At 32.7% G+C, this 57,671-nt stretch carries 51 protein-coding genes and 1 other RNA gene (2 of these 52 cut by a window edge); 22 read left to right on the forward strand and 30 right to left on the reverse strand.

Annotated features, from left to right (window positions below; all coding sequences use genetic code 11):
- Positions 1-1,317: the 3' portion of a sensor histidine kinase gene (locus IEV77_RS06650; RefSeq protein ID WP_229736600.1), read on the forward strand. Its footprint begins 261 nt before the window's first position; the window shows 1,317 of its 1,578 coding nt (coding positions 262-1,578); its start codon lies beyond the left edge, outside the window; its stop codon occupies positions 1,315-1,317.
- 4 nt (positions 1,318-1,321) lie between these two features.
- A complete protein-coding gene (locus IEV77_RS06655; protein WP_188463112.1) occupies positions 1,322-2,032 on the forward strand; it encodes a response regulator transcription factor in 711 nt (236 codons plus the stop codon).
- Positions 2,033-2,094: 62 nt separating this feature from the next.
- Here IEV77_RS06655 and miaA read toward each other — a convergent pair whose 3' ends face one another.
- The 9 genes from miaA to IEV77_RS06700 form a co-directional block, all read right to left on the reverse strand.
- Positions 2,095-2,997 (reverse strand): tRNA (adenosine(37)-N6)-dimethylallyltransferase MiaA, encoded by a 903-nt coding sequence (miaA, locus tag IEV77_RS06660; protein ID WP_188463114.1) that lies wholly within the window; start codon positions 2,995-2,997, stop codon positions 2,095-2,097.
- Between the two features lies 1 nt (position 2,998).
- Positions 2,999-3,844, reverse strand: a complete 846-nt coding sequence (locus tag IEV77_RS06665; protein ID WP_188463116.1) for an ion transporter — start codon at positions 3,842-3,844, stop codon at positions 2,999-3,001.
- A 25-nt stretch (positions 3,845-3,869) separates the two neighbouring features.
- On the reverse strand, positions 3,870-5,813 hold the full coding sequence (locus IEV77_RS06670) for a DUF3858 domain-containing protein (protein WP_188463118.1): 1,944 nt from the start codon (positions 5,811-5,813) through the stop codon (positions 3,870-3,872).
- Complete coding sequence (locus IEV77_RS06675) at positions 5,814-7,178, reverse strand: exonuclease domain-containing protein (RefSeq protein WP_188464805.1); 1,365 nt, start codon at positions 7,176-7,178, stop codon at positions 5,814-5,816.
- A 50-nt stretch (positions 7,179-7,228) separates the two neighbouring features.
- Entirely contained in the window at positions 7,229-7,888 is a 660-nt protein-coding gene (locus tag IEV77_RS06680) for a YggS family pyridoxal phosphate-dependent enzyme (RefSeq protein WP_188463120.1), read from the reverse strand.
- Between the two features lie 84 nt (positions 7,889-7,972).
- The gene (locus IEV77_RS06685; RefSeq protein ID WP_188463122.1) at positions 7,973-9,211 is read right to left on the reverse strand and encodes a DUF1015 domain-containing protein; all 1,239 of its coding nucleotides are present in this window, start codon (positions 9,209-9,211) and stop codon (positions 7,973-7,975) included.
- 62 nt (positions 9,212-9,273) lie between these two features.
- A complete protein-coding gene (locus IEV77_RS06690) occupies positions 9,274-9,603 on the reverse strand; it encodes a four helix bundle protein (protein WP_308419208.1) in 330 nt (109 codons plus the stop codon).
- Between the two features lie 115 nt (positions 9,604-9,718).
- Positions 9,719-10,609, reverse strand: coding sequence for a 3-hydroxyacyl-CoA dehydrogenase family protein (locus IEV77_RS06695; protein ID WP_188463124.1), 891 nt, complete (start codon positions 10,607-10,609; stop codon positions 9,719-9,721).
- A gap of 159 nt (positions 10,610-10,768) precedes the next feature.
- Entirely contained in the window at positions 10,769-11,728 is a 960-nt protein-coding gene (locus IEV77_RS06700) for a Gfo/Idh/MocA family protein (protein WP_188463126.1), read from the reverse strand.
- Positions 11,729-11,868: 140 nt separating this feature from the next.
- Here IEV77_RS06700 and IEV77_RS06705 point away from each other — a divergent pair, with 140 nt between their 5' ends.
- The 3 genes from IEV77_RS06705 to IEV77_RS06715 all read left to right on the forward strand — a co-directional run bounded on the left by IEV77_RS06705 (position 11,869) and on the right by IEV77_RS06715 (position 13,119).
- Positions 11,869-12,510: a protein-L-isoaspartate(D-aspartate) O-methyltransferase gene (locus IEV77_RS06705; protein ID WP_188463128.1), complete on the forward strand. Its 642-nt coding sequence runs from the start codon at positions 11,869-11,871 to the stop codon at positions 12,508-12,510.
- 80 nt (positions 12,511-12,590) lie between these two features.
- Positions 12,591-12,836, forward strand: a complete 246-nt coding sequence (locus tag IEV77_RS06710; RefSeq protein ID WP_188463130.1) for an addiction module protein — start codon at positions 12,591-12,593, stop codon at positions 12,834-12,836.
- On the forward strand, positions 12,826-13,119 hold the full coding sequence (locus IEV77_RS06715) for a type II toxin-antitoxin system RelE/ParE family toxin (RefSeq protein WP_188463132.1): 294 nt from the start codon (positions 12,826-12,828) through the stop codon (positions 13,117-13,119). Before IEV77_RS06710 ends, IEV77_RS06715 begins: the two co-directional genes overlap by 11 nt.
- 83 nt (positions 13,120-13,202) lie before the next feature.
- Here IEV77_RS06715 and IEV77_RS06720 read toward each other — a convergent pair whose 3' ends face one another.
- Positions 13,203-13,730 (reverse strand): hypothetical protein, encoded by a 528-nt coding sequence (locus IEV77_RS06720; protein ID WP_188463134.1) that lies wholly within the window; start codon positions 13,728-13,730, stop codon positions 13,203-13,205.
- Between the two features lie 10 nt (positions 13,731-13,740).
- The gene (gene smpB, locus IEV77_RS06725; RefSeq protein WP_188463140.1) at positions 13,741-14,196 is read right to left on the reverse strand and encodes an SsrA-binding protein SmpB; all 456 of its coding nucleotides are present in this window, start codon (positions 14,194-14,196) and stop codon (positions 13,741-13,743) included.
- Positions 14,197-14,289: 93 nt separating this feature from the next.
- Between smpB and IEV77_RS06730 the strand changes: the two genes are divergently transcribed.
- Positions 14,290-15,036: a DUF6503 family protein gene (locus IEV77_RS06730; protein WP_188463142.1), complete on the forward strand. Its 747-nt coding sequence runs from the start codon at positions 14,290-14,292 to the stop codon at positions 15,034-15,036.
- Here IEV77_RS06730 and IEV77_RS06735 read toward each other — a convergent pair.
- The 4 genes from IEV77_RS06735 to IEV77_RS06750 all read right to left on the reverse strand — a co-directional run bounded on the left by IEV77_RS06735 (position 15,029) and on the right by IEV77_RS06750 (position 17,610).
- Entirely contained in the window at positions 15,029-15,538 is a 510-nt protein-coding gene (locus tag IEV77_RS06735; RefSeq protein ID WP_188463144.1) for a phosphoglycerate mutase family protein, read from the reverse strand. The two genes, IEV77_RS06730 and IEV77_RS06735, sit on opposite strands and share 8 nt — an antisense overlap.
- Positions 15,539-15,581: 43 nt before the next feature.
- Complete coding sequence (gene deoD / locus IEV77_RS06740; RefSeq protein WP_188463146.1) at positions 15,582-16,280, reverse strand: purine-nucleoside phosphorylase; 699 nt, start codon at positions 16,278-16,280, stop codon at positions 15,582-15,584.
- Between the two features lie 17 nt (positions 16,281-16,297).
- On the reverse strand, positions 16,298-16,969 hold the full coding sequence (gene deoC / locus IEV77_RS06745; RefSeq protein WP_188463148.1) for a deoxyribose-phosphate aldolase: 672 nt from the start codon (positions 16,967-16,969) through the stop codon (positions 16,298-16,300).
- A 257-nt stretch (positions 16,970-17,226) separates the two neighbouring features.
- Positions 17,227-17,610 (reverse strand): hypothetical protein, encoded by a 384-nt coding sequence (locus IEV77_RS06750; RefSeq protein WP_229736601.1) that lies wholly within the window; start codon positions 17,608-17,610, stop codon positions 17,227-17,229.
- A 173-nt stretch (positions 17,611-17,783) separates the two neighbouring features.
- On the opposite strand from IEV77_RS06750, the gene mqo reads away from it, so the two are divergent.
- Positions 17,784-19,274, forward strand: coding sequence for a malate dehydrogenase (quinone) (gene mqo, locus IEV77_RS06755; protein ID WP_188463152.1), 1,491 nt, complete (start codon positions 17,784-17,786; stop codon positions 19,272-19,274).
- Between the two features lie 87 nt (positions 19,275-19,361).
- On the opposite strand, the gene clpB is transcribed toward mqo, so the two are convergent.
- Positions 19,362-21,971 carry an ATP-dependent chaperone ClpB gene (gene clpB, locus IEV77_RS06760; protein WP_188463154.1) on the reverse strand — a complete coding sequence of 870 codons (2,610 nt, stop codon included), beginning with the start codon at positions 21,969-21,971 and terminating at the stop codon, positions 19,362-19,364.
- A 248-nt stretch (positions 21,972-22,219) separates the two neighbouring features.
- Here clpB and ytxJ point away from each other — a divergent pair, with 248 nt between their 5' ends.
- On the forward strand, positions 22,220-22,609 hold the full coding sequence (ytxJ, locus tag IEV77_RS06765) for a bacillithiol system redox-active protein YtxJ (RefSeq protein ID WP_188463156.1): 390 nt from the start codon (positions 22,220-22,222) through the stop codon (positions 22,607-22,609).
- 59 nt (positions 22,610-22,668) lie between these two features.
- Here ytxJ and IEV77_RS06770 read toward each other — a convergent pair whose 3' ends face one another.
- The 3 genes from IEV77_RS06770 to IEV77_RS06780 are packed head-to-tail and all read right to left on the reverse strand — an operon-like array spanning position 22,669 to position 25,540.
- The gene (locus IEV77_RS06770; protein ID WP_188463158.1) at positions 22,669-24,069 is read right to left on the reverse strand and encodes a TolC family protein; all 1,401 of its coding nucleotides are present in this window, start codon (positions 24,067-24,069) and stop codon (positions 22,669-22,671) included.
- A gap of 2 nt (positions 24,070-24,071) precedes the next feature.
- Positions 24,072-25,229: an HlyD family secretion protein gene (locus IEV77_RS06775; RefSeq protein WP_188463160.1), complete on the reverse strand. Its 1,158-nt coding sequence runs from the start codon at positions 25,227-25,229 to the stop codon at positions 24,072-24,074.
- Positions 25,226-25,540 (reverse strand): DUF3302 domain-containing protein, encoded by a 315-nt coding sequence (locus tag IEV77_RS06780; RefSeq protein WP_188463162.1) that lies wholly within the window; start codon positions 25,538-25,540, stop codon positions 25,226-25,228. The genes IEV77_RS06775 and IEV77_RS06780 overlap by 4 nt, the downstream gene beginning before the upstream one ends.
- 345 nt (positions 25,541-25,885) lie before the next feature.
- On the opposite strand from IEV77_RS06780, the gene pheT reads away from it, so the two are divergent.
- Positions 25,886-28,312, forward strand: coding sequence for a phenylalanine--tRNA ligase subunit beta (gene pheT, locus IEV77_RS06785; protein ID WP_188463164.1), 2,427 nt, complete (start codon positions 25,886-25,888; stop codon positions 28,310-28,312).
- A 75-nt stretch (positions 28,313-28,387) separates the two neighbouring features.
- Here the strand turns inward: pheT and IEV77_RS06790 are convergent, their stop codons facing one another.
- The gene (locus IEV77_RS06790; protein ID WP_188463166.1) at positions 28,388-28,579 is read right to left on the reverse strand and encodes a cold-shock protein; all 192 of its coding nucleotides are present in this window, start codon (positions 28,577-28,579) and stop codon (positions 28,388-28,390) included.
- A 97-nt stretch (positions 28,580-28,676) separates the two neighbouring features.
- Positions 28,677-29,381 (reverse strand): class I SAM-dependent methyltransferase, encoded by a 705-nt coding sequence (locus IEV77_RS06795; protein WP_188463168.1) that lies wholly within the window; start codon positions 29,379-29,381, stop codon positions 28,677-28,679.
- 154 nt (positions 29,382-29,535) lie between these two features.
- On the opposite strand from IEV77_RS06795, the gene IEV77_RS06800 reads away from it, so the two are divergent.
- Entirely contained in the window at positions 29,536-29,769 is a 234-nt protein-coding gene (locus IEV77_RS06800) for a putative signal transducing protein (protein WP_188463170.1), read from the forward strand.
- 83 nt (positions 29,770-29,852) lie between these two features.
- Here IEV77_RS06800 and IEV77_RS06805 read toward each other — a convergent pair whose 3' ends face one another.
- Entirely contained in the window at positions 29,853-31,478 is a 1,626-nt protein-coding gene (locus IEV77_RS06805; RefSeq protein WP_188463172.1) for an ABC-F family ATP-binding cassette domain-containing protein, read from the reverse strand.
- Between the two features lie 248 nt (positions 31,479-31,726).
- Here IEV77_RS06805 and IEV77_RS06810 point away from each other — a divergent pair, with 248 nt between their 5' ends.
- Positions 31,727-33,151, forward strand: a complete 1,425-nt coding sequence (locus IEV77_RS06810) for a TlpA family protein disulfide reductase (RefSeq protein WP_188463173.1) — start codon at positions 31,727-31,729, stop codon at positions 33,149-33,151.
- Positions 33,152-33,221: 70 nt separating this feature from the next.
- Here IEV77_RS06810 and fsa read toward each other — a convergent pair whose 3' ends face one another.
- The 4 genes from fsa to ffs form a co-directional block, all read right to left on the reverse strand.
- Positions 33,222-33,875 (reverse strand): fructose-6-phosphate aldolase, encoded by a 654-nt coding sequence (gene fsa, locus IEV77_RS06815; RefSeq protein ID WP_188463175.1) that lies wholly within the window; start codon positions 33,873-33,875, stop codon positions 33,222-33,224.
- A 127-nt stretch (positions 33,876-34,002) separates the two neighbouring features.
- The gene (locus IEV77_RS06820; RefSeq protein ID WP_188463177.1) at positions 34,003-37,923 is read right to left on the reverse strand and encodes a T9SS type B sorting domain-containing protein; all 3,921 of its coding nucleotides are present in this window, start codon (positions 37,921-37,923) and stop codon (positions 34,003-34,005) included.
- 51 nt (positions 37,924-37,974) lie between these two features.
- A complete protein-coding gene (locus tag IEV77_RS06825; protein WP_188463179.1) occupies positions 37,975-38,778 on the reverse strand; it encodes an SDR family oxidoreductase in 804 nt (267 codons plus the stop codon).
- 149 nt (positions 38,779-38,927) lie between these two features.
- An RNA gene (ffs, locus tag IEV77_RS06830) (signal recognition particle sRNA small type) lies at positions 38,928-39,026 on the reverse strand.
- A gap of 89 nt (positions 39,027-39,115) precedes the next feature.
- On the opposite strand from ffs, the gene IEV77_RS06835 reads away from it, so the two are divergent.
- The 3 genes from IEV77_RS06835 (at position 39,116) to IEV77_RS06845 (ending at position 42,182) form a co-directional block, all read left to right on the forward strand.
- Positions 39,116-40,150 (forward strand): glutaminyl-peptide cyclotransferase, encoded by a 1,035-nt coding sequence (locus IEV77_RS06835; RefSeq protein WP_188463181.1) that lies wholly within the window; start codon positions 39,116-39,118, stop codon positions 40,148-40,150.
- A gap of 2 nt (positions 40,151-40,152) precedes the next feature.
- A complete protein-coding gene (locus IEV77_RS06840) occupies positions 40,153-40,542 on the forward strand; it encodes an acyl-CoA thioesterase (protein ID WP_188463183.1) in 390 nt (129 codons plus the stop codon).
- An 86-nt stretch (positions 40,543-40,628) separates the two neighbouring features.
- The gene (locus IEV77_RS06845) at positions 40,629-42,182 is read left to right on the forward strand and encodes a hypothetical protein (RefSeq protein ID WP_188463185.1); all 1,554 of its coding nucleotides are present in this window, start codon (positions 40,629-40,631) and stop codon (positions 42,180-42,182) included.
- 178 nt (positions 42,183-42,360) lie between these two features.
- On the opposite strand, the gene glyA is transcribed toward IEV77_RS06845, so the two are convergent.
- Entirely contained in the window at positions 42,361-43,632 is a 1,272-nt protein-coding gene (gene glyA / locus IEV77_RS06850; RefSeq protein ID WP_229736602.1) for a serine hydroxymethyltransferase, read from the reverse strand.
- 243 nt (positions 43,633-43,875) lie between these two features.
- On the opposite strand from glyA, the gene fahA reads away from it, so the two are divergent.
- The gene (gene fahA / locus IEV77_RS06855; protein WP_188463187.1) at positions 43,876-45,168 is read left to right on the forward strand and encodes a fumarylacetoacetase; all 1,293 of its coding nucleotides are present in this window, start codon (positions 43,876-43,878) and stop codon (positions 45,166-45,168) included.
- 224 nt (positions 45,169-45,392) lie between these two features.
- Positions 45,393-46,613, forward strand: coding sequence for a TlpA disulfide reductase family protein (locus IEV77_RS06860; protein ID WP_188463189.1), 1,221 nt, complete (start codon positions 45,393-45,395; stop codon positions 46,611-46,613).
- 136 nt (positions 46,614-46,749) lie between these two features.
- Here IEV77_RS06860 and IEV77_RS06865 read toward each other — a convergent pair whose 3' ends face one another.
- Positions 46,750-46,899, reverse strand: a complete 150-nt coding sequence (locus IEV77_RS06865; RefSeq protein WP_188463191.1) for a hypothetical protein — start codon at positions 46,897-46,899, stop codon at positions 46,750-46,752.
- Between the two features lie 91 nt (positions 46,900-46,990).
- On the opposite strand from IEV77_RS06865, the gene IEV77_RS06870 reads away from it, so the two are divergent.
- Positions 46,991-49,627: a DEAD/DEAH box helicase family protein gene (locus IEV77_RS06870; RefSeq protein ID WP_188463193.1), complete on the forward strand. Its 2,637-nt coding sequence runs from the start codon at positions 46,991-46,993 to the stop codon at positions 49,625-49,627.
- A gap of 142 nt (positions 49,628-49,769) precedes the next feature.
- Here the strand turns inward: IEV77_RS06870 and recG are convergent, their stop codons facing one another.
- Positions 49,770-51,908: an ATP-dependent DNA helicase RecG gene (gene recG, locus IEV77_RS06875; protein WP_188463195.1), complete on the reverse strand. Its 2,139-nt coding sequence runs from the start codon at positions 51,906-51,908 to the stop codon at positions 49,770-49,772.
- Positions 51,909-51,989: 81 nt separating this feature from the next.
- On the opposite strand from recG, the gene IEV77_RS06880 reads away from it, so the two are divergent.
- The 3 genes from IEV77_RS06880 to IEV77_RS06890 are packed head-to-tail and all read left to right on the forward strand — an operon-like array spanning position 51,990 to position 55,780.
- A complete protein-coding gene (locus IEV77_RS06880; protein ID WP_188463197.1) occupies positions 51,990-53,990 on the forward strand; it encodes a M1 family metallopeptidase in 2,001 nt (666 codons plus the stop codon).
- Positions 53,991-54,896 (forward strand): patatin-like phospholipase family protein, encoded by a 906-nt coding sequence (locus IEV77_RS06885; protein WP_188463199.1) that lies wholly within the window; start codon positions 53,991-53,993, stop codon positions 54,894-54,896.
- Positions 54,893-55,780 (forward strand): patatin-like phospholipase family protein, encoded by an 888-nt coding sequence (locus tag IEV77_RS06890; protein ID WP_188463201.1) that lies wholly within the window; start codon positions 54,893-54,895, stop codon positions 55,778-55,780. Before IEV77_RS06885 ends, IEV77_RS06890 begins: the two co-directional genes overlap by 4 nt.
- A gap of 20 nt (positions 55,781-55,800) precedes the next feature.
- Here the strand turns inward: IEV77_RS06890 and IEV77_RS06895 are convergent, their stop codons facing one another.
- The gene (locus IEV77_RS06895; protein ID WP_188463204.1) at positions 55,801-56,322 is read right to left on the reverse strand and encodes a DUF7935 family protein; all 522 of its coding nucleotides are present in this window, start codon (positions 56,320-56,322) and stop codon (positions 55,801-55,803) included.
- Positions 56,323-56,651: 329 nt separating this feature from the next.
- Between IEV77_RS06895 and IEV77_RS06900 the strand changes: the two genes are divergently transcribed.
- Positions 56,652-57,452 (forward strand): prolipoprotein diacylglyceryl transferase, encoded by an 801-nt coding sequence (locus tag IEV77_RS06900; RefSeq protein WP_188463206.1) that lies wholly within the window; start codon positions 56,652-56,654, stop codon positions 57,450-57,452.
- Positions 57,453-57,456: 4 nt separating this feature from the next.
- On the forward strand, positions 57,457-57,671 hold the start of the coding sequence (locus tag IEV77_RS06905; RefSeq protein ID WP_188463208.1) for a putative metal-binding motif-containing protein. Its footprint extends 460 nt past the window's final position; only the first 215 of its 675 coding nucleotides appear in the window; the start codon lies at positions 57,457-57,459; its stop codon lies beyond the right edge, outside the window.

Raw genomic sequence — 57,671 nt, forward strand, 5'->3', positions numbered from 1 at the left:
GAAGAAGTAAAAGGCTCGAATGAAAGATTGATTTATAGAAACAGTATTTTAGAAGAAAACTATAAATTATCATCATCGATCTTTGACATAGGTTTAGACAGTATTAATATTAAAAAAGTATTAAGCGATAGAGAAACTAAGATATTGAAAGGAAACGCCTTGGAATCTAATTCAAATTTGAATTTGGATGCCATGATGTTCGAATTTGGTAAATTGTCGAAAGGAGCTGAAATATTTTACGACACAGCTTACGAAGATTTATCTTATCGCGTCCCAATTCACAAACGTGTAACTAAAGATGAAATAGATAAACTTCTTCAAAGCAAATTAGGTGAAGACAACATTGATATAGATTTTCAATTTGCAATCTATAGTAGTGATTTGGCAACTAAAATACAATCGGAAGATTTTGAGTTAATAACAGAATCGACTTTTAGTGTACCAATTTTTCAGAATAAAAATAATGAAAGTAATTATAGACTTTTAGTTAATTTCCCAAAACGAAATACGTTTGTACAATCTTCCATTATTAAAATGACATTGCTTTCAATCATTTTTACATCTATTATAATTATAGCATATACAAGTGCTTTGATGCAATTATTAAAACAACGTAAAATTTCTGAAATTAAAACAGATTTCATTAATAATATGACACACGAATTTAAAACACCTATTGCTACTATAAATTTAGCTTTAGATGCCATTAGAAACCCGAGTGTTATTGATGACAAAGAAAAGGTTCTAAGGTATCTTAGAATGATAAAAGAAGAGAATAAGCGCATGCATGCGCAAGTAGAAAATGTACTAAGAATATCTAAACTTGAAAGAAACGAACTAAACATTAGTAAGGAACGTGTTGCTTTAAACGACTTAATAGAAGATGCCATTACGCATGTAGAGTTATTGGTTGAAGACAGGAACGGAAAGATAAACATTAATTTATCTAAAGACGATACGTCTGTTTTAGCAAATGAAACCCATTTTACCAATGTTATTGTTAATGTTTTAGATAATGCTATAAAATATACGCCTGAATCTAGAGCGCCAATAATAGATATTACCACCGAGAATGTGGGGACAAACATTATATTAAAAATAAAAGACCAAGGTGGTGGAATGGGGAAAGCCGCACAAAAACGTGTTTTCGAAAAATTTTATAGAGAGCATACAGGCGATAGGCATGATGTGAAAGGTCATGGATTAGGTTTAGCATATGTTAAACAAATTGTAGAAGACCATCAAGGTCATATATCAGTTGAAAGTGAAAAAGACAAAGGAAGTACGTTTATTATCAAACTTCCATTAATATCGTAAAGCTATGAATGAACAACAAAAAAAAATATTATTAGTAGAAGATGATCCAAATTTTGGAACTATTCTTAAGGATTATTTAATGATGAATGATTATCAAGTTACTCATGCCAAAAACGGTATGGAAGGCTTTGAGAAATTTAAGAAAGACGATTTCGATTTGTGCATTTTAGATGTGATGATGCCTTATAAAGATGGTTTTACTTTAGCTAAAGAAATTAGAGAAAAAAATACGGATGTTCCTATTGTTTTCCTTACTGCTAAAGCCATGAAAGAAGATGTTCTTAAAGGTTACAAAGTGGGTGCTGACGATTATTTAAACAAACCTTTTGATAGTGAGGTTTTATTAATGAAAATTAAAGCCATCATGCAGCGTAAAGCTACAGAAACGGTTTCAGATAGTAAACAGTTTGAATTCAAAATAGGAGGTTTTGATTTAAATTCTAAACTTCGTTTCTTAACTTATAATGGGGGAGAACAAGTTAAATTATCGCCTAAAGAAAACGAATTATTGCGTTTACTTGCTTTACATGAAAACGATTTAATGCCTAGAGAATTGGCTTTAACTAAAATTTGGAGAGACGATAATTACTTTACCTCTAGAAGTATGGATGTTTATATAGCCAAACTTAGAAAGTATTTAAAACTTGACGAAAATGTTGAGATTTTAAATATTCATGGGGAAGGTTTTAGACTTGTCGTTAACCAGAACGCATAATCCATTAAGGACTATAAAATAAAAATCCAGCGGTATTTTGAGAGATCAAAATGTTGCTGGATTTATTTTTTAAGGTTTATAGTTTCTATAATATTCTCTATAGGTGTTGTATAATCAAACCAAAGGATATCTTCTTTTTTTCTAAACCAAGTAAGCTGTCTTTTTGCAAATCGCCTAGAATTTTTCTTGATTTCAGAAATGGCAAAATCTAGAGGCCATTCACCTTCAAAGTACTTAAACAATTCCTTGTACCCAACCGTATTTAAGGCGTTTAAATGCTTTTTGTCTATGAGTTGTTTTACTTCCTCCAATAAACCTTCTTGCAACATTAAATCCACACGAAGATTGATTCTTTCGTAAATAACGTCTCTATCTGCTGTTAATCCAATTGAAATAGTTTTAAAAGGACGTGTTCCCTTCTCTTTATTTAAAAAAGAGGAGTAAGGCAGGCCAGAACCAATACTAACTTCCAAAGCACGGATAACACGTTGTGGATTATCTCTAGCTATAGTATTAAAAGATTCAGGATCTAAGGCTTTTAGCTTTTCTTGAAGAATTTCTAAACCTTCATTTTTGTATAATTCGTTTAAACCATCTCTAATACTTGAATCCACTTCAGGGAAATGATCCAATCCATTTATAACAGCATCGACATATAAACCAGAGCCACCAACCATAATTGCTGTATCATGTGTTTTGAAAAGCAGATCTAAAACCTGTAAAGCATCTTTTTCAAAAGTACCTACGCTATAATGGTCTTCAATAGATTTATGATGAATAAAATGATGTTTTGCTGTTGCTAATTCTGAAGGAGTAGGAGCCGCAGTGCCAATTTGCATTTCCTTAAAAAACTGTCTGGAGTCTGCCGAAAGAATTTCGGTTTGAAAGTAATTTGCCAGTTTAATGCTTAGGGATGTTTTTCCAATGGCAGTTGGGCCTACTATTGAAATTAAAATCTTTTCCATATTACAATTTGTAACCACATTTGTTACAAAAAGAGGCATCATCCTTATGGTTTATAGACAAGCAATTTTCGCAGCATTGGGTATTTAAATGCCTTGGTTCTTCTTTTACAGGAGCTTTACCTTTGTGTTGAGACGTAAACTCGGCTGTAACAATTCCTGTAGGAACAGCTATAATTCCATAACCCAAAATCATGATGAGGCTTGCAATAAATTGGCCTAGTGGTGTTTGTGGTGTAATGTCTCCAAAGCCAACAGTTGTAAGGGTAACGATGCACCAATACACACTTTTAGGGATGTTGGTAAATCCATTTTCCTCACCTTCAACCAAATACATAATGGTTCCAAGAATAACGGATATGATTACTATGGCATATAAAAAAACTGTTATTTTTACTCTACTTGCTTTTAAGGCGCTCAATAAAGTATCTGAAGCCCCTAAAAATCGAGCTAATTTTAAAATTCTAAAAACTCTTAATAAGCGTAACGCTCTTAAAGCGACAAGTGCATGAGTTCCTGCAAATATTAAAGATAAATATTTAGGTATGGTAGAAAGTAAATCGATAATGCCATAAAAACTGGTTATGTATTTTAATGGTTGCTTTACTGTTATAATTCTAGCGATATATTCAATGGTAAAAAGGATGGTGATAACCCATTCAGAAATATTTAAAACTGCATGAAACCTAGTGTCAATGCTTTTCACACTTTCTAGCATAACAAGCATGATACTAGCAAGGATGGTAACTAATAAAATTAGGTCAAATAATTTTCCTGCGGGAGTATCTGCTTCATATATAATAATATAAAGTTTTTCTTTCCAGCTTATATCGGGTTTGCGTTCGGCCATAAAGTCAAAAGTACTAAAAGATTTGTTATTTATGCTTTAATACTATTAGCGAGTTTTTTTGAGCATCTACAATAGTACTCATGAAAACTTTTAAACTTTCGTAATATTCCGGATTGTAAATGGGTTCATTAAAGGTAAACTTAAAGTACAAAACAAGGTCATTGTCTATAATTTTTGTACTAAAAATTAGTAAGCCTTTATTATTAGGTAAACTCATATTTACTTCTTCTGGAATTTCAAGAATTTCGTAATTATTATTTAGATCTATTTTTAAAGTATATAAATAGGCGTCTTTGTAACCAAAGTCTATGGGATAGGTTCTATCCTTTAATTTAAAAGGATTTTCAGACATTAATTTAAACAAGAATGGATTAATATATAGGTTTTCATTAATATTTTCGGTTGGATATTCTATGGTAAACTCTTCTTGATAGTCAAAACTAGTTTTGTCCTTACTGGTAACTTTATGGTCCGAAAAGGTTATTAAATTATATTTTTCTTGATATTGTTTTAAATATTCAGATTGATTACTGTAATAAGATTTTTTTAAAGGATACGCATGATATCCAGTGGCATTAACATTTACTTTACCAACCAATAGGTCATTCTCTTCCAATTTTAAATCGACTTTGTATTGGATGGTTGAAGTCTTTTTTGGGCTAATTTCAATCCATGTACTCCCATTTTTAAAATCTAAAAGTCTACCGTCTCCATTGAGACACCTAAAAGGTAATTCGCCAAAAGACATATATGGATCTGTAGCATCTAAAAGGTATGTTTGATTGTTAATAGTGGCCTGAACAATTAAATAATTAAATTCAGAAATTACAGGAAATAATTTGGTTGTGAAACCATTTGCTCTAGTCGATAATAATACAGGCAAAACTTCAATGTTATTTTCTTCTAGTAGATTATGAAGAAGGATGTTTATTTCCGATACATTTCCAGATTTAGTTTTCATTAAATCTTTTATTGAAATGTCTCCAAAGATGTTATATTTTTCATTCCATGTAAATTTATTTTGAACATAGGCATAGATACTTTCAGCTCTTTTTAAGGGGTCTGTTTCAGGAAAAACAGATTCATTAGATACGTTAACACTTAATTGCCTTCCAAAACGGGAATCAGATTTTAGTTCCTTATCTACATCTTTCCAGGTTTTACTTATTTTATCTATTCTGCCATCAAATAATTTTACGGTGTTCAGTTCGTAACCTAATTTGGATAGATAGTTATCTTTAGTAGTCATATAATCCTCCTCAATAAATGCAGGAACATCTTCCATAACATATTTTGAAACTGTGCAATCTGCATATCCGCCTCCTCTCACAGTTATGCAAGTGCTTTCTATGGCACTTTCATTTACTTTTAGTTTTAAAAAACCAACCAGTTTAATATGGTACTCATAATTAGCAGGAATACTAGTATTATACTCGCTATATAACTTAGGAATATCGTCTTGAAACTCCCAACCCTGATAATTATAAATATATGGGGATTCTGTGGTGTAACTATAAGTAATAACAGACCCTTCTTTAACATTTGGGAGGGTGAATTTGGTAATTGTATTTTTAGTATTATACTGTTCTTTATAAATATCGCTATCTCTTAATTTTGTGTGAATTACCGAAGTACCATTTAAATTATAGGTGGTAGCCATAATATTTTTAATAATCTCCTTTTTGGAGCCATCCTGATGAAGAACTATGGAAATAGTTGCCTTATCAAAACCATTACTATTCAAAATTTTTATTTTTCGTTTCACCTCTGAAACTAAATTAAAGGTTTGGTCGTCTATATAAGATTTGCCATATTCATAAAGTACAATGGCATTTGCGGTGGAATCTTGGTCAAAAACATTTGTTTGTATGTCGTCAAGAGTTACAGAATAATCTTTTGAATTGAAATTAGATTGGGCCTGAATGCAAAAGGATGCAATTAAGAAGTAGGTTAGGTAGAAAGTCTTCAATTAGTTAAAGAGTATAATTTTAAGATTTTTATTTCTTCGGAGGTAACTTTGAATAATATGTTGGGCATCTCTATTGTTTTCCATTGGAGTTATAAGAGATTCTAAAACGCTGGTATTTGTAATTTGATAATTAAGATTAACATAGCCTAAACCTACAAAAACACCATTTTTTATTAGAACTACACTGCGTTCATCAATTTCCCGACCTCTATCAACAATAGCCATGTTGGTATTATTATAACTATTTTTTTCTATAAGCTTATTAACACGCTCATTATAAACCTCTACTGCTTCTTCTTTAATGCAGGCACCTTCACACTGCTTTAAACTATAATTAAAGCAACTAGTTTTTGAAGGATATAAACCACAAAGCTTCTGACAAAGATTAAAATCTTCAACGGCCTTAAATAAAAATTGTTTAGCACTATTTCTAGTACTAAAAGTGGTGATGGCATTTTTTCGGCCATCAGCTTTATCTATTTTTAAATTGATATACCCATCGTCGTCAATAAAACTATAAAGAGCATGGGTGAAAATAGTTCTTCGTAAGGCTCTGTTTAAAATTGGTTTGTTGCTTTTTATTTCTTGACTCTCTTTTAAAAGAGCAATAAGTTCATTTCCAGTAGCGTCGTAAGTTACAGTTGCTGTCTGAAGTTGAATTTTTTTAGATTTAGAATTGGCATTTGTAAAATGCTGACTGAGTCTATTTTTGATGTTTTTACTTTTTCCTATATAAATGATTTCACCATTTACATTATGAATGTAGTAAACTCCTGTGCTATTTGGAAGGTTATTTAATATCTGCTTCAGACTAGGCTCCATCTTAAAAGTAGGTTCTACAACAATAGCATCTTGTACAATAACTTTTTTAACATCTTTAGCAAGAAGCATTTTAAAAAGTTTAACTGTTGCAATAGCATCTCCGTTAGCTCTATGTCTGTCGCTAACTGGAATCCCTAAAGCTCTAGTAAGCTTTCCTAAACTATAAGATGGTTGATCTGGAATAAGTGTCTTAGAAAGCAAAACGGTACAAAGTGTTTTACGTTTATACGGAAATCCCAAACGTTTAAATTCGGTTCTTAAAATTCGGTAATCAAATTCAGAATTATGTGCAACAATAACGCAGTCTTCGGTTATTTCAATAATGCGTTTGGCCACCTCGTAGAATTTAGGAGCGTTTTTTAGCATGTTACTGTTAATACCTGTTAGATTTACAACAAATGGTTGAATCTCTCTCTCTGGATTGACTAAGCTAATAAATTGATCGACCACTTGATGCCCATCAAATTTATAGATGGCTATTTCAGTAATCCCTTCTTCATTGTACTTCCCGCCAGTGGTTTCTATGTCTAATATCGCGTAAATTGTATGTTGTTTTTTTATTGTTAAAGCGTAGATTGAAATCTGCCACTGTACTAATTATAATTTCGTTCCCCAAAGATACTACTTCCTACGCGAATCATGGTGCTTCCACAAGCAATTGCTAGTGGGTAGTCGCCACTCATTCCCATAGAAATAATTTTTAGTTCTGGATGGATATTTTTAAGATGATTAAAGCTAGATTTTAATTGAGTGAACTCCATTTTTATCTGCTCTTGATTGTCGGTAAAGGTTGCCATTCCCATAATACCAACTACTTTAATATTTTTTAATTCTGAAATTTCTTTTGATTGAAATATGTCTGAAGCTTCACTTTCTGTCATTCCAAATTTAGAATCTTCTGAAGCAATTTTTATTTGAAGCAAACAATCTATAACTCTATCGTGTTTCTTAGCTTGTTTGTTAATCTCATGAAGCGTTTTAAAATTTTCAACACCATGGATTAAACTTACAAAGGAAGCCATGTATTTTACTTTGTTTCTCTGTACATGACCAATCATATGCCATTGGATGTCTTTTGGCATTTGTTCATGTTTTTCCGCCATTTCCTGGATTTTATTCTCTCCGAAAATTCGCTGTCCAGCTTCATAAGCTTCCATAAGATCGCTAACAGGCTTGGTTTTAGAAACAGCAACAAGTGTTACATTCTCTGTTAATTTGGATTTTATGTTGTTGAGGTTTGTTTCTATACTCATTTTTTAATGTTTGTTGTTTAGTAGTTTGTCGTTGAGCTGTTTTTCAATAAACGACTAGACGACGACGAATGAATAAACATTTTCTTAAAACTCATAAATAGTAACGCCACTTCGTAATTTAGGTTCAATGTAAGTGCTTTTTGGTGGCATTTTTAAACCATCGTCTGCAATTTGTTTCATTTCATTCATTAAAACTGGTAGCATGACAAAGCCAACTTTCGATTCGCCACTATCGACGCTACTTTTAATATTTACAAGATCTTTTTTTCCATTGACATAGATTATTCTTTGATCGTTTCTTAAATCTTCTATTCCTAAAATAGGATTTAAAATGGTTTTATAAAGTATCTGAGAATCCAATCCATCTAAAGACGTTTCTATTTTATAACTAGTTTTTCGTAAGTATAATGAATAAAAATCGCCATCCAAATACATGCTAAAATGATGTTTTTTGGAAGGTTGATAAGGCATTTTTCCTCTATTTTCTATACGATAAAACGTGTCTAATTGAATTAAAAATTCTTCTTTACTTAAACCATTTAAATCTTTTACTAGTCTATTAAATGCGTGAATCTGTAAATCGGATTCAGGAATTAAGTAACTCATAAAAAAATTATATGCTTCATCTCCTTGATGCTCTGGATTAGCATCTTTTAAATCTTTGTAAAGTAAATAAGAAGAAGCAGATCTATGATGACCATCTGCAATATATATGGTGGGAATGTTTTCAAATTCCTTTTGAATGTTAGCAATTATTTTTGGATTATCAACTTTCCATAAATAATGAGTGTCTCTATAGGTTGTGGTAAACTCAAATTCCGCTCTTTCCTTTTGTGTTTTTTTGATAATAGAATCAATAACAGCATTATCAGGATAGGTTAGGAGTACAGGTTCAGCATTAAAACCAACCGTTTTTAAATAATCTTTGAATAATATTTCTTTGTAAGCAATTGTGTCTTCATGCTTTTTTATAATATCATTTTCATAATCTAAAGCACTTGAAGCGGCAACAATCCCATTAAATTCTTGTTCCTCTCTATCTACAATTTTATAAATATAGTAACTTGGTTTTTCATCTTGAATAAAAATACCATCTTCTTTAAACTCTAAAAATCTGTTCTTAACTAGACTATACCTAGCTTCACCGGAAATGTCCTTATCAAACCTATAACCCGGATTTACTATTTGTAAAAATGAAAAAGGATTATCTCTTAACCTAGATTCAAGTTGTTCCTTGGTATAACTTTGGTAGGAACGCGCAGCCACAAGACTGACTTTGTCTCTGGTAGGACGTACGGCTTTGAAAGGGATTATTTTTGTCATGGGTTTTAGTGTTCAGTAAACAGTAAATTGTTATTTTGAACCAAATTTATCTGGATTTTGAATCATATAGTTAATTTCCCTATTTCAATACTGTCAGGAGTAAGCTCTTCAAAAGTTTCTTGATTTATATATTCACATGCTAAAGCAAATTCAAGCCAAGTTTGTGTTTCAGAATTTTCAGCATCACTATCTGTAAGTTTACTTATAAAAAGTTTTTGATAAAGTCGTTTCTTATATGCTTCAGCCATATTAGCACAAACACTTCTAGAAGATCTCCTTATTTGATCTGTTAAAGAATACGTTTCTTCTTTAGGAAAAGATTTAGAAATGTTAAAAATCTTCATTGCTAAATCAAATCCTTTTTTATAAGCTAATAAATCTTGAAACTTCATTATTTATAATTAAATTTTAACTGACCACTGACCACTGACCACTGACCACTGACCACTGACCACTGACCACTGACCACTGACCACTGACCACTGACCACTGACCACTGACCACTATTTACTTAGAAAATTGCTTAGCAATTTTCTCTGCTTTTCTACTTTCAGAATAATCATAAAAACCTTCCCCAGATTTTACACCTAATTTTCCAGCCATAACCATGTTTACTAAAAGCGGACAAGGGGCGTATTTAGGGTTTTTAAAGCCGTCGTACATCACATTTAAAATAGACAAGCAAATGTCCAAGCCTATAAAATCTGCTAATTGTAATGGTCCCATTGGATGAGCCATTCCTAATTTCATTACCGTATCAATCTCTTCAACACCGGCAACACCGTTGTAAAGTGTTTCAATAGCTTCATTAAGCATTGGCATTAAAATTCTGTTGGCAACAAATCCCGGATAATCATTAACTTCTGTAGGAGTTTTTCCAAGGTTTCTAGAAAGTTCCATAATGGTGTTGGTTACTTCGTCGCTTGTATTATAACCACGAATAATTTCAACCAATTTCATAATTGGCACCGGATTCATAAAGTGCATGCCAATAACCATTTTTGGTCTGGAAGTCACTGCAGCAATTTGTGTAATAGAAATAGATGAGGTATTACTTGCTAAAATAGTGTCCTCAGGACAAGCTTCATCTAATTGCTTAAAAATTTTAAGTTTTAGATCAAGATTTTCTGTAGCTGCTTCAACCACCAAACCGGCATATTCAACACCTTCTTTAATACTAGTATATGTTGTGATGTTGCCTAAAGTTTCAGCTTTATCAGCTTCGGTAATTTTTTCTTTAGCAACCATTCTATCCAGATTTTTAGAGATGGTATCCATACCGCGTTTTAAGGAGGCTTCACTAATATCTATAAGTTGAACTTTAAAACCGCTTTGAGCAAAAGTATGTGCAATACCATTTCCCATTGTTCCAGCTCCAATTACTGCTATGTTTTTCATTGAAAATTTATTTTTTCATTCCCGCGAAGGAGGGAATCTTATTATTAATTTATATTATTTTTTTGCCACGAATACACGAATGTATTTCTTGAAATTGGCAATTAATTTTGTTTCAATAGCGTTTGAGTATTTTTCCTTTTGGGAAAAAGTCAGAAAGTGTTAAAACTGATCGATTATCATAGTCGCAACACGCAAGGCTTCTGTTCCATCATGTAGCGTTACTATTGGTGATCTGTTGTTATTTATAGCGTCGGCAAAAGAATTTAATTCGTCTAAAATGGCGTTGTTGTTCGCAACATCTGGATTGTCAAAATAAATTTGTTTTTTAATACCTTCTGCATTTTGTAAAATCATATCAAAATCTCCTGGACTTTTTGGTGCATCCTTCATTTTTACTACTTCACACTTCTTTTCCAAGAAATCGACAGAAATATAAGCGTCCTTTTGAAAGAAACGTGATTTACGCATATTCTTCAAAGATATTCTACTAGCCGTTAAGTTTGCTACGCAACCATTTTCAAATTCTATTCTAGCATTGGCAATATCTGGGGTGTCACTAATAACTGAAACACCACTTGCAGATACATTTTTAACTTTAGATTTTACAACACTTAAAATAATGTCAATATCATGAATCATTAAATCTAAAACCACAGGAACGTCTGTTCCACGCGGATTGAATTCAGCCAAACGATGACATTCAATAAACATCGGATTTACAATCTGATCTTTTACGGCAAGATAAGCTGGGTTAAAGCGTTCCACATGCCCTACTTGTCCACGAATGTTGTGTTGGGCTAAGAGTTCTCTAATATTTTCGGCTTCTTCAACCGTATTGGTAATAGGCTTTTCAATAAAAATATGTTTGCCTTTATCTATTGCTTTTATGGCACATTCGTAATGTGAAAGTGTAGGTGTAACAATATCTACCATATCTACAGCGTCTATTAAAGTATCGATAGAATTAAAGTATTTATAACCAAATTCAGCTTCAATTTTTTTGGCATTTTCTTCGTCTGCATCATAAAAACCAACAAGTTGATATTTCTCAGATTGATTAAGAAGTCTTAAATGAATTTTTCCAAGATGACCTGCGCCTAGAACTCCTGCTTTTAGCATGTTATTTCGTTTTTAACAAAAATAAGATTTTACTTTTAAAAATAGGATAATTGAAAATAGAAATTAAATGAAAGTTTAAAACTTTAAGCTTTGAACTTGTTGCTTATTCTTTTAATTTAGCCTTGAAAATTAACCTACCATTGAAAGATACTTTTAAACATAAAGGCTTAAGACTACAACTAGTTGAAGTAATTAAGAATAAAGGAATTAAGGACGAGAAAGTCTTAGACGCTATTAGCAAAATCCCACGTCATTTATTTATGGATTCTGGATTTTTAGATCATGCTTATCAAGATAAAGCGTTTCCTATTGCAGCAGATCAAACCATTTCACAACCTTATACGGTAGCATATCAAACCGAATTATTACAAGTGAAACCTGGAGATAAAATTTTGGAAATTGGTACCGGAAGTGGTTATCAAACAGCTGTTTTATGTGAACTTGGTGCTGTTGTTTTTAGTATTGAAAGACAAAGAGAACTTTATAAAAGAACAAGTAAGTTTTTGCCAAAACTGGGTTACAGAGCTAAGAAACTTATTTTTGGAGATGGTTATATTGGCTTAAAGGAAGAAGCGCCTTTTAAGGGAATCATTGTAACTGCGGGAGCACCATTTGTTCCAAAACCACTTTTAAGTCAATTGGAAATTGGTGGAAGATTAGTGATTCCTGTTGGAGACGATGTTCAGGTTATGACTTTATTTATAAGAAATGGCGTGAAAGATTTTGAAAAACACGAGTTTGGCGAATTTCGATTTGTTCCTTTATTGGAGGATAAAAATTAGCTTTTTGTTTTTCAAAATAAATTATTAAAACCATACATTTATAATGATTTATGTATCTTTATTCTTTAAAGATTAATAGTATGGGAGCATTAGAATTAAAAAACAAACTGATTGCGCAATTTAATTTATTTATTCAAGACGATTCAAAACTTAAAGTCTTAGATGGCATCTTTGATGCTATAAATGTTGCTGACTCCTCTTCTGTAATTTCTGAAGAACACTATAAAGTTGTTGAAGAACGTAGTAGCAAATATCATGCAGGAGAAACTGAAGGTTCTACTTGGGAGGAAGTAAAACTTAAAATGAATAAAAAGCATGGCTTCTAAGTTAATCATTGATCCCGAAGCTCAAGAAGAAATTGATGAAGCAATAATGTGGTATGAATCCAAGCAAGTTGGATTAGGTGCAGATTTTTTAAATTATTTAGATGGTTATTTTCAAACCCTAAAAAATAGAAAAGCACTATTTGAAATAAAAAGAAAACCAGTCTTTAGAGAACTTCCTCTAAAAAGATTTCCATATATAATTATATATGAAGAATATCAGAACCAAATAATTGTATATTCTGTATTCCATACATTTCAAGATGTAAATAAAAAGCTAAAATAAATTTTATTGTTTTTTTAGTTGAAATATTTTCAAAAACACGAGTTTGGCGAATTTCGATTTGTCCCTTTATTGGAGGATAAAAATTAATCTCTGGGCAAATATTCCTGAGGAATTGGGCTTTCTGGAGTTTCTTGAGTCCAAAAAACATTTACAACCCACCATCTTACGCCATCATAAAGGAGTTGAATGCTGTTAATGCCTCTCAACAAGGGTTTTGTGTCTGTTTCACTTTGATATGCTTCGTAAGTACTAAAAACTTGAGTGATACTACCAAAGGTGTTAACTGTTCTATGAATTTCTTTTTCAAAAAAACCATTTTCAACCAACCATGATTTTGAAGTATTAATATAATCTGATGGCGACATATAACGGGCAACAAAAAAACCTTCTTCGTTTTTACTAGTTGGAATTAATTTGGCGTTTTGCATGAACAAATATTTAAACAAATCCCAATCGCGTTCTTCATCTTTTTCACCAGAAATCACAGCGTAAAGTGTTTGAATTGTACTATCTAAGGTTGCTACTTTTTGAGAATATTTAACCGATTTTTCTTGAGCTTTTGTACTAAAACTAAAAGCAAATAAAACCAGTAACAAAATAACTTTTTTCATATTAAAGTGTCTAAAAATCTTTCTTAATTCTATCCAATCTCACTTTGTTGTCACGATCCTTCATCGTTTCTCTTTTATCAAAAAGTTTTTTTCCTTTTGCTAAAGAGATTATCATTTTTGCCAAACCGTTGTCATTTATAAACAAGTTTAAAGGTATGATGGTTAAACCAGATGTATTGACTTCTTTTTCTAGCTTTTTTAGCTCTTTTCTGTTTAGTAAAAGTTTTCTAGTGGCTTTAGGTTTATGATTGTAGTAAGTACCATAAACATATTCTTCAATTGTCATATTTACAACAAACAGTTCTCCTTGATCATTAAATTCACAGAAACTTTCGGCAATGGATGCCTTACTGTCTCTAATGGATTTAATTTCTGTTCCAGATAAAACTATTCCAGCGGTATATTTATCCAAAATTTCGTATTGAAACTTGGCTTTCTTATTTTTTATGTTAACTTTCTTTTGCATACAAGCCAAAGGTAAATAATTTAAAACAACTTTTTAAGTCCTTATGGTAAGTTATCCTTAATTTTACGACTAGAAACAAAAAATATATTACTTATGAATCGTGTTATTTTACTTCTATTATTAAATGTCCTATTATTTTCATCTTGTAAAAATTCAAATACTTCTGTATTAAATGAGGATGAAATAATAAATAAAACTATTAAAGTTTCAGGTGGAGATAAATTTGATGTTTCTAATATAGAATTCGATTTTAGAGATAAACACTATGTAGCCAAACGGAATAAAGGCGCTTTCCAATTAGAAAGACATTTTAAAGATTCCATTTTTAGTGTAAAAGATGTGGTTGATAACGATGGCTTTAATCGGTTTGTTAATGACGAAATGTTAGATATTCCAGATTCTATGGCTGTAAAATATGCTGCATCCGTTAATTCCGTTCATTATTTTTCGGTTTTACCTTACGGACTAAATGATGCGGCTGTAATTAGAACTTCTTTAGGTGAAGAATCTATAAAAGGAAATAGCTATTATAAAATTCAAGTTACTTTTAATGCAGATGGAGGAGGAGAGGATTTTGAAGATGTTTTTGTATACTGGATTAATACCAAAACTTTTAAAACCGATTATTTAGCATACTCTTATAATGAAGCTGATGGTGTGGGTTTCAGGTTTAGGGAAGCTTATAATGAGCAATTTGTTAATGGAATTAGATTTGTGGATTATAATAATTACAAACCTAAAGACAAGGAGATCGATATCTTAAATTCAGGTAGTTTGTTTGAAACAAATCAATTAGAGTTGCTTTCTAAAATTGAACTAAAGAATGTGACTGTTAATTAAAGGTCAAAACCTGATCGGTTTTTTTTCCATCCATCATTGTAATGATGTATAAATTTCCATTATTCCCGTCATTTATATCTTCATATTTTTTAGAATCTAAAATGCTATTAACAAATTGTGGTATGGTATTGCTATGTCCGACAATTAAAACCGTTTTCCCTTTGGTTTTGTCTAAAAACGGAGTGATATCCATTTCATTTTCGTTATAAATAGTAATTTCTAATTCGTTTTTTGTTGCAGTTGGTTGAGCCGTTTCTATTGTTCGGTTATAATCTGTAGAATAAATCGCGTCAAAAGCAACGTTTTGTAAAATGCTACTCCATTTCTCGGCTCTAATTTTTCCTGTTTCTTTTAGATGGGGATTTTTATTTGTCGCATCGGTTCTGTCCTTTTCAGCATGACGTATAAGATAATAAGTAGTTAATTCTTCAGAATTGTATTTTTGAACACAACCATTAAAAATAGAAAAAAAAACGAAAACAAGAATAAGTAAATGTTTCATAATATCAAGATGTACTCAAATGTAATATAATTTCAAGAAAAATTTAGGCCAACTCTAAGGCAATATCAATCATATCTTTAAATGTGGTTTCACGTTCTTTGCTTGTAGTACGCTCTCCAGTGACTAAAGAATCTGATATGGTTAAAATAGTAAGAGCATTAACGTTGTGTTTTGCAGCAACCGTGTAAAGTCCAGCAGTTTCCATTTCTACACAAAGAACACCAAATTTCGACCATTTTTTATAAGATTCGAAATCGTCCGTATAAAACTCATCAGAAGTAAAAACATTTCCTGCTTTAAGAGGGATACTTTTCATTTTTGCAACTTCAACAGCTTTTTGAAATAGGCCAAAATCGGCAGTAGGAGCGTAGTCTGCACCACCAAATCGCAATTCGTTTACACCAGAATTTGAAGAAGCAGCCATTGCTAAAACGATATCTCTAATTTTTATATGTTTTTGATAAGAACCAGAACTGCCAACACGAATAAGGTTTTTTACGCCGTATTCTGTTATTAATTCATGAGCATAAATAGAAATACTAGGAACTCCCATTCCTGTACCCATTACCGAAACACGTTTGCCATTATAAGTGCCGGTAAAACCTAACATACCACGTACTTCATTAAAACAAACAGGATTTTCTAAAAATGTTTCCGCAATCCATTTAGCACGTAAAGGGTCGCCGGGTAAAAGAATGGTTTCCGCAATTTCTCCTTTTTTCGCTTCAATATGAACACTCATAAAATTAAGTTTTATAGTTAATAACCGCTACTTTCTACAGGCGATTTTTTTTCAGTTACAATGGAAACTCCAGAGGAGGTTCCTATTCTGTCCGCTCCAGCATCTATATATTTCAAGGCAGTTTCTAGATCTTTAATACCGCCAGAAGCTTTTATTTTAGCCTTGTTTTTAATGCTTTTCCGAATCATTTTTACCGCAGTAAGGGTAGCGCCACCTTTAGAAAAACCAGTAGAAGTTTTTATAAAATCTGCATTGGCATCCAAACAAATTTGACATGCTTTAATAATTTCGTTTTTGGATAATTCACTAATCTCCAAAATAACCTTTAAAGTTACTTTTCCAATAGCTAATTTAACATCGCAGATATCTTTATAAACAGCCACATAATTCTTGCTTTTAAGCATGCCTATATTGATAACCATATCTATTTCCTCTGCACCATCTTCCACAGCTTTGGTTGCTTCAAACACTTTGGCGTCTGAACTCATTGCTCCTAAAGGAAAACCAATAACAGAACATACCTTTACATTACTTCGTGTCAATAGATGTTTTGCTAAAGACACGTAATAACTATTTACGCAGACAGAATGGAACCTGTATTCTTTAGCTTCGTCACAAAGAATTTTTATGTCTGTTTTGGTAGCAGAGGGTTTTAAAAGGGTATGATCTATATAATTACTTAGGGACATTTGTGTTTTTTTTATAGGTTAAGCTGTATCAAAAATACGATTAACTGTTATATTAACAACAAACAATCTAAAAAGTTATCAAAAAATTATGAATTTTTGGCGCCTTTTATTTGGCTTCTCTGAAAAAGAAAGGATTAAGAATAGATTATAATTTTCTTTTGACTTTAATTACTTATTAAATAATTGAGAAATTTTAAATTAGAAAAACAAGTTTTGATAAGTTACTTTTTTTGAAGTTTTAAAAGTTTATTTTGAATTTAAATGTGTTTACTGGATTTTTTTAATATCCCATGTGACCATTCTAAGGCCTCTGTTAAATTATTAAATATGCCATAAGGTTTGTCATAAAAATCGCGCTCAAATTCTGCGTTTCTTCTCATTATTTCCGATCCAGGGATCATAGCTATAGCTAGTAAATTGGGGATTTTCTCTGTTAGAACATAAATTAGAGGGTCCACGGAATATGAGTTTACACGGTTTGAAATGTAAATCATATTTCTACCATAAAAGTGCTTGTGGATAATCTCATTAAGCTTTGAGTTATGATCTGGATGTATTTCTGCTCCTTCATATATTTGACAAATTAAGAATTCGTCAAAAACAAATATTTCAGTTTCCGGCAGATCATAATAATAGAACATTCCCATATTATTTTTTTTTTTCAGTTTTAAATATAAGATTTTAATTTGTAAGTAAGTTCAGTCATATTTATTTTTTTTTAAACAACATTCATGGGATTTGAACATTAAGATTTATGTTTTGAATTTATATCCTAGTTAAAACTTAGTTACTTTTGTGTTTATAAAAAGGGATTATGAAACCAACATCAAAGAAAGACATTGAAGAATACGATTTAATTTGCGTAGGAGGAGGGATTATGAGTGCAACTTTAGCGCTTTTAACAAAATTAATGGATCCTACCGCCAAAATTTTAATTTTAGAAAAATTAGGAGATGTCGCACTTGAAAGTTCAGATGCATGGAATAATGCAGGGACTGGACATTCAGCTTTGTGTGAGCTTAATTATACGCCTGAAAATTCTGATGGCTCGATTGATATGTCAAAAGCCATAGATATTTGCAACCAGTTTGAAATCTCTAAACAATTTTGGTCTTATTTAGTAAATCAAAAATTAATAGAAGACCCTAAAGCATTTATCTCCGGAATGCCTCACTGTAGTTGGGTTACAGGTGATTATAATAGTGCATTTCTCGAAAAAAGATTTGAGAAAATTAAAGATCATTTCATGTTCAATACCATAGAATTCACGAAGGAAATTGAGAAAATGAAAGAATGGTTTCCATTAATGATGACTGATAGAACTTCGGATGAAGTTATGGCGGCCAATAGAATAGAAAGAGGCACAGAAGTAAATTTTGGAGAATTAACTAGAATGCTTTTCGGTATTTTAGATAAAGAATATGGTATTAAAGTACAATGTAATCAAGAGGTATTGGATATAGATCCTGAAGATAAAATAGATTGGACTGTAAAAGTTAAAAACACAATCAGTAACGAACATCATTATTTAGATGCCAAGCACATTTTTATTGGTGCTGGTGGCGGAAGTCTTTTACTATTGCAAAAAGTGGAAATTGAAGAAAAACATGGGTATGGTGGATTTCCAGTTAGTGGCGAGTGGTTGGTTTGTAAGAATGAAGATATTATAAAGAAACATTTTGCAAAAGTATATAGCAAAGCAGAGTTAGGTGCGCCTCCAATGTCTGAGCCTCATTTAGATTCACGTTTTATCGATGGGAAGAGAGAATTGTTATTTGGTCCATTTGCAGGTTTTAGTCCGAAATTTTTAAAGGAAGGAAGTTATTTAGATTTAGCGAAGTCTGTGAAATATTATAATATTCCATCTATGCTTACGGCGTTTTGGCATAATTTACCTCTGACTAAATACTTAATAAATCAAGTGAAAATGTCTCATCATGATCGCATGGAAGATTTACGAAATTTCGTTAAAGATGCCAAAGATGATGATTGGAAGGTATTGGTGGCAGGACAACGGGTACAGATTATAAAAAAGGATGAGTTTGAAAGTGGTAAATTACAATTTGGAACGGAAGTGGTAAGTAGCAAAGATGGGCGTATTACTTGTTTGTTGGGTGCTTCTCCTGGAGCTTCAACAGCTGTTAAAATCATGCTAGAAGTATTAGAAAAAGCTTTTCCTGAAATCCTTCATTCTGAAAAAGGAAAACAATTATTAAGTGAGATTGTTCCAACTTGGAATAAACCTATTAATCAAGAATCCTTTGAAAAGCATTTAGAATTATCGAAAAAAGCACTTCAGCTTTAGTGAATTTTATAAAAAAAAGCAACGTTCACCTTTGCAGGTTTACGTTGCTTTACAATTAACTAACCATAAAAAAACTATTACTATTTATTAAATTTCTTCTTCTACTAAATTCGATTGATTTCTAAAAACTAATTTATCATCAAAAGCATCTAGTAAAATAATACTATCCGTAGTTACTTTTCCAGATAAGATTTCTTTACTTAGTTCATTTAAAACTTCTTTTTGGATGACTCTTTTAACTGGTCTAGCTCCATATTCAGGATGATAGCCTTTCTCTGCTAAATATTTTACAGCGTCATCTGTAGCATCAAAAGTGATGTTTTGTTCCGACAACATTTTTGTTAATCCTTTTAACTGTAATCCAACAATATCTTTGATGTTGTCTTTGCTTAAAGGTGTAAACATGATGGTGTCGTCAATTCTATTTAAAAACTCAGGTCTTACACTTAGTTTCAATAAGGCCAATACATCTACTTTTGCAGATTCAATGGCAGAATCGATGTCTTTTGTGGCATCAAAACGCTCTTGAATAATATGACTTCCAATGTTTGAAGTCATAATAATGATGGTGTTTTTGAAATCAGCCAGACGACCTTTGTTGTCTGTCAATCTACCTTCATCTAAAACCTGTAATAAAATATTAAAAGTATCTGGATGTGCTTTTTCAATTTCATCTAATAAGACTACAGAATATGGTTTTCTTCTTACAGCTTCCGTAAGTTGACCACCTTCGTCGTAACCAACATATCCTGGAGGTGCACCAATTAATCTGCTTACAGAATGACGTTCTTGATACTCGCTCATGTCTATTCTAGTCAATGCATTTTCATCATCGAATAAATATTCTGCTAAAGCTTTTGCAAGTTCTGTTTTACCAACACCTGTAGTTCCTAAAAATAAGAAGGTTCCAATAGGTTTTTGAATGTTTTGTAATCCAGCTCTAGAGCGTCTAACAGCATCACTTACTGCTGTAATTGCTTCTTCTTGTCCAACAACACGTTTGTGTAACTCGTCTTCTAATTTTAATAATTTTTCACGGTCACTTTGAATCATTTTTGTCACTGGAATTCCTGTCCATTTGGCAACAACGTCTGCAATATCTTCGTAAGTAACCTCTTCTTTAATTAAAGAACTTTCAGATTGATTCTCTTGTAACTCCTTCTGAAGTTTTTCTAAGGTTTCTTGAGCTTCTTTTATTTTTCCGTAGCGAATTTCCGCTACTTTACCATAATCACCATCGCGTTCGGCACGTTCTGCTTCTAGCTTGAAATCTTCAATATTAGCTTTGGTATTTTGAATATTATCAACGACCTCTTTTTCACTTTTCCATTTAGCAAAAATCTCGTTACGGTCTTCTTTTAAATTGGCCAAGTCAGAACGCAATGATTTTAATTTCGTTTCGTCCTTTTCACGTTTAATAGCTTCAATTTCAATTTCCAATTGCATCACTTTTCTGTCCAAAACATCTAATTCTTCTGGTTTAGAATTGATTTCCATGCGTAATTTAGCAGCCGCTTCGTCCATTAAATCAATGGCTTTATCTGGCAAGAAACGATTGGTAATATAGCGTTCAGATAGTTCTACAGCTCCAATAATCGCTTCATCTTTGATGCGTACTTTATGGTGTGTTTCGTATTTTTCTTTAATACCACGTAAAATGGAAATGGCACTTTCGGTATCTGGTTCGTTAACCATTACTTTCTGAAAACGTCTTTCTAAAGCTTTGTCTTTTTCAAAATATTTTTGATACTCGTCCAAAGTGGTTGCTCCAATAGCTCTAAGTTCTCCTCTGGCTAAAGCCGGTTTCAGAATATTTGCAGCATCCATAGCACCTTGACCACCTCCAGCACCAACTAAGGTGTGGATTTCGTCTATAAAGAGAACAATATCTCCATCACTTTCAGTTACTTCTTTAATAACAGCTTTTAGGCGTTCTTCAAATTCACCCTTATATTTGGCTCCTGCAATTAATGCTCCCATATCTAGAGCAAAAATTTGCTTGTCTTTTAGATTTTCAGGAATATCGCCATCTACAATTCTATGAGCTAAACCTTCTGCGATAGCGGTTTTACCAGTTCCTGGTTCTCCAACTAGGATGGGATTATTCTTTGTTCGTCTGGATAAAATTTGTAGAATCCGACGTATTTCTTCATCTCTACCAATAACTGGATCCAATTTGCCATCTTTTGCTAATTGATTTAAGTTTTTAGCATATTTATTTAGAGAATTGTAAGTTTCTTCCTGACTTTGAGAGGTTACGTTTTCTCCTTTTCTTAATTCATCTATACTAGCGATTAACGTTTTTTCCGTTGCTCCTTGGTCTTTTAACATTTGAGCAATTTTGCTATTAGATTTAAAAATAGCCAAGATTAAATGTTCGATTGACACATAATCATCTTTCATTTTTTTAGCCATAATTGCTGCTTCATTAAGTGTTTTGCTAGCTTCTCGAGATAGCATAATGTCACCGCCAGATACCTTAGCATAACTTTCCAATTGCTTGTCTAATGCTTGCAGTAAAACAGGAATATTTACATTAAGTTTTTTTAATATAAATGGTAGTACATTTTCGTCTACTTCAGAAATGGCTTTGAAAAGATGCTCGTTTTCTATTTGTTGATGTCCGAAACCTTGAGCAAGCTGTTGCGATTGCTGAATAGCCTCTTGCGATTTTATTGTATAGTTGTTGAGGTTCATATATCTTATTTTTAGTTACTTGTCTCTTGTAAAAGTATGAGGAATTTTTTAAAAAGCTTCTCTATTTTACTTATTAAGACAACATTATTTTTTATGTTTATACTTTCAATAAGTCAAATACCTTACCAATGAAAAACATAAGACAAAATGTCTGAAATAATCAGTCGTAGTGTGACTTTTAGTCAGCTTGTAAGATTTTTAAAAAAGTCTCGACTATTTGATTGTTCTAAATTAAAACTTTAAAATTTATGGGATTATTTAATAAAATATTTAGCGGTTCTTCAGAACCTAAAGAAGAAAAAGTGTTGCCATGGATCGCATTGACAAATGTTGCCCAACTTGAAGACATTAAAGCAAAATCGAAAACAAAAACACAGGTTATCTTCAAGCATTCTACCCGTTGTGGAATAAGTAGAATGGTTATGAAACAGTTTGTGAGTGGGTATAACTTAACTGAATCAGATTTGGATTTGTATTATCTGGATTTGCTTAATTATCGAGATGTTTCTAATGAGACTGGCTATAAATTTCAAGTGATGCATGAGTCACCACAATTACTTGTTATTAAAAATGGTGTCGTGGTTGCCCACGAATCCCATGGAGCTATTAATAGTATGAATTTAGAACAGTTTGTTTAATGGAAATTTAATGTAGAGTAGGTGTTTCGGAAATAATTAAAATATATTTTAGAAAGATATTACTGAAAATCGCCACCTAAAGCAAGATGTAAACTTATTCTGTTGCTTAATTGTTCATTAAGTAATTTAATCAACTCTTCTTTAGTGGCAATGGCTTTATTTTTAATTTGAATAACTGAAAGTAGATCAATTTGACCCATTTCATATTTTAGTTCAGCAAATTTTACAGTTTCATTCCTATCATCTAAAATGGCTTGTTGAAATGGAATTCGTTTTGCAATTAAATCTTCGCTTACCAAATAAGTTTCAACTTCTTTAAAGGCGTTTAGCATAACAATTCCATAATTTAGTACGGCTTGTTGCTGCTCAATGGTTGCTATTTGCAATTGAGCTTTAAGTCTTCCTCCCGTATAAATTGGAACCGACATACCAATTCCTCCGGCAAAAACCAAAGGGTTTAATTGTAATAGGGATAAAATATTGTCGCTTAACAGCCCACCACCTAGATTTAAAGAAAAACTAGGTAACATATTTAATTTAGCTACTTCTTGATTTCTAAAAGAAGACAATACTAATTTCTCTGCGGCTAAAATATCTGGTCTTCTTTCTAAAAGGGTCGATGGAATTCCTGGTTTTATTGGGGGAGGAACCGGTGTGAAATTTTGAGCTGTTTCAATTTCAGATGACGGGTATCTACCAACTAATACTTCTAAATTTCGTTTTGTCTCTAAAACAATACCTTCTGCTTTTATTAAATCACTTTTTGCTTCGCTTAAATTAGCATTGGCTTCTGCTACATCAATATCACCTACTTTTCCAAGGTCTCTTCTAATTTTAACCAATTCATGTAATTCTGTATAAGACGTTACAACTTCATTTGACAATTTGTATAATTGATTTGCCTGTACTGCTTGATACCAACTTCTTGCAGTTAAAGCTACTAAAGATTGTTTTGCGTAATTATAATCTAATTCGGTAGCTTCATAATAAGCGCCAATGGATGATTTTTGCGCACGTATTTTTCCCCACACATCTGGTTCCCAAGAAATAATGCCAAGTGCTTTGCCACTTCCAAAAACCTCCTTGCTTCCATCATCTATAATAGATTGATAGCCCATGTTTAAACCTATTTGAGGTTTCATTTGTGAACCAACTATAATCACATTTTGCTGTGCAATTTGTACTGCAGTTGCCGCATTTTGCAAATTTAAGTTGTTTTGCAAAGCCTCTTCAACTATGGTTTCTAAGGCCGGATCATTAAAAGATTTTAACCACTCACTAACGACTTCTAGAGTATCAGAAGTGGCTATCCATGTTTCTGGAATAGTAGTTTCTGGCAAGGCATCAGAAACTATAGTTTCGTGTTCTGGTTCTTTAGATAAGGCACATCCATATATCAATAGTCCTATAAAAAATAGAGATAAAATGTTTGCGAAATGTTTAGTTTTTATTTGTTTCATGCTTAAAAAGGTAATGGATATAGCCAGTTTAGCCATGAATAGGTTCTTATACCAATACGTCGTAAAGCAGTCCAACTACCTGTCATACCATTGGTGTAAATGGCACATGTGCCCTGAGTTCCAATTGGGAATAAGGATTGATCTTCGCCATCAAACATTATTTTTACTGCAAATTGGCTTTGTGGATTATCTGGAGAAACTGCATGAAAATTAGGTATGAATCCTGATGGTAATAATTGACCAGAAGCATTTGCTTTCCAAACAGCTTCAACTTTTCCAGTAAATATTTGCCCAGGATATAAATCCAATGCTATTTCAACAGGTTGACCTGCCTCTACATACTTGATGTTTTCTTGGAAAAAATTAGCTAGAAAATAAGGGTCTGCATCGCATATAAACGAAGCAATGGCACCAATTCTATAATCGCCAGCAACCATTCCAGGTCGAACCTGTAAGTTGATAATCCGGCCATCTTCTGGGGCATACATTGTGGTGTTTTCTAGATAGTATTGAGCTTCTTTAAGTTGTGCTTCTATTTCGGCAACTTTAGTGTTTACACCATTAATATTAGAGTTTAATTGTAACCTTGCTCTTTCTAACTCAGCTTTAGCTTGTTTAATAGCGGCTTCATTCTTTTTTACAGTGTTATTACTTCGCTGTGCATCTTCATCAGCACCAGCACCACTTAAAGCTAAATTGGTAGATTGGTTTTGTTGGTATTTTGCAAAGGTAGATTCACTTTCTTCTTTTGCTAACTTTTGCTGTGCTACGGTCACGTCTGCAGCCATTATTTTAACATCCTGTTTTGCTTGGGCCAATTGAGCTTCTAGCTGAGTAACTTTAAATTCATAAGGGCGTTTGTCAAACTCAAATAAAGGTTGCCCTTTTTTTACAGGAACATCAGGTTGCACAAACACTTGAGTTACCATGGTGGGTTCTGTTAACCTCGGGACTAATTGTATGGTGTGTTGCACTACTTTTGCTTCGGTAGAGTATGGTGTTGCAAAGCGCAGTCCAATTATAAAAATAAATAACACATGGGCACAGAAGAAAATATAAAACCCTCCCCATGCGAATGTATATTTAATCCACTTCTTTTTGAAAAAGATAAACCAAAAAATTAGGGTGAAAATAAAAACGGTTACAAATGCTGAAATCATAATTTCCCTGGATTTTCTTTTAATCGATTAATTTCTTCTTCTGTTTTTTCTGCTTCTTCTTTTGGAAAACGTCGAATATCAATAATATCTGTTGGTTTAAATGCCCAAATAAAAGCTTGAATCCATGGCACAATGGTTAAAAATCCTGACCAACCTAGTAGTTTTACCGCTTCTGCTTCTGGGTGTTTTCTGGCTATTGCGATGCGCCCAGGTAAACCAGCTATCCAAAATATCAGTATCAAAAAACTCAATACAAAAAGTGCTAATACTATAAATGTGACATAATCCCAAAAGTCTAAACTAAAGCCCATAATGTTTTATATAAAATACATAGCAAATTTAACATTATAATTAAAGCACGTTGAGAAAATTATAAAAAACATTAAAATAGAATACGTCTTTATCAATAGAACAACGAAATCTCAATGAAATGAAGTTTATAGGTTTTAACTTTCCTTTGCCCCTTGACCCTTGACGGAATAGCGTTGGGAAAGAAATTTTAAATTTAATAGATGGAACTCAATTTCTCGTCTGATGTTATGCCTTGCTATTAAGTTTTTATAAAGATCTGTATTATTAATTACAATTTTTAATGCATTGTTTTGAATGCTAAAAGGCAATATTTTATCTTTGCCCACTTAAAGCACGAAGCAAACATGAAGATTTCTTACAATTGGTTAAAGCAATTTATAAAAACTACTTGGACACCAGATCAATTAAGTGAATTACTTACAGATTTAGGTCTTGAGGTTGAGGGTGTTACTGATTTTGAATCCGTAAAGGGAGGCTTGAAAGGTATCGTAGTTGGAGAAGTTTTAACTTGTATACAACATCCCAATGCAGATAGGTTAAAAATTACTACTGTTAGCGTAGGTTTGGAGAGTCCTCTGCAAATAGTTTGTGGTGCGCCAAATGTTGCGGCAGGACAAAAAGTACCAGTTGCTACTATTGGTACTACATTATATACTGAAACCGGTGAAGCCTGGACCATAAAAAAAGGTAAGATTAGAGGTGAAGAAAGTCATGGTATGATTTGCGCTGAAGACGAACTTGGCTTAGGGAAATCTCATGATGGTATTTTGGTGTTGGATGAAAAACTTAAGGTTGGCGCATTACTATCCGATATATTCAAAGTAGAAAATGATCAAGTATTCGAAATTGGACTAACGCCAAATAGGGCAGACGCCATGAGTCACTTTGGAACTGCTCGCGATTTAAAGGCAGGATTACTTCAAAAAGATGTGAACCTAGAGTTAATTACGCCTTCTGTAAGTGCATTTCATGTAGATAATAGAACATTACGAATTGATGTAGACGTTAAAAACAAAGATTTAGCTCCAAGATACTGTGGGTTAACTATTTCTGGATTGAAAGTTGAAACTTCTCCAGATTGGATAAAAAACAGATTGAAAGCTATTGGGTTAACACCTAAAAACAATATTGTAGATATTACAAATTATGTGTTGCACGAATTAGGGCAACCTTTACATGCTTTTGATGCATCTAAAATCTTAGGAAATAAAATTGAAGTTAAAACCCTTGAAAAAGGAACTAAGTTCATAACGCTTGATGGTGTTGAGCGCGAATTGGATGGCGAAGATTTAATGATTTGTAATGCCGAGGAACCTATGTGTTTTGCAGGTGTTCTTGGTGGAATCCAATCAGGAGTTACAGAATCTACTACTAGTATATTTCTTGAAAGTGCATATTTTAATCCAGTAAGTATTAGAAAAACGGCAAAAAGGCATAATATTAATACGGATGCTTCTTTTAGATTTGAAAGAGGAATCAATCCAAACACGACGGAGTACGCTTTAAAAAGAGCTGCTTTATTAATTCAGGAGATTGCTGGTGGCGAAATTACTAGTGATATTGTGGATATTTATCCTAATAAAATTGAAGATTTCCAGGTGCGATTAAGTTTCGATAATGCTAAGAAATTAATAGGAGAGGAGATTCCCGAAGATGTCATAAAACGCATTTTAACCTCTTTAGAAATAAAAATAAACAACGTAACTGAAACAGGATTGGGTCTTACCGTTCCTGCCTATAGAAACGACGTGCAACGTGAAGCCGATATTATTGAAGAAATTCTTAGGGTTTACGGTTATAACAATATAAAAACTTCCAAGAAGTTTAATGCTTCAATTTCAAATACCTCTAGATTTGAGGATTATAAATTGCAAAATATTATAGGAAACCAACTAGCTTCCCAAGGTTTTTTCGAAACCCTTACTAATTCTTTAACGAATCCGGATTACACAAAATTAAGCGACCAACTTAAAGAAGAACATCACGTAGAAATGTTAAATCCACTAAGTCGTGATTTAAGTGTTCTAAGACAATCGGTTTTGTTCACGGGATTGGAAAGTATAAGTCATAATATAAATAGAAAGAGAGACAGTTTAAAGTTGTTTGAATTTGGAAAGACTTATCATAATTACAAGGATAAAAAAGAAGAGTTTAAACATTTGTCTTTATTTGTAACCGGAAATAAACATAGTGAACGTTGGAATGCTATTACACAACCTTCTGATTTTTTCTTTATGAAAGGCGTTGTAATAAGTATTTTGGAACGTTTGGGGTTATCAAATTTTAATACGTCTCCTTTTAAAAATGATGTATTTAGCGAAGGGATTGTTTTTTCAATAGATAAGAAGCCATTGGTAGAATTTGGTTTGGTTAATAAGCCTATTTTAAAACATTTTGGAATTTCGCAAGATGTGTTGTTTGCTGATTTTAATTGGGATCACATTATTGAATTAGTTAAGAACTATACCATACAATTCATTCCAATTCCAAAATATCCAGAAGTAAAAAGAGATTTTGCTTTATTGTTGGATGAATCTATTTCTTTCGAAGACATAGATAGAATTGCCAATCAAACAGAAAAGCATCTTCTTAAAAATGTAAATCTATTTGACGTTTATCAAGGCAAAAATCTACCCCAGGGTAAGAAAAGTTATGCTGTGAGTTTTACTCTTCAGGATAATAATAAAACGCTTACAGATAAGCAAATAGATAAAATAATGTCGAAATTACAAGATAATTTCGCCAAAGAACTTGGAGCGGAATTGAGATAAAAATCGGTGAATATAAGCATCAAAAAAGCCTCGAAAATTCGAGGCTTTTTAATTTCTTTAAACTTTAAAAGTATATTATAATACTTTAACGTTTACGGCATTTAAACCTTTTTTACCTTCTTCTAAATCGAATTCAACGGCATCTCCTTCACGAACTTCGTCGATTAATCCAGAAATGTGTACAAAATGTTCTTTGTTTGTGTCGTCTTCAACAATAAATCCAAAACCTTTTGAATCGTTGAAAAATTTTACTGTTCCTTTACTCATTGTAATAGTTTATAATTTTTTAATAATAACAAATATAATCATATAATATTACCATTTAAGTCTTTGGGTAGTTTTTTTTATATCTCAATGGCGTATGTTATTTCTCGACATAGCCAATTACAATGTATCTATTTTTTTTCGGGATAACGTTTTCAAGTACATTATCTATCTTGCCTAAAAAGTGACGTTGTCTTTCAGATCTACCAAAAGTGCCTAAAAAACCTACTGATTTTGTTTCAATTCGTTTAAAGTCTGAGAATAAAGGCTTAATCTCCTTTAATTTAAAATAATTCCAGTCATTATCAAACTTATACTTTACTCTTCTTGCAAAGTTATGTACAAATGTAGCGCTACAATTTTCGATAAATAATATTTTTCCATCAGGTTTCAAACATTTATAAATTTGTTCTACCGCTCGTGATTCAATGTTTGGCTCTCCCATAAAAAACTGTCTAACGCCGCCCAGGGTTGATTTCATTATAACAATATCAAACTCGTTTTCATAAGGAATGTCCAATGCATTTATGCATTGATAGGTTATTTTATCTTGACAATTGTATTTTTCATGAAGTTGTTTTGCTTTAACTAATTCTTGAGGCTTTTTGTCGTAACCTATATCAGAACATACTACCTGATTTCCATTTAATGCTAACCAGAGAGATAAGCCTCCTTGTCTAGCTCCAATTTCAAGACAATTGTAGTTCTTGTTTTTTATATCAATATTTTTTTCCCAAAAGCTGAAAGACTTTGACCAATTAACAACATCCCATGTTATGATGTCGTTTATAATACTTTGCTCCATTTTATGATAATATTTAATTTTAGTGAAAGTTATTATTTTTTTTAATACGCAATGCCTTAATGGGTTATTATTTTTAAAACACATTTGCATAAGGCGTTTATTGGTTCTTAAAAATAAGTTGTATCTTTAAGAGGAACGTTAAATTTAAAATACTATGGATTCTAATTATATAAAAATTTATACGGGTAGTTTTATCATTGCCCAACTAATTGTAGACAAACTTGATGCAGTTGGTGTTAGCGCTATTGTTAAAGACGAATCTGAATCTGGTAGATTGGCAGGTTTTGGATCTTCAATTCCTGGTTTACAAGAAATTTATGTGAATGAGGAAGAATTGGATGCCGCTGTTCCAATTGTCGAAAGTGTTACTGCCGAACTTCAGCCTTAATAAAAAGAAAACAGTCGCAAATTTTAGTTATTTCGAACAACTAAAATTTGCGACTGCCTTTTGATTTTATTTCTGATAATTCGTTATGGAGTTACAGAATACATTTTAGTGCGCAATTCCTTAATTTTAGAATCTTGCATATAATCATCGAACGAGGTATGTCTATCAATTACTCCTGTAGGAGTTAACTCTACAACTCTATTCGCTACGGTTTGCGCGAATTCATGATCGTGGGTTGCAAACAAAACCGTTCCTTTAAAGTTTTTTAACGAATTATTAAAAGCCGTAATACTCTCTAAATCCAAGTGGTTTGTTGGTTCATCTAGCATAAGAACGTTGGCTCTAACCATCATCATTCTGCTAATCATACATCTTACTTTTTCTCCCCCAGAAAGCACATTGGATTTTTTCAAAGCTTCATCTCCACTAAAAATCATTTTTCCTAAGAAACCACGAATATGAACTTCTTCACGTTCTTCTTCAGTTTTAGCCCACTGACGTAACCAATCAACTAAGGTTAAATTGTTCTCAAAAAATTCACTATTATCTAGAGGTAAATAAGATTGTGTTGTTGTAATTCCCCAATCGAAAGTACCAGAATCTTGTTTTGCTTTCCCATTTAATATTTCGAATAATGCAGTGGTAGCTCTAGAATCTTTAGAGTATAAAACCACTTTATCACCCTTGATTAGATTCAAGTCTAATTTTGCAAATAATACTTCTCCGTCTATAGAAGCAGATAGGTTTTCAACATTTAAAATTTGATCTCCAGCTTCTCTTTCTCTATCGAATATTAAGGCAGGATAACGACGACTAGATCTTTTAATATCGCCAATGTTTAATTTTTCAATCATTTTCTTTCTACTAGTTGCTTGTTTAGATTTAGCAACGTTGGCAGAGAAGCGTCTAATAAATTCTTCTAATTCTTTTTTCTTTTCTTCGGCCTTTTTATTTTGTTGTGCATGCTGTCTTGCTGCTAATTGAGAAGATTCGTACCAAAAAGTATAGTTCCCTGAAAAGTGATTTATTTTACTAAAATCAATATCAGAAATATGTGTACAAACTGCATCTAAAAAGTGTCTATCGTGAGAAACTACAATCACACAATTCTCGTAATTAGCCAAAAAGTTCTCTAACCAAGAAATAGTTTCATAATCCAAGTCGTTGGTAGGCTCATCCATGATTAATACATCAGGATTACCAAATAAGGCTTGAGCAAGTAGGACACGTACTTTTTGTTTTCCATCTAAATCCTTCATTAAAGTATAATGAACTTCTTCTGGAATCCCTAAGTTAGATAACATCGTTGCCGCATCACTATCAGCATTCCAACCATTCATTTCTTCAAATAGCACTTGCAATTCACCAATTTTCTCAGCATTTTCGTCTGTATAATCCGCATAAAGTGCATCTATTTCAGATTTCAACTTAAATAAAGGTTTGTTACCCATTATGATAGTTTCTAAAACTGTATGTTCGTCATAAAGGGAGTGATCTTGTTCAAAAACCGACATACGTTTTCCAGGCTCTAAATGAACATGTCCTGATGTTGGATCTTGTTTTCCTGATAAAATCTTTAAAAAAGTCGATTTTCCTGCGCCATTTGCACCTATAATTCCGTAGCAATTTCCTTGATTAAAACTCGTGTTTACTTCATCAAAAAGTATACGTTTACCAAATTGAACAGATAAATTAGAAACTGATAACATGATTATATATTTAAATTTTACTCAGATGGTTAATACTTAATAAATAGGACTTCTTGAACTTACAATTTGATAAATTTTTACTCCTTGACATAAAATATCTTGTAAGTTTTGCAAAAGTAGAAAAAAGCAACTACAACATGAAACAAAACCAATTATATTAATATTTAACAGTGAATTAACAAGACTTATAGCTGGCAACTTTTATTTTTGTCTTGTAGGCAATCTGCTGATAATATCTTGAAAAACTTATGAAGTATCTATACTTATTACTATTGTTGGGGATATCTCTTACTTCTTGTAAAAAAGACGGTAAAGAGACTGAAGAAGGTATTGCTTACTTTGGAGGAGAAGTTATTAACCCTTCCACGAATTACGTTATTTTGCTTCAAGCCAATTCTGTAATAGATACTTTTACATTAGATTCTAAAAATAGATTTATTTATAAGTTAAAGAATGTGTCACCAGGGCTGTACACTTTTTCGCATGGAGGTGAAATACAAATGGTTTTACTAGAACCTAATGATAGTATCATGTTTAGGTTGAATACCATGGAATTTGACGAGTCCTTAGTCTATACTGGAGCTGGAGCTAAAAAAAATAATTACTTAATTGATTTGTTTTTGAATGGTGAACATGAAGACCAGGTGGTTTTAGGTTTTAGTCAGCTTTCTCCACAGATATTTGAAGAAAAATTAGATTCCTTAAAAGAACTTAAATTAAAGAAACTTAAAGCATTTAATTCCAAACAAAGCCCATCAGAGCTTTTCATCCATTTGGCCGAGTCGAGTATTGATATCCAGTATAATTTAAGTAAAGAAGTTTATCCGTTTGTTAATTATGGTAATACCGAACGTGGCAATTTTGAGTCCTTACCTAATAATTTCTATGATTATAGAGAGAAAATTAATTACAACGATCCTTATCTAGTAGATTACTTTCCATATTCTTCATTTTTAAAACATCATTTTGAAAATTTAGCTTTAGCTAAGCACTTTAAAAGCTCTAAGGATAGTATTTATAGTAAGCAATCTATTGAATATAATTTAGTTAGATTGCAAATTATCGATAGCTTAATGACAAATGAAAATATTAAAAACTCTCTTCTAATTAGTGCTACTTTAGAATTTATTAGTAATAATAAAAATGTTGATGATTATGATAAGATCTTAAATTATTTTTTAAATACAAGCACAAACGCTCAACATAAAGAGTATGCTAATAAAATTGTAAATTCCTTAAAAAGCTTAAAGTCAGGTAATCCCTTACCAGATATTGTGGTGTTTGATATTTCTAATAAGGAGTTAAATTTAAAAACTGTTTTAGGAGATAAACCTTGTGTCATTTTCTTTTGGTCTCAGTCTAATATGATGAGAGTACAAGAATGCCATAATAAAGTAGATGAATTAAAACAAAAATATCCAGAGATTACATTTATTGGTATCAATGCAAATAATGATAATCAAGATTTGTGGAAAAAAACATTAGAGAAATATAAATTAAACACAGAAAATGAATTTATATTTAAAAATCCTAAGGAAGCGCAACAATCCCTAGCCATTTACCCTATAAACAAAGTAATCATTGTTGACAAAAATGGAAAGATAGAAAACTCTCATTCCAATATGTTCTCAATTAATTTTGAGGAAGAACTCCTCGGGGTTTTAAATCAATAAAAAAAGTCTCAACATGTGTTGAGACTTTTTTTATTAAAAATTATAAGCTTTTTATAGAGCGAATAAGAAATTAGTTTCCTTTTTTGTAATCTTCTAAAAATTTAGCTAAACCGCTATCCGTTAAAGGGTGTCTTAATAAACCTTCAATAGCGCTTAAAGGACCAGTCATGACATCTGAACCAAGTTTAGCACAATCAATAATGTGCATGGTATGACGAACAGAAGCTGCTAAAATTTGAGTTTCAAAACCATAATTGTCATATATGTGGCGAATTTCGGCAATAAGGTTTAATCCATCAGTTGAGATATCGTCCAATCTACCTATAAAAGGAGATACATAAGTAGCTCCTGCTTTTGCTGCTAATAAAGCTTGACCAGGAGAGAATACTAAAGTAACGTTGGTTTTAATACCTTTATCCGAAAAATATTTACAAGCTTTTATACCATCTTTAATCATTGGTAATTTTACAACTATTTGTTCATGTAATTCCGCTAAAGCTTCACCTTCACGAACCATACCTTCATAATCTGTTGCAATCACTTCGGCACTTACATCTCCATCTACAATATTGCAAATAGCCACATAGTGTTTTAAAATATTATCATGACCAGTGATGCCTTCCTTTGCCATTAAAGATGGGTTAGTAGTAACACCATCAAGTACGCCTAAGTCTTGGGCTTCTTTAATTTGATCTAAATTGGCGGTATCAATAAAAAATTTCATAAATAAATGTTTTTAAATTTTTTTAAAATAATTGAGTTGTGTGTCTTCCGAAGTTTCGGATATGCAAAATTACAATATATAATGTTTTAGGTTGCTTATTATTATGCAAAAATCTGTTAAACAATGCTTAACGTTTTAAACTAAAATGTGATTTAAAAACTTTTCTTACTGAGTCTTTTGTGTCTGTATATTCCACTGTAAACCAATAATCATCAGAACTTAGAATTTCACCATTAAAAGTACCATCCCAACCGGAACTTTTTGGGGTTAATTGTTTGATTAGTTTACCATATCTATCAAATATGTTTATAATGGTGTTTGGTTGGTCTTGTATACCATAAAGATTCCAAGTGTCGTTATAGCCATCATTATTTGGCGTAAAGATTTTTGGATAGTCTATGACCGTTAATTCATAAATAAGTTCGTTACAGCTATATGTGTCTCTTACACGAATTTCATGTTCACCACCGCTTACATTTTGGAAAGCCGTATCACTTTGCCAAGCCCCATAATCTAGGCTTATTAAATAATTTCCTAATCCTACAATAGTAACTTCAATATTGTTGCTACTGGAGAAAGATTGACTTGTTGTTTCTGCTGTAATGCTTTCTGGGGGATAAGAATCAACTACTTCAGTTGTAGCAGAAATATGACATCCCGTGGAAATATTTGTAGCATTTACAGTATAGAACCCTGCTGTGGTTGGAGAGTAAGTTCCTTGTATGGCCCCAATTATAAGGTTATTTATATCTACCTCTTCACCTAAATACCATTGAAATGAATAATCGACGTCATTTAAATGCGTATCTATAGGAGGGTTTGGTAAAATGGTTTCCGTAACGGCATTTATCACTTGACTATTTGCATTTAAACAAATAACGTATTTAGCTTCTATATCAATTTCTGGCACTGGATTTACTATTAAATCTAAAGGTGCAATTTGCGCACAATTGCTAGTTACTGCTGTTATTCTAACAAAAATAGTTTGGGTAATTGGTTGCGTATTTATGAAATCTAATGGGTTATTTATAATATTAGAAGTTCCATCAAGAGCATCTTGTTGATTTATATAATAAGTAAATATGAATTCTGAATTGTTAAGATTATTTAAAATGCTGGTTTCACGCTGAGTAATATCGAAGGCAAAGTAGCCATCGTTGTCAATTTCACATGCATCAATTTCTGTAGGTGTTAAATTTAGATTGGCGTATAAAAAAGTATTTAGTGTTAATGTAGTTTGAGAAAAACAGCCATTCAATCCTGTAGCAATAACAATTAGATCCTTATTTAAAACCGTATTTAAATAAGTAGTAGGGTTTGGAATGGAATTATTGATGTCTACATCCAATTGCGACTCATAATACGTCAAGCTAATAGAATTATCGTTGCCTGTAATCTCCTCTTTTCGAAGCGTTAGATTATATTCTGTGTTAATTTGATAACTACAAATTTGGATAGGAGCAGGCTGAAAAACTATTGGATTTGGTTTAACTATTAGATTAAAACTCATTTCAGTTGTAAGACATTCATCAGCATCTGCAAGGCCGTTATTGTTATAATCAAATTGTGCCCTAACATAGATGGTTTTAGGGCTTTGATTATTAGTATAAGATCCAATAATTGGATTCACATTGTTATTAGCATCGGTTAAACTTTCAAAATATGAAATTAAAAGTGGCGCCGTTTGTGTACCTAAAACTTCACTGTCTTTAATGCTCAAATCGAATGTAGCTTCATTTGTATCACTACAAAGAGAATAATCAGAAATAGGATTTAAATCAGGCACCGCGTTTACTGTAAGTGTTATATGGGAGCCTAAACCTAAACAAGCATTTATATTTTCGTTATCAATTCTAACAAATATGTTTTGAGTGTTAGGAGATCCTTCGTTTCTAAAATTGCTAATATCTACAATGACATTCTCTTCGGAGAGCGCATCTGTTAAACTAGTATAATAGGTGATCTCTACATTTTGACCTGCTGGAAATAAGCTTTCAATTTGAGCTGTGGCATTGCTAAAATCAAAAGAAGCAATTCCATTTCTATTATTGCCATCAATAAGAGTGTCGTCGCAGACTACATAATCTAAATGAAAAGAAGCAGGTATTTGAGAGGCTCCAACTATAAGATTTATTTGAGCAGTTCTAAAGCATCCTTCAGAGTTTTCAACTCGTACATAAACTGTACCATTAAATGGGTTTGGATTTGGGTAAGCCGTTACGTCTGTTATTTGGTCAAGTATAAAACCTGTTTCGGCTTGGGCTTGTGTTAAGTAATAAGTAAATGTTTCGTTAACCGAATTGTTTGAGATTAATGTATTTGCTTCTGTTAAATTAAATAAGGTATTGCCATCTAGATCATCGTCACATTGTTCTAAAGTTACAAGAGATGAGACTATTGGTAACGGGTTAACCACTAAGCTAACAATAGAAGTAGCATAACAATTTGGGTTATCGATATTTTCAATTCTTGCAATAATATTTTGTTGATTTATTGTTGTGTTTGTATAATTTAAAGGAAGAGGAAAAACATTTCCATTAGCATCAGATTGGTTTAAATGATAAGAGATGTTAAATTGGGCTTGATTTTGGGTTCCATAAATTTGAGTTGAAACGGTATTTAAATCGAATGCGGCGTAGCCATTGGTGTCGTCACCGTCATCATTATTGTCGCATTGATCATAAAGAACAGGAATGGCTGAAGGTGAATCAAAAACGTCTATTTCAAAACTCGTGGTTTTATAGCAATTTGGATTAATATTACTTTCAATTCTAATATAAATAGTTTCTGCTTGATAAGCAGTTACATTGGTGTAACTATTTGCCAGTGGAGTTAAATTGGCATCAGCATCTGCTTGGCTAGCATGAAAGCTTACACTAAAGTCCGCATCAGATTGAGTGTCTAAAATAATGGGTTTAAGAGAGAGTAAATTGAAATCCCATAAACCATCATTATTATCGTCACATATAAATTGATCCAAAACAGGGTTAGCTATAGGGCTTGGGGTGAATTCTACAACAATAGAATCTGTTGCTAAACAATTTGAACCAAAGTCTACTGAAACAGTATATGTTCCAGCAACAGTTGCGTTTAATACAGAGTCGGTTTCTCCAACAATTTCAACACCTTCCAAATACCAAATATGTGTTCCTAAACTTGTTGAAATTTGAGTATCAAGAATTAGATTGCCATCCGTACAAGCTGGATTTCCACTAGAAATTGTTAAATCTTGTCCAAGATCTAAGCCTATATTAAAACCGCCAGCTTCTAAAAAAATGGCAGAATCATATGCGGCATCTCCTTGGTCAGCAACTACTAATTTAATTTCGTAGGCTTGATTAGGTATCACAGTAGCACTAGCTGTTAAAACTTTAGTTTGGCCACCATAATTGGTATACGGTAAGTTGTAGCCTTCAAAATATGCTACATTAGTGGCGCAGTTAGTTGCATTATTGATATTAGTAACACTAACCGGCGCGCCATCTGGTAAAACAGCTAAATTGGTGTAGGTAGTGGTGCCAACTTCACGTAATAAAAAAGCAAAACTATCTGAATAAATGCACTCAAAATTACCGTCGTATTCTTCGGATGCCATAATAAATCGGAAATTGAAATCTGGCGAAGTGGGTACAAAGTTGAATTTAATATAGGTTGCGTCATTCGTATTGTTAATTCCTAGAGCAGCTTGTAAGTCGCCATCACCTGGAAGGAAATTATTAAAATCTGGGTTTCCGGCTGAATTAATTGTTGTATTTCCTGCGGCATAAGCTCTACCACTTGTAATTATAATGCCTTCATCAAAAGCAAAAGTGCTACCAACTGGTTTTTTAAAATAGCCATAACTTTTCGTTGTTGTTTGATTGGCTGCACCATATACTTGGCTAGTAAAAGTGCTAATATCTGCACAATCTCCACTTATTAAAACATTTTCTACTAACTGTTGTAAATCATAACCTGATTCTGGGTCAGCGGTATTATTGATACTTATAATTTGTGAAAAGCCATTGAAACTGGAGACTAATAAAAATAGAGCTAATAATTTTTTCATATTGAATAAAGGAGGGAGATTTAAGTCTTATTTACATGCAATTTAATGAATCTAAAGTTTATAATACATAATAAGGAGACGTTCGTATAATTTGTCAGGGAGAATACGTTTTAAAACAATAGAAAATTTTTGCATGGACTCACCAACTTTATAATGAATTTTAGGTTTCGGCGTATTTATTATTTTATATATGGCTTTTGCCATTAACAAAGGATCTTTCCCTGAATCTACATGCGAATTCATCAAATTTAAGGTGTTTCCGTAATCCTTTTTATAAGGCGAATTCTCTAAAATAGGAGCGTGATAACGACTAGAAGCAATATTAGTAGCAAAATCTCCAGGAGCAACATTTGTCATCTCGATGTTGGAACCTTTTAATTCCATCCTAAAAGCTTCTGTTACTAATTCAAAAGCCCCTTTGCTTGCACTGTAAATTCCGCGATATGGTAAACCCATATATGCTGCAATGGACGTGATATTTATTATAAGACCAGAGCCATGTTCTCGCATACCAGGCAAAGCGGCTTTAATAACATTAATAGGACCAAATAAATTAGTTTCGAAATTGTTTCTTATTTCTGCCTCAGGAGTTTCTTCAATGGGACCAGTTATACCAACTCCAGCATTGTTTATTAATACATCGATATGTCCTTCTTTAGAAAGCACGTCCTTTATTGCATCAATAATAGTTTGGTTTTTCGTAACATCTAAGGCTACAATTGGAAATTTACTGGAAGGATATCTTTCTGGAGATCTGCTAGTACCATAAACTAGAAAACCTTTGGTGGTTAAAAATTCACCCACAGATTTTCCAATTCCCGAAGAACCGCCTGTTATTAAAACAACTTTAGACATAATTGAAACATAGAAATTAGGAATGTAAAATTAAGAATGTATTGCAAAAAATTGATATAAAATGAAAAAGATTTGTAAACATACAGTCTACAAATCTTCGTTATTTTAAAAATCTCTTCTAATTTGAAAAGATTTAGTGTTGTCTAAAAAAAAGGCAAGCTACCTACATCACACTGCTACGACCATTTACCTTTGCTGCGTTCCCGCCCTGGAGGATTCAACAGGAGCTAGTTGTGTAGGACTTGCCTGGTGCAAAGATACAATCTTTTAAATTTATCACAATCATTTTTTAAACTGAATTTTAATAAATAACTTGCTAAAAATTTTAACAGTCAGCATGAATACATTTAAATATCTTACAATCATATTTTTAGGAAGCTTTTTTTTGTCTTGTGGCAGCAATTCAGCGCAGAAAAAAAATGATATTTCTATTAAAACTAACGCCGAAGGTCATGCAATTACGTATGATAAACCCTTAGAATTGGAAATTTCTAATCCTAAAAACCACGAAATTTCTTCTTTGGAGTTCAAATTTGATGGGAAATCTGTTTCAAAACAATTAGATTTAAATACGTTTAAATTAGGAGATCATCTTATTGAAGCTACTTTTAATTTAGGTGGTGATACCGAAACCATTTCACAAAACATTACCATTTTAAATAATCAAACCCCAAAAGTATATTCGTATAAAATTATTAACGAATATCCTCACGATATTACATCGTACACGCAAGGTTTGGAATTCTATAATGGTGAGTTATACGAAAGCACAGGGCAATACCAAGAATCTAAACTTAGAAAAGTAGATTATAAAACTGGTGCCGTTTTAAAAAATATCAATTTAGATGATGAATTTTTTGGGGAAGGTCTAACGGTTTTAAACGACAATATTTACCAGCTTACCTGGAAAAAAGGTACTGGTTTTGTTTACGATGTGGATACTTTTGAAAAAACAGGAAGCTTTAAATACGGTGATAGTAAAGAAGGTTGGGGAATCTGCAACGATGGAAAACTGCTTTATAAAAGTGATGGAACTGAGAAAATTTGGACACTAAACCCAGAAACGTTGGCCGAGGAAGGTTACATTCAAGCTTATCATAATAAAGGGAAAGTTGTGGAATTAAATGAACTTGAATGGGTTGATGGTAAAATATACGCCAACCGTTACAATAAAAATGGTGTTGCCATTATTAATCCTAAAAATGGAGCCGTAGAAGGTGTTATTGATTTTACGCCTTTAAGAAAAATGGTGACGCAACATCCTAAATTAAATGTTTTAAACGGAATAGCATACAATCCAGACACTAAGACATTTTTTATTACAGGAAAACATTGGGATAAACTTTTTGAAGTAGAAATTATAGAAAATTAATATTGGAAACATTCGAGATCTTAATAACAGTTACGAAAGACGATTTAGACGAACTAAACCACGTTAATAATGTACGTTATGTGCAATGGGTTCAAGATGTTGCAAAAGAACATTGGATAGCGTTTGCTTCTGAAGAAATTAGAAACAACTATTTCTGGATTATGCTTACACATTTTATAGAATACAAGCGCCCAGCTATTTTGAACGATGTTTTAAAACTTAAGACCTATGTCGTTAAAGCAGAGGGTGTAACTTCCACAAGGGTTGTAGAAATAATCAACAATAAAACCAATAAATTACTTGCAAAGTCTGAAACTACTTGGTGTTTTATAAATGCAAACACTTTAAAACCTGCTCGAATTCCTGAAGAAATCTCAAAAATATTTAACTAAATATTGCTGTTCATACAAATTCATCAATTCAAAAGTTATATTTTTACCAAGTACATAGTCTCCAATCAATAAATGATTATTAAAAAATGAAGCAAGCTTTTTACCTTATTATTTGTTTAAGCATTTTAATTACTACCAGTTCTTGTAGAAAAGATTTGGATTTTGGACCTAGTTCTGGCAATCTAGAATTTTCAAAGGACACCATTTATTTAGATACTATTTTTAGTAATATTGGTTCAAGTACTTATAATCTTAAAGTATATAATAGAAGTAGTAACGATATAAGTATTCCTTCTATTCGTCTTGCTTTAGGTGAAAATTCAGAATACCGTTTAAATGTAGATGGAATGCCTGGAAAAGTATTTGAAAATGTAGAGATTCTTGCAAAAGATAGCATGTACGTTTTTATTGAAACCACTATTGATATCAATAATTTACCAAATACGAATGGTGAATTTTTATATACAGATAAGATTGAATTTGATTCTGGTGCCAACTTTCAGGAAGTCGAATTGGTTACTTTGGTACAAGATGCCGTTTTTATTTACCCAGACAAAGATAACACCACTGGAATTATTGAAACTCTAACATTAAATATTGGTGGGGAAGTTGTTGAAACTGAAATCCAAGGCCGTTATTTATTACCAAGTGAATTAACATTTACAAATCAAAAGCCTTATGTAGTCTATGGTTATGCGGCAGTTCCTAATAACCAAACACTAACGGTTGAAGCAGGAGCACGCGTGCATTTTCATGCTAATTCGGGATTATTTGTGGCCGAAGGAGCCAGTTTACATGTTAATGGTACCTTAAGTTCTGATCAGGAGCTTTTGGAAAACGAAGTGATTTTTGAAGGAGATAGACTAGAACCTGCGTTTTCAGATATTCCTGGGCAATGGGGAACCATCTGGTTGTTTGATGGTAGTCTTGATAATATTATCAATTATGCAACAATCAAAAATGGGGCTGTTGGTATTTTATGTGAAGGGAATCCAGATGCCATAAATAATAAATTAACCATTACTAATTCTCAAATCTACAATTCAAGTAATTTTGGTATTTTAGGCAGAAGAACCTCTATTTTAGGAGAGAATCTAGTAATAAATAATTCTGGGCAAACCAGTTTTGCCGCTACGTTTGGAGGAAGATATAATTTAACACACTGCACAATCGCTAATTATTGGAACAACAGTTTTAGACAATTCCCTGCATTATTAGTGAATAATTTTATAGTAGACGCAGATAATGTGGCTAATATTACCGACTTAACAGAAGCTAATTTTAACAATTGTATAATTTATGGAAATGATAATCCAGAATTTATTTTAGATGAAATTGAAGATCCAGCAGTGGTGTTCAATTTTAAATTCACCAATTGCTTGTTGAGGTTTGACGATCCAAATAACAATTTTACGGGTCCTAATTACGATTTCAATAATCCTGCTTTATACCAACAAAACGTCTTTAATCAAGATCCCAATTTTATGGATCCTCAAAATAATCAAATGATTATTGGTAATGAATCTGCAGCAAACGGTATTGGTAACCTGTTTTTTGCAAATGAAGTTCCAGAAGATATTTTAGGAATCAATAGACAGGCCTCTCCTGATGCTGGAGCATATCAACATACAGATTTTTAACCTTTATTTAATTCTTTTTCTCATTCCAACGTGCTCATTGAACGAAGTCGATGGGAGGAGGAGTCTATAAAATATATTTAACCAATTGCAGATTCTTCACTACATTCTGAATGACAATAGTAAAAATAAAAAAATCCCGCAATTGCGGGATTTTCATTTTTATAAATATGTTATAGGCTTAAGCAAACAAAGGCAATCCACTCATCATGGCATTTACTTTTACAGCAATAGCTTCAAGTTTTTCTTCATCTTGATAATTCATTAAAGCTTCATCAACCAAAGCGACAATAGCTTCCATGTCTTTTTCTTTTAATCCTCTAGTAGTGATGGCTGGAGTTCCAATTCTTATCCCAGAAGTTACAAAAGGCGATTTATCATCAAAAGGCACCATGTTTTTATTTACGGTAATATCTGCTTTTACTAAAGCCTGCTCTGCATCTTTTCCAGTAAGGTCTTTATTTCTTAAATCAATTAACATCATGTGGTTGTCTGTTCCACCAGAAATAATGTTATAACCTCTATCAACAAAAGCTTTAGCCATAGCTTGTGCATTTTGTTTTACTTGTAACATGTAGTGCATAAATTCGTCTGTCAAAGCTTCATTAAAAGCAATGGCTTTAGCAGCAATAATATGTTCTAATGGACCACCTTGATTTCCTGGGAAAACAGCAGAATCTAATAAAGATGACATTTTACGTAAACTACCATTCTTTAAAGTGATTCCAAATGGGTTGTCAAAATCCTGACCCATCATAATCATTCCACCTCTTGGGCCACGTAATGTTTTATGAGTTGTAGTTGTTACAATATGGCAATGTGGTAAAGGATCGTTTAAAATACCTTTGGCAATCATTCCAGCTGGATGAGAAATGTCAGCTAATAATAAAGCGCCTACACTGTCTGCAATTTTTCTGAAACGTTTAAAATCCATATCTCTAGAATAAGCAGAAGCACCAGCAATAATTAATTTTGGTTTTTCTTTTTCTGCCATTTCAGCAACATGATCGTAATCAATAAGACCTGTTTCCTTTTTTACCCCATAAAAAACCGGATTGTAAAGTTTTCCAGAAAAATTTACTGGAGAACCATGTGTTAAATGTCCACCATGAGATAAGTCGAAACCAAGTATTTTATCGCCTGGTTTTAAGCAAGCCGCATAAACAGCTGTATTGGCTTGGCTTCCAGAGTGTGGTTGTACGTTTACATAGGCTGCATTAAATAATGTTTTTGCTCTGTCTATAGCAAGTTGCTCTACTTCATCAACCACTTCACAACCGCCATAATAACGTTTCCCAGGATATCCTTCAGCATATTTATTGGTTAAAACAGAACCTGCAGCTTCCATAACTTGGTTGCTAACAAAATTTTCTGAAGCTATCAATTCAATACCTTCTAGTTGTCTGTGTTTTTCGGCTTCAATTAATTCGAATATTTGTTCGTCGCGTTGCATAAAAATAATATTTTTTCATCTCCATGAATCTCGAGTTTTCGAGAGGAAATGGTGTTATAGTTAAAATCATGTCAAAAATAGCAAATAGATTAGTTTAATTCATCAAAAAACATATATTTACTTCGCTTTTAATAATTTATTTAAGATGAAAGCAAAACCATATTTTCTCTTTATTATTAGTATAAAAATAAAAAGTTATGTAGGTTTGAATACAATTTAACAATATAAAATTTTCAAAAAGTTATGCCAATCTCAGCTAACAATCCAGATAGAAGATCGTGGTTGCACGTCGATAAAAACTCCGATTTCCCAATACAAAACATCCCTTTTGGCGTGTTCCTAACACGTGACGATATTATTACTATCGGAACGCGAATAGGAGATACTGCCATTGATTTAGGTGCTTTACACCAATTAGGTTATTTTGAAGGAATCCCTTTAACAGACGATATTTTTCTTCAAGATACTTTAAACGATTTTATTGCAGATGGAAGAAAAACTTGGCGTTTAGTAAGAGATAGAATTGCAGATATTTTTGACGCTGAAAACAACGATTTAAAAGATAATAAAAAGAACAAGGAGACAGTTTTGTTTCGTTTAGACGAAATTGAAATGCAATTACCTGTTCAAATTGGTGATTATACAGATTTTTATTCAAGTATAGAGCACGCTACCAACGTTGGAACCATGTTTCGTGATCCAGAAAACGCTTTAATGCCAAACTGGTTGCATATTCCTGTTGGATATCATGGTAGAAGTAGTTCTGTTATTCCTTCAGGAATTCCTGTTCATAGACCTCAAGGACAAACCCTTCCTGCCGGAAGTGATACACCTGTTTTCGGACCATCGAAATTAGTGGATTTCGAACTTGAAATGGCATTTATCACAACAGATGCTAACGATTTAGGAGAACCAATTCCTATAGACGAAGCTGAAGAATATATTTTTGGTTTAGTTTTATTCAATGATTGGTCTGCAAGAGACATCCAAAAATGGGAGTATGTACCATTAGGACCCTTCTTGGCAAAAAGTTTTGCTTCGTCCATTTCACCTTGGATTGTAACTCTAGATGCTTTAGAACCATATCGTGTTGAAGGTCCGAAACCATTAAAACCACAATTACCTTATTTGCAATATAAAGGCAAGAAAAGCTACGACATTAAATTGGAAGTGGGCATCACACCTAAAACAGCCAAAGAAACGGTTGTTAGCAAGTCTAATTTTAAATATATGTATTGGAATATGGTGCAACAATTGGCGCATCATACCATTAATGGTTGCCCTGTAAATTCAGGCGATATGATGGGTTCAGGAACTATTTCCGGACCAACACCAGATTCTTATGGTTCCATGTTAGAATTATCTTGGAGAGGCGAGAAACCTATTAAACTGAAAGATGGTACAGAACGTAAATTTATAAACGATTACGATACGGTTACGATGCGTGGCTATTGCGAAAAAGATGGTACCCGAATTGGTTTTGGTGAAGTCTCGACACAATTGCTTCCCATATTTAATCCGAAGAAAAATAAATAAAGAAGAAGCGACCAAATGGTCGCTTTTTTTTTCATCTTAAAATTTGTCATTCCAGCTTAGCCACTGAGCGAAGTCGAAGTGAAAGCGAAGTGAAAGCGAAGAATCTAATAATGATGAAATATTTGTTGTTTTTGAGATTTCTCACGTTGTTCGAAATGACATAGATAATTTTATTATCATTCAGAGCAAAGCGATGAATCTATTCAATTTAAATATTATTAATAATGAAAATATATAGCCTACTTTTTGCCCTAGTCATTTTAGTTTCTTGTAAATCTGAAAAAGAAACGCAACCGAAAACTTTAAAAACAGGAACCTATAAAGCCATTTTGAAAGTTAATGATAGCATCGATATGCCATTTATGTTTGAAGTCTTATCAGAAAACAAACTTCAAATCTTTAATGCGGAAGAAGTGATTGATGTTGATGAAATTATTTATAGAAATGATTCCATTTTTATAAAACCACCAGTATTTGATAGTTATATTGCTGCAAGAATCACGGAATCTGGTTTTGAGGGAAGTTATATTAAAGACGATTTAGATAGAACGGTACCTATTGAAGCCATTTATAGAGAATCAAAACGTTTTGAGGTTTCTAACAACCCAAAAACAAATGTTTCTGGAAATTGGGAAACAACTTTTAGTCCAGATTCTGAAGCAGACAGATATATTGCTAAAGGCATTTTTAAACAAGACAAACATAAAGTAACAGGGACTTTTAGAACCACTACAGGAGATTACAGATTTTTAGAAGGTGTTCTGGATGGTGACCAATTAAAACTCTCAGCTTTTGATGGCGCTCATGCCTTTTTGTTCATAGCAACTGTAACCGATAGTACGATGCAAGGCATGTTCTATTCTGGAAATCATTTTGAAGAGGCTTTCGTAGCCAAACGAAACGAGGCTTTCGAATTACCTGACGCTAACAATTTAACCTTTTTAAAAGAAGGATACGAGAAGGTCGCTTTTTCCTTTCCAGACGAAAATGGAAAGATGATTTCTTTAGAAGACGAACGTTTTAAAAACAAAGTAGTCTTGATACAAATTATGGGAACTTGGTGTCCAAATTGTTTAGATGAAAGCAAATATTTAGCAAACTATAATAAAAACAACAAGGACGATGATTTAGAAATTGTTGGTTTGGCTTTCGAGTATACCAAAACAGAGGACAAGGCTTTTGCCAACATTAAAAGATTAAAAGACAGACTAGATATTGATTATCCAGTGTTATTAGCGCAATATGGAAGTTCCAGTAAAGTGTCTGCTCAAGAAAAACTACCAATGTTAAATCAGGTGTTAAGTTATCCAACCACCATTTTTATTGATAAAACTGGGAAGGTGCGTAAGATTCATACAGGTTTTAATGGGCCGGCTACAGGGGAGAAGTACACGGAGTTTACAAAAGAATTTGAAGGATTTGTAAGTGGGTTGATGGAAGAGTAGAGATTGTTGTTTTTATATAATTCTCAACAAAATTCTCCTTTTAAAAAATGGTTTTCTCAGCAACCATGACTCTTTTAACAGCGCCTTCATTTCTGTCAACTGGTCTTTCATGGTTTCCAAATTCATCAATCGAGCTCTATTGAACATCTTCGAAAATGGCATGAAAATTATTTGGATTGATAATTACTAAATCGGGTATTTCATCTATAGCTAAATGTTTGAAATCCTGTTCTAGACAATCTCCTTGTTCTCTTGTAAGCCGGATAAAACATTTTGATTTAACCATAATGGCGTGGTTTTTTTGATAAAAAAAACCTTAAAACCCATAGTTTTTAATCTAATTTAACAATAGATTTGAAATTCATAAACTTTAATTTTTGCAAACAAATCCTTTTCTAGACCTACAATTTATATTTCCTTGGAGGAGTTATCAAGAAAATTTTCTAAATAATTTTTCTACTCATATCTCTGACGATCATTTTCATGTAATTGCGCCACCTGGATCTGGAAAAACGGTATTGGGATTAGAAATAGTTAAAAGAATTGGTAAAAAGACTTTAGTGCTAACTCCTACTTTAACCATTCGGAACCAGTGGGAAGATCGACTGCAAAACTATTTTATAAAGGAAAACAGCTTTAAATCGGTTTCATTTGATATAAAGTCCTTGTCTGACATCAATTTTTCTACTTATCAATCGTTACATAGTTTTTATAAAACCTTTGAGGATAAAGCCGACTATTTTAAGTATTTTAAAGATCACGGCATTCAAACCATTGTATTAGATGAGGCTCATCATTTAAAAAATACATGGTGGACATGTCTTTATGAACTTAAGCTTAGTTCATTGTATACCATTGTCGCGCTTACTGCTACGCCACCGTATGATAGTGGACCAAGAGAAATTGCAAATTACTTTCAGCTTTGTGGGGAAATTGATGATGAAATTGCAACGCCAGATTTGGTAAAAGAAGGAAACCTTTGTCCACATCAAGATTTTGTGTACTTATCTAAGCCTAGCGATTTAGAAATTAATTACATTTTTAATTTTAGACGTGAAATAACTGGTTTTATTAATGGATTAAAGACTGACGAACAGTTTATTCAATTTATAAAGGGTCATCGTTTTTACAAAAATAACACGGTGGTTCTTGATGAAATATACAATAATCCGGAATTCTTTTCTAGCATTATTATCTTTTTAAAAGCTTGTGGAGAAGATATTCCATTTGAAAAACTTGCCATTTTAGGTTTTGATAAAAAGGAGAAAATTGAAATCCCTCAATTAACTAATAACTGGGTTGAGATTTTGTTACAAAATATTATAGATGATAAGCTCAATTTACTTGACGATGCAGAAGACATTAATGATCTTGAAAAAACACTTCGGAAATTAAACGTATTAGATACTAATAAAGTCAATCTTATTGGAAATAATCGTATTTATAAATCGCTGTTTAGCAGTCCAAGTAAATTAAGGAGCATTGTAAAAATTATTAAGCATGAATCTCATCATCTTGGTAAGGAGTTACAAAGTGTGATACTCACAGATTATATACGAAATGAGTTTTTAAACACGCCGGATAATGAAATAAAGAATATTAATAAACTGGGAGTTGTTCCCGTTTTTCAAAACCTTCGTGTTTCCATCGAATATAAAAGCATACTAGCAGTTCTATCAGGAAGTTTAGTTATTATTCATGCAACTTTATTAGCAGAATTTTTTTTACATGAAAAAGAAGAAGATTACACTACGAAGTCACTTGAATGTGATGGGGAGTATGTTATAATTGAAGGAAGATCGAGTTCTAAAAGCCGTTTAGTTGGTGCTATTACCAAGTTGTTTGAATTGGGTAAAATAAAAATTCTAGTGGGAACAAAATCTTTACTTGGTGAAGGTTGGGATGCACCAGCTATAAACACCTTGATTTTGGCATCCTTTGTAGGGTCATTTGTTACTTCTAACCAAATGCGAGGACGAGCAATAAGGTCTCAAATAGGGAATCCTTTAAAAACGGGTAATATTTGGCATTTAGCTTGTATAGATCCAACTAGCGATGATGGAGGTAGAGATTTAGAAATTTTGAAACGTAGGTTTGATGCCTTCTTAGGAATATCAAATACAAAAGAAAACTATATATCTAATGGTTTTGATCGTTTGGCTCTCCCATTAAAGATACGAATTGAAGATGTAGATGCCATAAATGCACAAACCTTAGAAACTTCAAGTAAAAGAGTTGCTATTTCTGAAAAATGGGAAGATGCAATTTTTCAAGGCAACAAATTGGGGAGAGAGGTGAAATATCATTTTCAAGGAAAAAAACCTTATCCAATACAAAAGAAGATGTATTACAAGGATGCTGTAAAATATACTTTAGTCGAACTTACTATCACAATTTTGATCTTCTTACCCGAATTCTTTATAAAAAACGTAAACTTAATAATAAGCAAAGGAGTTGTTTATTTTATGTATTCCATGCTCGGTTTTTTAGGACTTAATTTTGGACTTAAAGCATACAGGGCCATTCAGCTATATTTTCGTTATGGCATGATACATAAGGATGTTGAAAAAATGGCAAATGCAATTCTTGAAACATTATGCGAATTACAACATATAACAACAGATAAGTCACAAATTAAAATAACTACAGAGCTTTTAAAGCGGGGAGACGTTACTTGTTCTATTACTGGAGCTAATCAAATTGAGAGCAGTCTTTTTATAAATGCTTTGGACGAGTTGTTGCAACCAATCGAAAATCCGCGTTATGTTATTGTAAAAGATATATGGTATCGGAAGAAATTAGACATTCAAAATTACTTTTCAGTGCCTAAACTTTTTGGAGATAAAAAAGAGCGGAGTACTATTTTTTATAAACACTGGAGAATCAATATGGGGAAATCTAAAATGTTTTACACAAGACATTTGGAAGGGAGAAAAATTCTAGTAAAAGCGCGATTATTTCATATTAGTGGAGCCAAAGAAGAGGTTACAAAAAAATCAATTATTTGGAAATAAAGTCATGGAGCTTAAGTTGTTATTTTAAACTATCTTCTCCGGAAATTGCCTCTATATCTTAAGTTAGAAGGGAATTTAAGATTTAAAAACAGATGGTCTAAACTTAGTTATGTTCTTAATTCGCCTAGCAGATTATTGAAACTTAACTAATATAATTCCAAATATTTTTATACTTAGTAAGCTGTTGATACGTATACAGAATAGTTTTGTTTTCTTCAGCTCTTAAGGCAGGATCGCTTTGGAGTACCTTTTTAGCGTAGTATCTGGCAGATTGTAATATATCCTTGTCTTTTATAATATCGGCTATCTTGAGGTTTAAAACACCGCTTTGCTGAGTTCCCATAATGTCTCCAGGTCCGCGAAGATTTAAATCTACTTCTGCTATTTCAAAACCATCGTTGGTTCTGCACATGGTTTCAATACGCTTTTTGCTATCACTACTCAGTTTATGACTGGTCATTAGAATGCAATAGCTTTGTTCAGCACCACGCCCCACACGTCCGCGTAATTGATGTAATTGAGATAAACCAAAGCGCTCGGCACTTTCAATAATCATAACTGAAGCATTAGGAACGTTAACACCAACTTCAATTACCGTTGTGGCAACCATTATTTGAGTTTCACCTTTAATGAAACGTTGCATTTCAAATTCCTTATCTGCCGGTTTCATTTTACCGTGTACAATCGAAATCTGATACTTAGGAAGCGGGAAGTCTCTAGCTACACTTTCATAACCATCCATTAGATCTTTATAATCCATTTTTTCGCTTTCTTGGATTAAAGGATAGACAATATAAATCTGTCTGCCTTTTTCAATTTCATCTCTTATAAATCTGAAAACTTTAAGTCGGTTTTTATCATATCGATGTACTGTTTTTATGGCTTGTCTTCCTGGTGGTAATTCGTCGATAACTGAGATGTCTAAATCGCCGTAAACCGACATGGCTAAAGTTCTTGGAATTGGGGTTGCTGTCATCACCAAAATGTGTGGTGGAGTGGGAGGGGTGTTAACTTCGTTTTGGTCAATTTGAGAAGGCCCCTTTCTCCATAATTTACTTCTTTGTTCAACTCCAAACCGGTGTTGCTCATCAATGATTGCAAGCCCTAAATTCTTAAATTTCACCTTATCCTCCAACAAGGCATGCGTGCCAATTAAGATGTCTAATTCGCCATTTTCTAGCGCTTCGTGAATTTTTCTTCGTTTTAAAGTTTTACTTGAACCTGTAAGTAGTTCTATTCTGATGTTTAGTTCATTAGATAGTTCTTTTAATCCGTTATAGTGTTGGACTGACAAAATTTCAGTCGGCGCCATTAGGCAAGCTTGATATCCGTTGTCAAGTGCCATTAACATTGACATAAATGCTACTATGGTCTTTCCGGAACCAACATCACCTTGTAAAAGACGATTCATTTGCGCATTACTGCCTAAATCTTGTCTGATTTCTTTCAAAACACGTTTTTGTGCATTGGTTAATTCGAAAGGCAAATGGTGTTTGTAAAAGGTGTTGAAATAGGTTCCAACTTGCGTAAAAGGCAGGCCTTTAATTTTCGATTTATGGATTAAGTTTTTTAGAATTAATTGCAGTTGAATATAGAATAATTCTTCAAATTTTAATCGGAATTGAGCCCTTGCTAATAGTTCTTGATTTTTAGGAAAATGGATGTTAAAAATAGCTTCAGATTTCGATAATAATTTGAGTTCTGAAAGGATGTTTTCTGATAGTGATTCTGTAAATCGTCCCTTGGTATCCAGAAACAATTGTTGCATAATTTTGTTAATTACCCGATTGGTAATTCCCATATTCGATAACTTTTCGGTAGATGGGTAGATAGGTTGCATGGCAGAGCCTAAATTCTTTTTGTGGTCTTCTTGAAGCTCCATATCGGGATGTGGCATGCTGAAAACACCATTAAACCAATTAACTTTCCCAAAAATCACATAAGGCTTTTTGAGTTTTAAGTTTTCACGAATCCATTTTTGTCCTCGAAACCATACTAATTCCATGGTTCCACTATCATCTTTAAAGGTTGCGACTAAGCGTTTTCCGCGTTTCTGGGCAATTTCTTTGATACTGATAATTTCACCAACTATCTGTACTTCGGCATTATTGCGTTGTAGTTGATGAATCTTATAATATTGGGTCCTGTCCAGGTATCTGTTTGGAAATAAATTGATTAAATCTTGATAGGTGTGGATGCCTAACTCCTTCTTAAGCAAATCTGCTCGATTAGGACCGACACCTTTTAAATAATCTATGGGAGTTTGTAAATTAACAGACATAACACGAATATAAACCTTAATCTTGAAACTATAAACTTCAAAATTTATGTATTTTAGTCAGGTCGTTTATATGATATCTTTATGAAGCATCTTCTTTTTTATTTCTTTCTATTTTTTATAACAATTTCTTATTCACAACAGCTTGAAAATGTTGATTTTACTAAGGTGGAGGCTCAGTTGAGTTTTGATGTGGATTCTTCTAAAGTTCATGGAGTTGTGGATTATTATTTTAAAGCTTTGCAGTCTGTAGATTCTATTTTTGTGGATGCTATAGGGATGGATTTTGAAAATGTGACTTTAAAAGGTAAAAAAATTTCTTTTAAAAACGATGGTAAGAAATTGATTGTTTATTCTAATTTTAAAGCCGATAAGACCTATCATTTAAGTTTTAATTATACAGCAAAACCTAATAAAGCCCTTTATTTTGTAGGTTGGAAAAATGAAGCGCCAAACCAGATTTGGACTCAAGGTCAAGGGAAATACACGAGTAATTGGTTGCCTAGCTTGGATGATACCAATGATAAAATTGAGTTTGATTTGTCTATTACCTTCAATAATGACTATGAAGTAGTTTCAAACGGAGTCCTTGTTGATAAAGAGATTGGCGAAGAAAATACGACTTGGTTTTTTGATATGAAAGAGCCAATGTCTAGTTATTTGGTGGCTTTGGTGGTCGGGAAGTATCGTATTTACAAAGAAACATCAAATAGCGGTATTCCTCTAGATATGTATTATTACCCTCAAGATTCTTTGAAAGTAGAACCAACGTATCGCTATAGCAAACAGATGTTCGATTTTCTTGAAAATGAAATAGGGGTTGCTTATCCTTGGCAAAATTATAAACAAATTCCAGTGCACGATTTTCTCTATGCTGGTATGGAAAACACGAGTGCTACCATTTTTTCTGATGCTTTTATGGTTGATTCTATTGCATTTGTAGATAAAAATTACGTAAATGTGAATGCTCACGAATTGGCACATCAATGGTTTGGCGATTATATAACAGCTAAAAGAGGTGAAGATCATTGGTTACAGGAAGGGTTTGCTACTTATTATGCGCTTTTGGCTGAGCGTGATGTGTTTGGTGAAAATTATTATTACTGGAGGCTGTATGAATATGCGCAGGAATTGATGGACCAAAATAGATCCGGAACAAGTACGTCTTTGTTGAATCCGAAATCCAGTAGTGTGACTTTTTATAAACGAGGAGCATGGTCTTTACACGCTTTAAGAGAGGAGGTAGGCGATGAGGCTTTTAAAAAAGCGGTTAAAAACTATTTGGAAGCGCACCCATTTTCCATTGTAGAAACAAACGATTTTATTTCGGAAGTAGAGAAAACCAGTGGTAAGGATTTGACGGAGTTTGTAAACACTTGGTTAATTCAAGTGGATTTCCCTATGGATAAAGCTTTAGAGAGTTTGATGCAGTCGGCGTATATTCAAGAATATGAAATGGTGGATTGTGAGCTAGCAACCTCAAAATGTGATTATTATTTAACGGCTCCTATTTCGGATGAAGCCAAATTGAAAGTGATTTCTCAAATCCCTGAAAGGGTGACTTCAGAATCCTTTGATACCTCTTTAAAAGGCAGGCAAGCGATTGCTCAAAACGTTGATAACATTCCTCTAGGTATGAAGGATGAGTATGAATCTCTGTTAAAGGATAATTCTTATTTAACCATGGAGTCTGCTTTGTTTCACTTATGGATTAATTTCCCTGAAAATAGAGAGGTTTATTTAGATCAAACAAGGGAGATTATTGGGTTGAGTGATAAAAATGTGAGACAGCTTTGGTTGGCTTTAGCGCTTTCTACACCTTCATATGAACCAGAAATAAAAGAAAGTTTACTAAACGAATTAATTAGTTATTCTAGTCCAAAATATGGTTTTGAAGTTCGCATAACAGCGTTTAACTATTTAAACTCTTTGGGGATTTATAACGAACAGGTTTTTGTGAATTTAGTAGAGGCTTCTAAGCATAATAACTGGCAATTCATGAAATATGCAAAAAGCATGTTGGGAGATTTGTCTAAGAATCCGGACTACCAAAAAACGATATTAAAACTTCAAAATTCAAATTAAATGAGAGCATTGGTTATTTCAGGAGGAGGCAGTAAAGGTGCGTTTGCAGGAGGTGTGGCGCAGTATCTTATTGAAAACAAAAAACACCAATACGATTTGTTTATTGGAACTTCTACAGGGAGTTTGTTGGTGTCTCATTTGGCTTTGAATAACGTAGATAAAATTAAGGAAATTTATACCAATGTCAATCAGCAGTCTATTTTTAATGTCTGCCCCTTTACTATTAAGAGTAAAAATGGAATTGAAACCATTAAAATCAACCATTTTAATGTGTTGCGAAACTTGATGCGAGGTAGTAAGACCTTTGGTGAAAGTTTTAACCTGAAAAAGCTTATTAAAAACACCTTTAGTGAAGCGGAATTTCAACAGTTAAAAGCATCTCATAAAGATATTGTAATAACGGTTTCAAATTTATCTCTTAATCAGGTGGAGTATAAATCGATAAAGGATTTTGATTATGATGCTTTTTGCGAGTGGGTATGGGTTTCTTGTAATTACACGCCATTTATGACCTTAGTTAAAAAGAATGGCTGTGAGTATGCTGATGGAGGTTTAGGTTCTATGGTGCCTATTGAAGAGGCTATTAAACGGGGCGCCACACATGTCGATGCTATTGTTTTGCAAACCGAAATAACTCATTTTAATAGAATGCCTTCAACAAACGCTTTTTCATTGTTAACAAACATGTTTGCTTTTATGTTGGATAGAATAGAGAGTCAGAACATTAGAATAGGTAAGTTTGTGGCAACCAATCAGGACACTATTATTGATTTTTATTATACGCCAACAGTTTTAACAACCAACTCGTTGGTTTTTAATAAGGAAAAAATGAATTTGTGGTGGCAAAGTGGCTTTAATTTTGCCAAATTTAAAAATGAAACAGTAAGTCCGTTAGAAACCGAATGAAAGCATTAGTAATATCTGGAGGAGGAAGTAAAGGCGCCTATGCTGGAGGAGTAGCTCAATATCTTATGGGGCATCAAGGAAAATCTTACGATATGTTTTTAGGAACATCAACGGGGAGTTTATTGATTCCTCATTTAGCAGTAAATGAGGTTTCAAAGTTGTACGACATTTTTACTAATGTGCAACAACATGACATTTTTAGTGTGAGTCCATTTGTACAACGTAAAAAAGGCGATCGGGAATATGTGTCTATAGATTTTATAAACTCTATGTGGCAGTTTGTTAGGATGAGACGAACCTTTGGTGAAAGTAAAGCTTTAAGAAGAAATATTAAGCGCAATTTTACTAAAGCCGAATATTTAAAGATAAAATCAGAAAAATCTGATGTGGTTGTTACGGTTTCAAACCTCTCATTAAACACCGTAGAATATAAATCCATCAACGATTGTAGCTATGAAGAATTTTGTAATTGGATATGGATTTCTTGCAATTACATTCCGTTTATGTCCATTGCCAAAGTAAATGGTTATGAGTATGCAGATGGCGGTTTAGGGTGTGTGGTTCCTATACGGGAGGCAATAAGGCGTGGCGCTACAGAAGTAGATGCTATTATTCTGGAGGCTGAAAATATTGAGAACAAAAAAATATTAGGTAAAAACCCCTTTTCACTTATGCTTAATCTTTTTGGGCACTTACTCAATCAAGTAGAGCAGAACGATATAGTCATTGGGAAATTAGTAGCCAAGTCCAATGGTGTCAAGCTAAATCTCTTTTATACTCCTTCCAGTTTAACCGAAAACTCCTTGATTTTTAGTAAAAGATTAATGACTAAATGGTGGCAACAAGGGTTTGATTATGCTAAGAAAAAGCATTTGGGTTCTTAAATTGCGTTCTTTCTAAGCTATTACCACATCTCGCTTACTTCTTGTTTTATAAATGATAAAGCAGCATCACTTGGTGCGCGTTTTTCCATCATTTCGGTTAAAACAACTTCTCTAAGTTTGTTTGCTGTATCTGTTTTTTCAAGTAAACTGCCCTTTCTTATTAATTGAATTGTGGCATTTTTAGCAGCTGTAATGATGTTCCAGCAATCATCGCTTATATAAATTTGTTGCGACAGATTATGGTCAAATTCTTGTTCAATTGCAGCTATAATTAAGGTTTCGTAATCTTCTTTGTTTGAAGATGTTGGGCTAATTCTTATTAGTAGTTTTGAAGGTGTAATGCGTTCTAAAAACAACGCCATTCGTTCATATGCTTGCAGACGTAAAGGCATGGCTGTAACTTGCATGTCTTTATGCAAAAGAAAACGTCTTCTGCCATCTTCATTTTTAGTATGCTCTTTAAAAAAAAGGTAAGCTATTAAACCTGTGACTAAAGTTGGAATAGCAAACATGAATAAATCGATAATTCTTTCGGAATCCATAAGTAGTATTTATTTTTAAGAATGGTGTTTTATATATATTACAAACATAAGATGTTTTTTATTATAGCACAAATTATCACTTGATCGAATGAAAGAGGGTTTTCGTTCAATGAGAACTTCTATTCCATAAACAGTAGTATGTAGTCTTTGTATTACACCCTATTTTGCACTTGCTATTAATCAATAAACCTAAATTCGTCAGTAGAATTTCATTTTTTTTGCTGACGTTTTTTTTTTGTTGGACTTACGATGAAAACAAATCAACATTATAGAAAGGGACATTTTAAGTTTGTCAAAAAAATGTAAAAACTTATTAAACACTTGTTTATATGCATCCAGAGTTATTCCAATTTTCTTTACCAGAATTTCTATCTAATATTTTTGGAGTATCAGATATAACAGTCTATACCTATGCTTTTTTAATAGCTTTAGGGACTTTGGTGGCGGCGCAGTACACAAAATGGAGCGCCAAAAGAGAATTGGGTGTAGTTAACTTGCCAAATGCTTTTTTTTATTACATTTTTATTGCTGGTTTTATTGGAGGAAAATTGTTTTACTATCTGCAAGACCCAAAATTATACCTTAAAAATCCAAGTTTACTATTAGATAACTTTTCAGGAGGCTTTGTGTTTTATGGCTCATTTGTTATCATCATCCCATATGTTTTCTGGTATTTAAAAAGATATAAGTTACCAGTTTTACCTATGTTGGATATTTTAGCTATTACAACAACCATTGTACACGCTATAGGTCGTTTGGGTTGCTTTACAGCAGGATGCTGTTATGGTTCGCCTACAGATAGTAGATTCGGAATAATATTCCCAACTACCCACAACATGTCTGTCCATCCTACACAATTGTATGAAGTAGGTATGTTGGTTTTTATCATGCTTTTTCTATTAGTAATTAAAAAAAGCCAACAATTTAACGGACAAATTTTCTTTATCTATTTAATGTTATATGCCTTAGGTAGAGGTGTTCTGGAGTTTTTTAGAGGAGATGAGAGAGGGTTTATAATAGATGATAAATTATCACACTCACAATTTATAGGCTTGTGTATTATAATGCTAGCCACATATTTTTATTACAAATTTTATAAACAAAATAAATTAAAAACAATTAATATTTAAAACTATGAAAAACAAATTTTTAAAAACGGTTTTACCAGTTATGTTATTGATAACTGCTGTATTTATAATAGGTTCAGGATGTTATGGTGAGCCAACTGGAGATTGGTATGAAGATGCAGATGGAGATGGTTATGGGAATATTTCAAGTTATATTGGTCAATCGGATCAGCCTCAAGGATATGTGAGAGATCATTCAGATTGCGATGATACCAATGCAAA

It is taken from the genome of Xanthomarina arctica (assembly GCF_014638915.1).
In the GTDB taxonomy this organism is placed as follows: Bacteria; Bacteroidota; Bacteroidia; order Flavobacteriales; family Flavobacteriaceae; genus Xanthomarina; species Xanthomarina arctica.

Bases quoted from the DNA above. Each gene is read 5' to 3' on its own strand.
- IEV77_RS06655 (WP_188463112.1), top strand. From the start codon at position 1,322: ATGAATGAACAACAAAAAAAAATATTATTAGTAGAAGATGATCCAAAT.
- miaA (WP_188463114.1), bottom strand. From the start codon at position 2,997: ATGGAAAAGATTTTAATTTCAATAGTAGGCCCAACTGCCATTGGAAAA.
- IEV77_RS06665 (WP_188463116.1), bottom strand. From the start codon at position 3,844: ATGGCCGAACGCAAACCCGATATAAGCTGGAAAGAAAAACTTTATATT.
- IEV77_RS06680 (WP_188463120.1), bottom strand. From the start codon at position 7,888: ATGAGTATAGAAACAAACCTCAACAACATAAAATCCAAATTAACAGAG.
- IEV77_RS06685 (WP_188463122.1), bottom strand. From the start codon at position 9,211: ATGACAAAAATAATCCCTTTCAAAGCCGTACGTCCTACCAGAGACAAA.
- IEV77_RS06690 (WP_308419208.1), bottom strand. From the start codon at position 9,603: ATGAAGTTTCAAGATTTATTAGCTTATAAAAAAGGATTTGATTTAGCA.
- IEV77_RS06695 (WP_188463124.1), bottom strand. From the start codon at position 10,609: ATGAAAAACATAGCAGTAATTGGAGCTGGAACAATGGGAAATGGTATT.
- IEV77_RS06700 (WP_188463126.1), bottom strand. From the start codon at position 11,728: ATGCTAAAAGCAGGAGTTCTAGGCGCAGGTCATCTTGGAAAAATTCAT.
- IEV77_RS06710 (WP_188463130.1), top strand. From the start codon at position 12,591: ATGGGAGCATTAGAATTAAAAAACAAACTGATTGCGCAATTTAATTTA.
- IEV77_RS06715 (WP_188463132.1), top strand. From the start codon at position 12,826: ATGGCTTCTAAGTTAATCATTGATCCCGAAGCTCAAGAAGAAATTGAT.
- IEV77_RS06720 (WP_188463134.1), bottom strand. From the start codon at position 13,730: ATGAAAAAAGTTATTTTGTTACTGGTTTTATTTGCTTTTAGTTTTAGT.
- smpB (WP_188463140.1), bottom strand. From the start codon at position 14,196: ATGCAAAAGAAAGTTAACATAAAAAATAAGAAAGCCAAGTTTCAATAC.
- IEV77_RS06730 (WP_188463142.1), top strand. From the start codon at position 14,290: ATGAATCGTGTTATTTTACTTCTATTATTAAATGTCCTATTATTTTCA.
- IEV77_RS06735 (WP_188463144.1), bottom strand. From the start codon at position 15,538: ATGAAACATTTACTTATTCTTGTTTTCGTTTTTTTTTCTATTTTTAAT.
- deoD (WP_188463146.1), bottom strand. From the start codon at position 16,280: ATGAGTGTTCATATTGAAGCGAAAAAAGGAGAAATTGCGGAAACCATT.
- deoC (WP_188463148.1), bottom strand. From the start codon at position 16,969: ATGTCCCTAAGTAATTATATAGATCATACCCTTTTAAAACCCTCTGCT.
- IEV77_RS06750 (WP_229736601.1), bottom strand. From the start codon at position 17,610: ATGTTCTATTATTATGATCTGCCGGAAACTGAAATATTTGTTTTTGAC.
- mqo (WP_188463152.1), top strand. From the start codon at position 17,784: ATGAAACCAACATCAAAGAAAGACATTGAAGAATACGATTTAATTTGC.
- clpB (WP_188463154.1), bottom strand. From the start codon at position 21,971: ATGAACCTCAACAACTATACAATAAAATCGCAAGAGGCTATTCAGCAA.
- ytxJ (WP_188463156.1), top strand. From the start codon at position 22,220: ATGGGATTATTTAATAAAATATTTAGCGGTTCTTCAGAACCTAAAGAA.
- IEV77_RS06770 (WP_188463158.1), bottom strand. From the start codon at position 24,069: ATGAAACAAATAAAAACTAAACATTTCGCAAACATTTTATCTCTATTT.
- IEV77_RS06775 (WP_188463160.1), bottom strand. From the start codon at position 25,229: ATGATTTCAGCATTTGTAACCGTTTTTATTTTCACCCTAATTTTTTGG.
- IEV77_RS06780 (WP_188463162.1), bottom strand. From the start codon at position 25,540: ATGGGCTTTAGTTTAGACTTTTGGGATTATGTCACATTTATAGTATTA.
- pheT (WP_188463164.1), top strand. From the start codon at position 25,886: ATGAAGATTTCTTACAATTGGTTAAAGCAATTTATAAAAACTACTTGG.
- IEV77_RS06790 (WP_188463166.1), bottom strand. From the start codon at position 28,579: ATGAGTAAAGGAACAGTAAAATTTTTCAACGATTCAAAAGGTTTTGGA.
- IEV77_RS06795 (WP_188463168.1), bottom strand. From the start codon at position 29,381: ATGGAGCAAAGTATTATAAACGACATCATAACATGGGATGTTGTTAAT.
- IEV77_RS06800 (WP_188463170.1), top strand. From the start codon at position 29,536: ATGGATTCTAATTATATAAAAATTTATACGGGTAGTTTTATCATTGCC.
- IEV77_RS06805 (WP_188463172.1), bottom strand. From the start codon at position 31,478: ATGTTATCAGTTTCTAATTTATCTGTTCAATTTGGTAAACGTATACTT.
- IEV77_RS06810 (WP_188463173.1), top strand. From the start codon at position 31,727: ATGAAGTATCTATACTTATTACTATTGTTGGGGATATCTCTTACTTCT.
- fsa (WP_188463175.1), bottom strand. From the start codon at position 33,875: ATGAAATTTTTTATTGATACCGCCAATTTAGATCAAATTAAAGAAGCC.
- IEV77_RS06820 (WP_188463177.1), bottom strand. From the start codon at position 37,923: ATGAAAAAATTATTAGCTCTATTTTTATTAGTCTCCAGTTTCAATGGC.
- IEV77_RS06825 (WP_188463179.1), bottom strand. From the start codon at position 38,778: ATGTCTAAAGTTGTTTTAATAACAGGCGGTTCTTCGGGAATTGGAAAA.
- IEV77_RS06835 (WP_188463181.1), top strand. From the start codon at position 39,116: ATGAATACATTTAAATATCTTACAATCATATTTTTAGGAAGCTTTTTT.
- IEV77_RS06845 (WP_188463185.1), top strand. From the start codon at position 40,629: ATGAAGCAAGCTTTTTACCTTATTATTTGTTTAAGCATTTTAATTACT.
- glyA (WP_229736602.1), bottom strand. From the start codon at position 43,632: ATGCAACGCGACGAACAAATATTCGAATTAATTGAAGCCGAAAAACAC.
- fahA (WP_188463187.1), top strand. From the start codon at position 43,876: ATGCCAATCTCAGCTAACAATCCAGATAGAAGATCGTGGTTGCACGTC.
- IEV77_RS06860 (WP_188463189.1), top strand. From the start codon at position 45,393: ATGAAAATATATAGCCTACTTTTTGCCCTAGTCATTTTAGTTTCTTGT.
- IEV77_RS06865 (WP_188463191.1), bottom strand. From the start codon at position 46,899: ATGGTTAAATCAAAATGTTTTATCCGGCTTACAAGAGAACAAGGAGAT.
- recG (WP_188463195.1), bottom strand. From the start codon at position 51,908: ATGTCTGTTAATTTACAAACTCCCATAGATTATTTAAAAGGTGTCGGT.
- IEV77_RS06880 (WP_188463197.1), top strand. From the start codon at position 51,990: ATGAAGCATCTTCTTTTTTATTTCTTTCTATTTTTTATAACAATTTCT.
- IEV77_RS06885 (WP_188463199.1), top strand. From the start codon at position 53,991: ATGAGAGCATTGGTTATTTCAGGAGGAGGCAGTAAAGGTGCGTTTGCA.
- IEV77_RS06890 (WP_188463201.1), top strand. From the start codon at position 54,893: ATGAAAGCATTAGTAATATCTGGAGGAGGAAGTAAAGGCGCCTATGCT.
- IEV77_RS06895 (WP_188463204.1), bottom strand. From the start codon at position 56,322: ATGGATTCCGAAAGAATTATCGATTTATTCATGTTTGCTATTCCAACT.
- IEV77_RS06900 (WP_188463206.1), top strand. From the start codon at position 56,652: ATGCATCCAGAGTTATTCCAATTTTCTTTACCAGAATTTCTATCTAAT.